Origin of the sequence: Burkholderia gladioli (assembly GCF_000959725.1) — a bacterium.
Classification (GTDB): domain Bacteria; phylum Pseudomonadota; class Gammaproteobacteria; order Burkholderiales; family Burkholderiaceae; genus Burkholderia; species Burkholderia gladioli.
The window spans coordinates 3,324,787-3,382,457 of record NZ_CP009322.1; the positions used below are offsets into that span (position 1 = coordinate 3,324,787).

General features: G+C 67.4%; 44 protein-coding genes (1 of these 44 running past the window's edge). 24 read left to right on the forward strand and 20 right to left on the reverse strand.

From position 1 onward, the window contains the following. From BM43_RS14350 to BM43_RS14410, 13 genes are all read left to right on the forward strand, one after another. A protein-coding gene (locus tag BM43_RS14350; RefSeq protein WP_036055123.1) for a TadA family conjugal transfer-associated ATPase crosses the window boundary here: on the forward strand, positions 1-64 show its 3' end. The gene continues 1,730 nt to the left of window position 1, outside the view; the window shows 64 of its 1,794 coding nt (coding positions 1,731-1,794); its start codon lies beyond the left edge, outside the window; the stop codon is at positions 62-64. Next, the gene (locus BM43_RS14355) at positions 61-909 is read left to right on the forward strand and encodes a type II secretion system F family protein (RefSeq protein WP_036055121.1); all 849 of its coding nucleotides are present in this window, start codon (positions 61-63) and stop codon (positions 907-909) included. The genes BM43_RS14350 and BM43_RS14355 overlap by 4 nt, the downstream gene beginning before the upstream one ends. A 31-nt stretch (positions 910-940) precedes the next feature. Then, positions 941-1,822 (forward strand): type II secretion system F family protein, encoded by an 882-nt coding sequence (locus BM43_RS14360; protein WP_036055119.1) that lies wholly within the window; start codon positions 941-943, stop codon positions 1,820-1,822. Further along, on the forward strand, positions 1,819-2,169 hold the full coding sequence (locus BM43_RS14365) for a DUF192 domain-containing protein (RefSeq protein ID WP_013688862.1): 351 nt from the start codon (positions 1,819-1,821) through the stop codon (positions 2,167-2,169). The genes BM43_RS14360 and BM43_RS14365 overlap by 4 nt, the downstream gene beginning before the upstream one ends. Then, entirely contained in the window at positions 2,166-2,939 is a 774-nt protein-coding gene (locus tag BM43_RS14370) for a TadE family protein (RefSeq protein ID WP_036055116.1), read from the forward strand. The genes BM43_RS14365 and BM43_RS14370 overlap by 4 nt, the downstream gene beginning before the upstream one ends. A gap of 122 nt (positions 2,940-3,061) precedes the next feature. Further along, positions 3,062-3,631 carry a lytic transglycosylase domain-containing protein gene (locus BM43_RS14375; RefSeq protein WP_052409106.1) on the forward strand — a complete coding sequence of 190 codons (570 nt, stop codon included), beginning with the start codon at positions 3,062-3,064 and terminating at the stop codon, positions 3,629-3,631. A gap of 219 nt (positions 3,632-3,850) precedes the next feature. Next, complete coding sequence (locus BM43_RS14380; protein ID WP_230676383.1) at positions 3,851-5,038, forward strand: tetratricopeptide repeat protein; 1,188 nt, start codon at positions 3,851-3,853, stop codon at positions 5,036-5,038. Positions 5,039-5,381: 343 nt separating this feature from the next. Further along, complete coding sequence (locus BM43_RS14385; RefSeq protein ID WP_036055112.1) at positions 5,382-15,065, forward strand: Ig-like domain-containing protein; 9,684 nt, start codon at positions 5,382-5,384, stop codon at positions 15,063-15,065. Positions 15,066-15,169: 104 nt separating this feature from the next. Next, positions 15,170-21,727: an Ig-like domain-containing protein gene (locus BM43_RS14390; protein ID WP_036055110.1), complete on the forward strand. Its 6,558-nt coding sequence runs from the start codon at positions 15,170-15,172 to the stop codon at positions 21,725-21,727. A 228-nt stretch (positions 21,728-21,955) separates the two neighbouring features. Then, positions 21,956-24,301: a type I secretion system permease/ATPase gene (locus tag BM43_RS14395; protein ID WP_036055109.1), complete on the forward strand. Its 2,346-nt coding sequence runs from the start codon at positions 21,956-21,958 to the stop codon at positions 24,299-24,301. 65 nt (positions 24,302-24,366) lie between these two features. Next, entirely contained in the window at positions 24,367-25,542 is a 1,176-nt protein-coding gene (locus tag BM43_RS14400) for an HlyD family type I secretion periplasmic adaptor subunit (RefSeq protein ID WP_226285315.1), read from the forward strand. Positions 25,543-26,169: 627 nt separating this feature from the next. Further along, positions 26,170-27,675 (forward strand): TolC family protein, encoded by a 1,506-nt coding sequence (locus BM43_RS14405; RefSeq protein ID WP_226285314.1) that lies wholly within the window; start codon positions 26,170-26,172, stop codon positions 27,673-27,675. After that, positions 27,672-28,391 (forward strand): response regulator transcription factor, encoded by a 720-nt coding sequence (locus BM43_RS14410; protein ID WP_036055108.1) that lies wholly within the window; start codon positions 27,672-27,674, stop codon positions 28,389-28,391. Before BM43_RS14405 ends, BM43_RS14410 begins: the two co-directional genes overlap by 4 nt. Before the next feature lie 45 nt (positions 28,392-28,436). Here BM43_RS14410 and BM43_RS14415 read toward each other — a convergent pair whose 3' ends face one another. Next, on the reverse strand, positions 28,437-29,201 hold the full coding sequence (locus BM43_RS14415) for a winged helix-turn-helix transcriptional regulator (RefSeq protein ID WP_080741987.1): 765 nt from the start codon (positions 29,199-29,201) through the stop codon (positions 28,437-28,439). 252 nt (positions 29,202-29,453) lie between these two features. Next, positions 29,454-30,065, reverse strand: coding sequence for a glutathione transferase GstA (gene gstA, locus BM43_RS14420; RefSeq protein ID WP_036055106.1), 612 nt, complete (start codon positions 30,063-30,065; stop codon positions 29,454-29,456). A gap of 216 nt (positions 30,066-30,281) precedes the next feature. Between gstA and BM43_RS14425 the strand changes: the two genes are divergently transcribed. Together BM43_RS14425 and BM43_RS14430 are read left to right on the forward strand one after the other, a co-directional pair. Further along, the gene (locus BM43_RS14425; protein ID WP_036055105.1) at positions 30,282-31,175 is read left to right on the forward strand and encodes a transcriptional regulator GcvA; all 894 of its coding nucleotides are present in this window, start codon (positions 30,282-30,284) and stop codon (positions 31,173-31,175) included. A gap of 248 nt (positions 31,176-31,423) precedes the next feature. After that, complete coding sequence (locus BM43_RS14430) at positions 31,424-34,699, forward strand: autotransporter outer membrane beta-barrel domain-containing protein (protein WP_036055104.1); 3,276 nt, start codon at positions 31,424-31,426, stop codon at positions 34,697-34,699. 12 nt (positions 34,700-34,711) lie between these two features. On the opposite strand, the gene BM43_RS14435 is transcribed toward BM43_RS14430, so the two are convergent. Continuing rightward, a complete protein-coding gene (locus tag BM43_RS14435) occupies positions 34,712-35,113 on the reverse strand; it encodes a nuclear transport factor 2 family protein (protein ID WP_036055102.1) in 402 nt (133 codons plus the stop codon). A gap of 83 nt (positions 35,114-35,196) precedes the next feature. Next, the gene (locus tag BM43_RS14440; RefSeq protein ID WP_036055101.1) at positions 35,197-35,952 is read right to left on the reverse strand and encodes an SDR family NAD(P)-dependent oxidoreductase; all 756 of its coding nucleotides are present in this window, start codon (positions 35,950-35,952) and stop codon (positions 35,197-35,199) included. A 139-nt stretch (positions 35,953-36,091) separates the two neighbouring features. Here BM43_RS14440 and BM43_RS14445 point away from each other — a divergent pair, with 139 nt between their 5' ends. Then, positions 36,092-37,015 (forward strand): LysR family transcriptional regulator, encoded by a 924-nt coding sequence (locus BM43_RS14445; protein WP_036055099.1) that lies wholly within the window; start codon positions 36,092-36,094, stop codon positions 37,013-37,015. Positions 37,016-37,046: 31 nt separating this feature from the next. On the opposite strand, the gene BM43_RS14450 is transcribed toward BM43_RS14445, so the two are convergent. From BM43_RS14450 to BM43_RS14475, 5 genes are all read right to left on the reverse strand, one after another. Then, a complete protein-coding gene (locus BM43_RS14450; RefSeq protein ID WP_226285312.1) occupies positions 37,047-37,376 on the reverse strand; it encodes a hypothetical protein in 330 nt (109 codons plus the stop codon). Positions 37,377-37,413: 37 nt separating this feature from the next. After that, a complete protein-coding gene (locus BM43_RS40435; RefSeq protein WP_124083598.1) occupies positions 37,414-37,884 on the reverse strand; it encodes a hypothetical protein in 471 nt (156 codons plus the stop codon). Between the two features lie 69 nt (positions 37,885-37,953). Then, complete coding sequence (locus BM43_RS14465; RefSeq protein ID WP_036055096.1) at positions 37,954-38,160, reverse strand: hypothetical protein; 207 nt, start codon at positions 38,158-38,160, stop codon at positions 37,954-37,956. A gap of 10 nt (positions 38,161-38,170) precedes the next feature. After that, on the reverse strand, positions 38,171-38,383 hold the full coding sequence (rpsU, locus tag BM43_RS14470) for a 30S ribosomal protein S21 (RefSeq protein ID WP_025099554.1): 213 nt from the start codon (positions 38,381-38,383) through the stop codon (positions 38,171-38,173). A 68-nt stretch (positions 38,384-38,451) separates the two neighbouring features. Next, entirely contained in the window at positions 38,452-38,721 is a 270-nt protein-coding gene (locus BM43_RS14475) for a hypothetical protein (protein WP_025099553.1), read from the reverse strand. A gap of 581 nt (positions 38,722-39,302) precedes the next feature. Between BM43_RS14475 and BM43_RS14480 the strand changes: the two genes are divergently transcribed. From BM43_RS14480 to BM43_RS14490, 3 genes are all read left to right on the forward strand, one after another. Next, complete coding sequence (locus BM43_RS14480) at positions 39,303-39,506, forward strand: cold-shock protein (RefSeq protein WP_036055095.1); 204 nt, start codon at positions 39,303-39,305, stop codon at positions 39,504-39,506. Between the two features lie 419 nt (positions 39,507-39,925). Beyond that, the gene (infA, locus tag BM43_RS14485) at positions 39,926-40,195 is read left to right on the forward strand and encodes a translation initiation factor IF-1 (RefSeq protein ID WP_025099551.1); all 270 of its coding nucleotides are present in this window, start codon (positions 39,926-39,928) and stop codon (positions 40,193-40,195) included. Positions 40,196-40,462: 267 nt separating this feature from the next. Then, positions 40,463-40,687: a hypothetical protein gene (locus BM43_RS14490; protein ID WP_025099550.1), complete on the forward strand. Its 225-nt coding sequence runs from the start codon at positions 40,463-40,465 to the stop codon at positions 40,685-40,687. 18 nt (positions 40,688-40,705) lie between these two features. On the opposite strand, the gene BM43_RS14495 is transcribed toward BM43_RS14490, so the two are convergent. The 4 genes from BM43_RS14495 to BM43_RS40440 all read right to left on the reverse strand — a co-directional run bounded on the left by BM43_RS14495 (position 40,706) and on the right by BM43_RS40440 (position 44,013). After that, on the reverse strand, positions 40,706-40,921 hold the full coding sequence (locus tag BM43_RS14495; protein WP_025099549.1) for a hypothetical protein: 216 nt from the start codon (positions 40,919-40,921) through the stop codon (positions 40,706-40,708). Between the two features lie 25 nt (positions 40,922-40,946). After that, positions 40,947-41,195, reverse strand: coding sequence for a hypothetical protein (locus BM43_RS14500; RefSeq protein WP_036055093.1), 249 nt, complete (start codon positions 41,193-41,195; stop codon positions 40,947-40,949). A gap of 388 nt (positions 41,196-41,583) precedes the next feature. Next, the gene (locus BM43_RS14505) at positions 41,584-42,957 is read right to left on the reverse strand and encodes a nucleobase:cation symporter-2 family protein (protein ID WP_036055091.1); all 1,374 of its coding nucleotides are present in this window, start codon (positions 42,955-42,957) and stop codon (positions 41,584-41,586) included. Positions 42,958-43,104: 147 nt separating this feature from the next. After that, positions 43,105-44,013, reverse strand: a complete 909-nt coding sequence (locus BM43_RS40440; protein ID WP_042284202.1) for a hypothetical protein — start codon at positions 44,011-44,013, stop codon at positions 43,105-43,107. 502 nt (positions 44,014-44,515) lie between these two features. Here BM43_RS40440 and BM43_RS40445 point away from each other — a divergent pair. Further along, on the forward strand, positions 44,516-44,926 hold the full coding sequence (locus BM43_RS40445) for a hypothetical protein (RefSeq protein ID WP_144417667.1): 411 nt from the start codon (positions 44,516-44,518) through the stop codon (positions 44,924-44,926). A 239-nt stretch (positions 44,927-45,165) separates the two neighbouring features. On the opposite strand, the gene BM43_RS14515 is transcribed toward BM43_RS40445, so the two are convergent. From BM43_RS14515 to BM43_RS14525, 3 genes are all read right to left on the reverse strand, one after another. Continuing rightward, positions 45,166-46,374, reverse strand: coding sequence for a cytochrome P450 (locus BM43_RS14515; protein ID WP_036057036.1), 1,209 nt, complete (start codon positions 46,372-46,374; stop codon positions 45,166-45,168). Positions 46,375-46,558: 184 nt separating this feature from the next. Continuing rightward, positions 46,559-46,951 (reverse strand): DUF3175 domain-containing protein, encoded by a 393-nt coding sequence (locus BM43_RS14520; RefSeq protein WP_036055090.1) that lies wholly within the window; start codon positions 46,949-46,951, stop codon positions 46,559-46,561. A 35-nt stretch (positions 46,952-46,986) separates the two neighbouring features. Continuing rightward, the gene (locus tag BM43_RS14525) at positions 46,987-48,804 is read right to left on the reverse strand and encodes a thiamine pyrophosphate-requiring protein (protein ID WP_036055087.1); all 1,818 of its coding nucleotides are present in this window, start codon (positions 48,802-48,804) and stop codon (positions 46,987-46,989) included. Positions 48,805-49,123: 319 nt separating this feature from the next. Between BM43_RS14525 and BM43_RS14530 the strand changes: the two genes are divergently transcribed. Genes BM43_RS14530 through BM43_RS14540 form a run of 3 tightly spaced genes read left to right on the forward strand, consistent with a single transcriptional unit; the run spans position 49,124 to position 53,828 of the window. After that, a complete protein-coding gene (locus BM43_RS14530) occupies positions 49,124-50,488 on the forward strand; it encodes an HlyD family secretion protein (protein WP_036055080.1) in 1,365 nt (454 codons plus the stop codon). Further along, positions 50,485-52,143, forward strand: coding sequence for a DHA2 family efflux MFS transporter permease subunit (locus BM43_RS14535; RefSeq protein WP_036055077.1), 1,659 nt, complete (start codon positions 50,485-50,487; stop codon positions 52,141-52,143). The genes BM43_RS14530 and BM43_RS14535 overlap by 4 nt, the downstream gene beginning before the upstream one ends. A 2-nt stretch (positions 52,144-52,145) precedes the next feature. After that, entirely contained in the window at positions 52,146-53,828 is a 1,683-nt protein-coding gene (locus BM43_RS14540) for an efflux transporter outer membrane subunit (protein WP_036055074.1), read from the forward strand. Between the two features lie 21 nt (positions 53,829-53,849). Here BM43_RS14540 and BM43_RS14545 read toward each other — a convergent pair whose 3' ends face one another. Together BM43_RS14545 and BM43_RS14550 are read right to left on the reverse strand one after the other, a co-directional pair. After that, positions 53,850-54,770 (reverse strand): cation diffusion facilitator family transporter, encoded by a 921-nt coding sequence (locus BM43_RS14545; RefSeq protein WP_036057034.1) that lies wholly within the window; start codon positions 54,768-54,770, stop codon positions 53,850-53,852. A gap of 5 nt (positions 54,771-54,775) precedes the next feature. Next, positions 54,776-55,501: an MgtC/SapB family protein gene (locus tag BM43_RS14550; protein ID WP_036055072.1), complete on the reverse strand. Its 726-nt coding sequence runs from the start codon at positions 55,499-55,501 to the stop codon at positions 54,776-54,778. 120 nt (positions 55,502-55,621) lie between these two features. Here BM43_RS14550 and BM43_RS14555 point away from each other — a divergent pair, with 120 nt between their 5' ends. Then, entirely contained in the window at positions 55,622-56,116 is a 495-nt protein-coding gene (locus BM43_RS14555; RefSeq protein ID WP_036055068.1) for a BON domain-containing protein, read from the forward strand. A 126-nt stretch (positions 56,117-56,242) separates the two neighbouring features. Here the strand turns inward: BM43_RS14555 and BM43_RS14560 are convergent, their stop codons facing one another. Both BM43_RS14560 and BM43_RS14565 read right to left on the reverse strand, forming a co-directional pair. Then, complete coding sequence (locus BM43_RS14560; protein WP_036055065.1) at positions 56,243-56,710, reverse strand: PRC-barrel domain-containing protein; 468 nt, start codon at positions 56,708-56,710, stop codon at positions 56,243-56,245. 44 nt (positions 56,711-56,754) lie between these two features. Continuing rightward, positions 56,755-57,180, reverse strand: a complete 426-nt coding sequence (locus tag BM43_RS14565; protein WP_036055062.1) for a CBS domain-containing protein — start codon at positions 57,178-57,180, stop codon at positions 56,755-56,757. Between the last annotated feature and the right edge of the window lie 491 nt (positions 57,181-57,671).

The following is a 57,671-nucleotide window of genomic DNA, read 5'->3' on the forward strand; positions in this document are numbered from 1 at the left end:
ACGCAGGCGTATTCCGGTCGACACCTCGATCTTCACCGGCGGCGCCGAGGCGGGGCATCCATGAACCTCCTCACGCTGCTCGCGCTGATGTTCGCCGGGACGATCGTCCTCCTGGTCGTGGTGTTCAAGCTGGGGCGCGTTGCCATGACGGCTCGGTCGCGCCGCGTCGCGGGCGAGATCGAGGCCTCGCTCGCCGAGATGTACGTATTCGTGAATCGCCAGCAGAGCGCGCTGTTGTCCCTGCTGGCCATCGTCCTGCTCCCCTTGTTCGCCTATTTCCTGTTCGACAGCGTGCTGCTCGCCGTCGTCGCGTTGGTCGGAGCCTTGATGGCGCCGCGCCGCGTGCTCGCGATGATGCGCAAGCGCCGCATCGCGTTGCTCGAACGCCAGTTGCCGGACGTGCTGCTGATGACGGCCGGCGCGCTGCGTGCCGGCGCGAGTTTCGCGGTGGCCATGGAAAGTGTCGTATCGGAAGCGCCCGCGCCGATCTCGGGGGAGCTCGAGCTGCTCATGCGCGAACTGCGTCTCGGCATCGACCTCGATATCGCGATGCAGAACATCGAGCGGCGCATTCCCGTTCCCGACTTCCTGATGGTGACGGCTGCCGTCACCATCTCGCGGGAAGTCGGCGGCAATCTCGCGGAAGCGCTCGAATCGGTGGCGCGCACGCTCGGCGCCAAGCTGCAGATGGAGGGCAAGATCCGGGCCCTGACTTCGCAGGGCCGCATGCAGGGCATCGTGATGACCTTGCTGCCGCTGGGCCTGATGGTCGTGCTCAATTTCATGGAGCCCGAAGCGATGGCGCCGCTGTTCCATGAGCGGATCGGCTGGCTGACGCTGGCCGTGATCGCGGTGATGGAATTCCTGGGCTACAAGGCGATTTCGAAGATCACCAATATCGACGTCTGAGTCGCGGGCAAGGGAATTCGGGAGGGTATCGATGATTTTCATGGTCTCCACGCTGGTCGGCTTCGGCACCGTGTTGGTGCTGAGCCTGCTGCTGCGCTCGGTCGTGCAGTTGCGGCGGGCGGTACCGAAGGAGGATCGCGCCTATTCCGATCCCCTGCCGCGCTGGCTGCGGTTGGTGTGGCCGTTGGTCAACCTCGTCGAGCACGGGATCGGCGAACACCTCTCCGCCGCCTATGTCGCCCGGATCGAGCTTCAATTGCGGCTCACGCACCTGATCTTTCTGATGACGGCACGACAGTTCATTGCCCTGAGCTTCCTGTCCGCCGCGATCGCGAGCTTGATCGCGGTGTTCGCTATGCTCGCGCTCGACAGCTTTTCGCTGCTGGTGCTGCCGATTGCCGCCCTGCTCGGCTACAGCTACCCCCGTATCTGGGTACGCGACGTACGACGCGCCCGGGTGGTGGCGATCCGCAAGCAGTTGCCGGTCTATCTCGACTTCCTGACGCTGGCCGTCGAGGCCGGGCTCAACATCAACGGCGCGATCCAGAAGGCGGTCGAGAAAGGGCCGGACGGCGCGCTGCGCAGCGAGTTCGAACATGTGCTGCGCGACCTGAAATCCGGCCTGAACCGCGCCGACGCGCTGCGCCGTTTCGACGAACGGCAGGACATCAAGGAAATCACCAACTTCGTCGGTGCCGTGATCCAGGCCGAGCGCATGGGTTCCGGGCTTGCCGGCACGCTGCGTTTCCAGTCCGAACAACGGCGCGCAGAGCGTTTCCAGCGTGCCGAGAAGCTCGCGATGGAGGCGCCGGTGAAGCTGGTGTTTCCCCTGATGATGTTCATCTTTCCCGTGACCTTCGTGGTGCTCGGTTTTCCGATCGCGATGCGTTTCGTGCAGGGAGGTTTTCTGTGAGGCATGGCCGGCTGTTCGTGAGCGGGCGGGCGACCGGCGTGCGCGTGGCCCTGGCGGAATCGGCGCGCGAGCGGCTGCGAGGCCTGCTCGGGCGCGACGCGCTAGCCGAGGACGAGGCGCTGTTGCTCGAGCGCTGCGCCAGCGTGCACACCTTCGGGATGCGTTTCCCGATCGACGTGCTGTTCGTGAATCGCGCGGGCCGCGTCCTGGCCGTGCATCGCGAGGTGCGCGCATGGCGCGTGCTGATGCACTGGCGTGGCGCCAGGACGCTGGAGATGGCGGCCGGTGCCGCCGCGCGTCATCGAATCGGCCCGGGGGCGACGATCGTGCTGGGGGACCTGACATGAAGCCCCGTCGCGCAGGCGCGCGCATTCGCCAGGGCGGCCAGTCGCTCGTCGAGTTCGTGATCGTGGCGCCGGTGCTGCTGTTCTTCTGCTTCGGGCTGCTGCAATACGCCTTGCTGTTCCAGGCCCGGGCGACGCTCGATTCGGCCACGCTGGAGGCGGCTCGCGAAGGGGCCGTCAATCACGCCGAACTCGACGCGATGCAGCGTGGCCTGGCTCGCGGCCTGTCTCCCCTCTATGCGTACGAGGCGAACGCAGCCGGTGCGAGCGCCGCGTTGGCGCGGGCCGACCAGGCGGTACGCGACCGTGCCCGCATCGCCATCATCAACCCGACGCGCGCGCAGCTCGACGATTTCGGGCAGACGCGCTACGACGCGCAGTCGCGCAGCACCGTGAGGGAGATTCCGAACGAGTTGCTGCGCTATCGCAAGACCAATATCGGTCGCGAGTCGGGCGCCAACATCCAGGATGCCAACCTGCTGAAGATCCGCGTGCACTACTGCCATGAGATGGTCGTGCCGTTCGTGAATCGTGTCGTGTACTACGCGATCAACGGCATCGGCGCGGTCGGGCTCGACGGCCTGACCGCCACCGAGCCGGCCGACGCGAACCACGATCCCTATGGCGCGCCCGTCAAACCCGACTTCCTGTGCCGACGCAAGCTCGAGGACGGGCGCGTGACGGGGCGCTGGCCAATCGCGCTGGAATCCGAGGTCGTCGTGCGGATGCAGTCCGCCTATCGCGGCGCGAGCGGGCAGGACATGGAGCGATGAGTCGGCGGTGGGCCGGCCTTCGGTCGGCGGCGGTCGGGAAGGGTTGCCGGCGGCGGCTTGTCCGGCTCGTGATGATCGCCTCGCTTGCATGCGGAGCCGGGGAAGCGGGGGCCGGCGGCGTGATGATGATCGTCGGCGGCATGCGCGACGCCGCGCGCTCGGCAAGCGCGCCGACGCGCGGCGTGATGCTGACGTTCGATACCGGAAACCCGCTGCCGGATGCCGCTCGGGATCTTCACACCTCTTTGCGCGTGATGGCGCTCGCGCCGCTGGTCGGCGATATCGCGCGCGCCTGCGGGCTCGACGCGGCGCTGCTGCTGGCCGTCATTCATGCCGAATCGGCGGGCGACCCTCGGGTGATTTCCCCGAAGGGGGCGGTCGGCCTGATGCAGTTGATGCCCGCAACGGGGGCGCAATACGGCCTGAGCGACCCGTTCGATGCCAGGCAGAACATCCTGGCCGGCGCCCGTTTCCTCGGTGGCCTGCTGCAACGCTATCGCGCGCGCGAACTCGCGCTGGCCGCGTACAACGCCGGCGAGGGCGCCATCGCTCGCCATGGCGGACGGATTCCACCTTACGACGAGACACGGGCTTATGTCGCGAAGGTGCTCCGCCTTCACGCGCGCTATGCGCGAGACGGCGAGGCCGCGTGGCGGGCGGGTTCCGCGTCCACCGGCCGTTGCGGCTCCTGATAGTCCATTGATGTCCGATCGCCGTCGCGGCGGTGGCTGCCGCGGCGTTCGCCTTTCCTGCCTGCCAGGCGCCGTATCGGCGCACCGGCGCTTCTTCGGAGCCTTGAGATGAATTCACGATTTCCCGTTTACGGCAACCCGCGTCGCGCTTCGCTGCCGCGCGCCGGCGGCGCGGTCGGCAAGCGCCTGCGCGAGCTGGCCGGCGAATTTCGCGCCGCGATGGCCGCCGGCCGCTATCGCGCCGCGCGACAGTTGGCCGAGCGCGCGTTGGCGCTGGCACCCGGCAACCCGACCGTGCTGGGCGACTATGCACTGTGCCTGATGCGCGAAGGCCGTCATGAAGACGCCTATCGTGTCTATCGCGACATCGAGGCGCTGGCACCGGCGCGCCAGCAGCAACTCGCGCCGACCTGGATCGACGGCCTCGCCGAAGCATGCGGGTGGCTCGGCAAGCACGACGAACTGCGCCGCTACGGATATCGCTCGCTGGCGGCCGCCGACGCGCGCTTCTCCGTCCGTCGTCAGTGGGCGGTACCGCCGGGTCGGCCAACGCCTTTCGACGCCCGGCAGCCCGAGCGGAACGTGATCGCCTACAGCCTGTACGGCGCGAAGCCGCGCTATTGCGAAACGCTGGTCATGAACGCCCGGATCGTCGGTGAGCTGTTTCCGGCATGGACCTGCCGCGTTTATCACGACGACACCGTACCGGATCATGTCCGCAGCCGACTGAAGGCGGCGGGCACGACGCTGATCCGGGTGGACGACGCGCTACGCCTGGCCATGCCGGGCACGATGTGGCGCTTTCTCGTGCTCGACGATCCGGCGGTAGCGCGCTTCATGATCCGCGACGCGGACGCGCTCTTGTCCGAACGCGAGCCCGCCGCGATCGAGGCCTGGCTCGACAGCGGACGCTGGTTCCACCACATGAGGGATTACTTCACGCATACCGAGCTGTTGCTGGCCGGCATGTGGGCCGGCTGCCGCGGCGTGTTTCCGCCGATCGCGCCGCTGATGGCCGACTTCGTGCGCAGTTGCCCGGACGAGCGCAGGTTCACCGACCAGTACTTCCTGCGCGCCGTGTTGTGGCCGACGATCCGCGACAGCGTGCTCAATCATGACGAGCTGTTCGGATTCCACGATGCGCGCCCCTTTCCTGCGCATCCGCCGGTGCGCTGGCGCGACGTCGAATTCCATGTGGGCAGCAATGCGAGCTATCGCGCTGTCGGCGGCCCCAGTGCGCTTGCCGACGGCGCCATGCAGACGGTGACCCTCGATGACGGCACGAATGGATCGTTTCGTTACGACGCGATCGTGCGCGATGGCCAATGGTCTCTCGAGTTGCCGTTCTTCCTGATCGAGGCTTTCGAGAGAGGCGACTTGTCAGTCTCCGTGCCAATCATTGCCTGATATCGGCAAGGGTAATTTTTCATAAATCTCATAATAAAAACATGCCAATAACCATTCATAAGAAATGGATTGAATCTTGAGAATGGCGGATTAAGCCGTTTCCTTACGATTTTGTTGGCTATCAATCATCGATTCGGCATTGCTGCGGAAAGCGCGAAGAGGGGTTGTCGATATTTTTCCTGCTCTGACGAGTCAGCTTGTTGAGACACGGCGTTTCTATCGAGAATTTGTTGTCGTTTTTACGGGAAGGCCGCTGAATTCATAAATAAAAAATCCAATATCCAGTGGAATTGTGTTTGTGAGTTATTCAGTCGATGTTCGACAATCAATCAAGGAATTGACCGTGAGTAATCATGTCATCAAGCTCGCCGCAATCAGCGGCAAGACCATTACCCAAACGATCGAATTGCAGCCGGGCGTGGCGGGTGCGCCGGCAAGCCTGGATGCGGTGGCGAACGGCAAGTTCGTGCTGATCGACGAATCGACCGGCCTGGCTCCGCGCCAGGTGGCCGTGAAGCGCGTCGGCCAGGATCTGCATATCGGCCTGGAAGGCGCGAGCGCGGATCAGCCCCAAGTCGTCATCGAGAATTACTACGGCTCGGGCTCCCAGCTGGTCGGCGAGGCGGAAGGGGGGCAGTACTACGAATATGCGGTGTCGTCGAACGCGAATTCGGGCGCGGCCCTGTCGTCGCTTGCCGAGGATGCGGGCGCGTCGGTCGAGCTGAGTCAATCGAGCCTGCTGCCCGGCTTCGCCGACACCATGGCGGTCGCGCCGGGGGCGGGTGCCCTCGGTCTCGGCACGCTCGGCGCCATCGGCGCGGCCTTCGCGGTGCCGGTGGCGGTGCTCGCCGGCGGCCTGGTCGACAGCGCGCGCGGCAAGGACAGTGCCGTCGACGATCGGCCCACCGAACATCCTCAGACGAAGGCCGGCCCGGCCGCGCCGCTGCTCACCGGCGTCTACGACGACGAAGGCCCGCGACTCAAGGCGATTCCGGACGGCGGCTATACCGAGGACATCACGCCGGTCTTCAAGGGGCAAGGGCACACGCCCGGCGACTCGATCGAAATCCGGAACGGCAGCGAGCTGCTCGGCCGTACCACCGTCGACGCCGAGGGCAACTGGTCCTTGTCCCTCGACGACGCGCTGGTCGGCGGCACCTATACGTTCTCGATCATCGAGGTCGACCCGCTCGGCCACGCGAGCGATCCCACCCAGTTCACGATGACGGTCGACACCTCGCCGCCGAGCCGGCCACTGATCGATCGCGTGGTCGACGACGTCGATCCGCACGTCGGCATCGTCAACCGCAACGAGGCAACCAACGATACGCGTCCGACCATCGAGGGGCGAGGCAAGATCGGTTCGATCGTCTACGTTTACGACAACGCGGGTTCCGAGGCGATCGGCAGCGTGAAGATCGGCGAGAGCGGTACCTGGTCGTTCCGCGTGCCGGACGAACTGAGTGAGGGCAGCCACGGTTTCACCGCGCAGGCGCAGGACCATCTGGGCCGCAAGAGCAGCATGTCGAAGCCCTACACGGTCGATGTCGACACCACGCCGCCGGGCCAGCCGACGATACTCCAGGTGGTCGACCATGTCGGCTCCATCCAGGGCGCGCTCGAGAATCATGCGGTGAGCGATGATCCGAAGCCGGTGTTGTCGGGGCGGGCCGAGGCCGGCTCGATCGTGGCGATATACGATGGAGACACCCGAATCGGATCGGTCGTCGCCGATTCCAGCGGCGCCTGGAGCTTCACGCCGCGCGCGCCGCTGCCAGAGGGCGAGCATGTGCTGACGGTGAGCGCGGAGGACGAGGCGGGCAACGTCAGCGTGCCCAGCGAGCCCTTCGTCCTCGAGGTCGATGTGACGCCGCCGGCCCCGCCGGTGATCGTCGAGGTGATCGACAAGGTCGGGACCGAGACGGGCCCCCTGAATCCGCACGACATCACGGACGACGCGCAGCCGGAGTTGAAGGGCACGGCCGAGGCCGGCAGTCTCGTGCTGATCTACGACACGGTATTCGGCAAGCAGGTACTGCTCGGCAGCGTGGTGGCCGATGCCGACGGCAACTGGGCGTTTCAGCCCTCGTCGCCGTTGCCGGAGGGCGACCATCGGCTGACCATGATCGCGCGCGATGCGGCCGGCAATGAAAGCGAGGTCAGCGACGGGTTCGACTTCACCGTGCAGGTTGGCGGCGTGCCGGTCGTGGCGTCGATCACCGGCGTGTTCGATGCGGTCGAGCCTCACGTCGGCAACGTCGAGAAATTCGGCGTGACGAACGATTCGCAGCCGACCGTGATCGGTACCGCGGCGGCGGGCAGTATCGTCCAGATCTTCATGGACGGCAGGAACGTGGCCAGCACGACCGCGAACGAACTGGGCCGCTGGACGTACCGTCCCGAGGCTCCGCTCGCGGACGGCTCGCACATGTTCGCGGTATCCGCGCCGGCGCCCAACGGCGGCGGGACCTCGCAGACCGGTGAATACCCGATCGTGGTCGACACCACGCCGCCCGCCGCCTCGATGAACGAGGTCCTGATGGATGGCGTGGGTGACGTGACGGGGCCGATCACCAACGGCGCGACGACGGACGACGCCTCGCTGATCTATACCGGCCGTGCCGAAGCGGGAGCGACCGTGACGATCCACGACGGCGGCAAGGTGATCGGTTCGACCGTGGCGGGCGAGGACGGCAACTGGACCTTCCGTTTCCCGCAGGCGCTGGCGGACGGCCCGCATCGCCTGTCGACGACGGTGACGGACCGGGCCGGCAACAGCAGCGCGCATGGCGAAGCGCATGAATTCACGGTGGACACCAGCCAGTTGGCGATCACGATCACCCAGGTGGTCGACCATGTGGGTGTGTCGCAGGGCGCCTTGCAGTCCGGCCAGCCGACCGACGACCGGCAGCCGGAGGTGATGGGCAAGGCGCGCGCGAATTCGCTGGTGAAGGTGTATGTGGATGGAGAGGCGGCCGGCTCGGCGCAGGCGGACGCCAACGGCAACTGGTCGCTGAAGCTGCCAGACGCGCTGTCCGAAGGCAAGCATGCGATCACGGCGAGTTCGACCACGGAAGGCACGGAAAGCGAACAGACCAAGCCGTTCACGCTGAATGTGGACATCACGCCGCCGGCGCAGCCGGCGATCGAATCGGTGCAGGACGACGTCGGGGCCGTGCAGACCCCGGTCGAGAACCACGGCGTGACGGACGACACGACGCCGACGCTGAAAGGCACGGCCGAGGCGAACGCGCTGGTGACAATCCATGATGGCGGCACGGCGATCGGCTCGACCTTTGCCGACAACAACGGCCACTGGTCCTTCACGCCCCCGGTGAGCCTGTCCGACGGCGAGCACGGTTTCACGGCCACGGCGCGCGACGCGGCCGGCAACGAGAGCGTGGCGAGCGACATCTATGCGGTGAACATCGATACCTCGGGCCCCGGGCGCGTCGTGATCACCGGCGCGCTGGACGATCAGGCGCCGCAGACGGGCTCCGTGCCCGACGGCGGTGATACCAACGACACCAGTCCGACGTTGCAGGGGACGGCCAAGCCGGCCTCGACCGTGACGATTCTCGACAACGGCGCCGTGCTGGGCTCGACCACGACCGATGCGTCAGGCAATTGGAGCTTCACGCCGGATCGGCAGCACCTGCTGTCCGAAGGGCGGCATGTCCTGACGGCTCAATCGAAGGACTTGTCCGGAGCGAAAAGCGAACTGTCCAGGCCTTACGAACTGAACGTCGATACCACCGCGCCAGGCAAACCGTCGATCACGGAAGTGCACGACCAGGTGGGCGAGGAAACGGGCTTGCTCAAGCCGAACGACGTCACGGACGACGCGCAACCGGTACTGAAGGGCCAGGCCGAGTCGAACAGCCTTGTGATGGTCTACGACACGGTATTCGGCAGGCAGGTGCTGCTCGGCAGCGCGCGCGTCGATGCCGACGGCAACTGGACGTTCCGGCCGGCCTCGCCGTTGCCCGAGGGTGAGCATGCCTTGCAGGTGCTCGCGCGCGATGCGGCTGGCAATGAAAGCGAGCCGAGCGACGGGTTCGGCTTCGTCCTGCAGGTGGGGAGCGTGCCGAGCGTGCCGGCTATCACGGGCGTGTTCGATGGCGTCGAGCCCCAGGTCGGCAATATCGCGCCGGGAGGCGTGACGAACGATCCGCGGCCCACCGTGAGCGGCACGGCGAAGGCCGGCGAGATCGTGCATCTGTACCTGGATGGCCAGGCGCTCGGCACGGCGATCGTGGGTGAGAACGGCCGCTGGTCGTATCGGCCGGAATCGCCGCTGAGCGAGGGCGAACACGCTTTTCATGCGATCGCCGAAGACGCGAGCGGTGGCAAGAGCCCGGAGACGGGAAGCTACGTGATCGAGGTGGATGTGACCGCGCCGGCGGCCTCCACGAGCGAGACCCTCATGGACGGCGTGGGTGACGTGACGGGGCCGATCGCCAACGGCGCGACGACGGACGACGCCTCGCCGATCTATACCGGCCGTGCCGAAGCGGGAGCGACCGTGACGATCCACGACGGCGGCAAGGTGATCGGTTCGACCGTGGCGGGCGAGGACGGCAACTGGACCTTCCGTTTCCCGCAGGCGCTGGCGGACGGCCCGCATCGTCTGTCGACGACGGTGACGGACCGGGCCGGCAACAGCAGCGCGCATGGCGAAGCGCATGAATTCACGGTGGACACCAGCCAGCTGGCGATCACGATCACCCAGGTGGTCGACCATGTGGGTGTGTCGCAGGGCGCCTTGCAGTCCGGCCAGCCGACCGACGACCGGCAACCGGAAGTGATGGGCAAGGCGCGCGCGAATTCGCTGGTGAAGGTGTATGTGGATGGAGAGGCGGCCGGCTCGACGCAGGCGGATGCCAATGGCAACTGGTCGCTGAAGCTGCCGGATGCGCTGTCCGAAGGCGAACACGCGATCACGGCGAGTTCGACCACGGACGGTACGGAAAGCGGGCAGACCAAGCCGTTCATGCTGAATGTGGACATCACGCCGCCCGGTCAGCCTGTGATCGAGTCGGCATACGATGACGTGGGCTCGTCGAAGGGACCGATCGAAAACCATGGTGCGACCGACGATACGACGCCGACGCTGAAGGGCACGGCCGAGGCAAACGCGCTCGTGATGATCCATGACGGCGGCGTGGCGATCGGTTCGACCTTCGCCGACAGCCACGGCCAGTGGTCGTTCACGCCGGCGGTTGCGCTGAGGGATGGCGACCACAGCTTCACGGTGACGGCGCGCGACATGGCCGGCAACGAGAGCCAGGCGAGCGCGCCGTTCGAACTGAAGATCGATACCTCGCTGGTGGAATTGACCGTGATCACCGACGTGATCGACACGAAGGAGCCGCAAACGGGTTCCGTGTCGAATGGCGGCGATACCAACGACACGCGCCCCACCTTGCACGGTACCGCCGTGCCAGGTTCGACCGTGACGATCTTCGACAACGGCGAACGGCTGGGCACGACCGTGGCCGATTCCTTCGGAAACTGGCGTTTCACGCCGGACCAGGATCACCCCCTGTCCGAGGGTGAGCACACGCTGACCGCGCAGTCGAAAGATGCGCAAGGCGCCGAGGGCGCAGTTTCCGAGCCGTATCTCGTCAAGGTCGATACGACTGCCCCCGAGGCGCCGTCGATCCTCGACGTGATCGACGATGTCGGCACGGTGACCGGATCGATCGCCCGGAATGAAACGACCGACGATACGCGGCCGACGCTGAAGGGCACCGCGGAGCCGGGCAGCATCGTGTTTGTCGAGGATCGGATCAACGGCGCGACCGCCTTCGTGGGCTCGGCCTTGGTCGACGCGGACGGCAATTGGACCTTGCGGCCCGACACGCCGCTCAAGAACGGCGATCACCAGTTCGAGGCGATGGCGCAGGATGCGGCCGGCAACGAAAGCGCGGCGAGCGAGGTCTATGGCATCACGGTGATGCAGGGCGTGCCGAGCGCGCCGGCGATCACGGGCGTGACCGACGCGGTCGAGCCGAAGATCGGCCATGTCGAGCCGAACGGCGCGACCAACGACGCTCAGCCCACCGTCAACGGCACCGCCATGCCCGGGCAGATCGTGCATGTGTCGATCGACGGCAAGGAGGTCGGCACGGCGATCGCCACGTCCACCGGCCAATGGTCCTATCGTCCGACCGCGCCGCTGCGGGACGGCGAGCACACGTTCAGCGCCAGGGCGGAGGGTGCCGACGGCCAGCTCAGCGAGTCGACCGGCCCGTACCCTGTCCTGATCGATACCATCGCGCCGTCCGTGTCCCTCAACGAAGTGCTGTATGACGATGTCGGCGTGCTGCACGGGCCGATCGGTAACGGCACCATCACCGACGATGCGACGCCGACCTACAGCGGCCGCGCGGAAATCGGCGCGATCGTGTCGATCTACGACGGCGCCAAGCTCATCGGCTCGACCATCGTGAAGAGCGACGGGAGTTGGCGGTTTCGTGTCAGCGAGCCGTTGGCGGATGGCGCCCACAGCCTCTCGACGACGGTGACCGATCGCGCGGGCAATGTCAGCGGTCATGGCAAGACGATCAACTTCAGCGTGGATACCAGCAAGGTGCCGATCGCGATCGACCAGGTGGTCGACCATGTCGGCGAGGTGCAGGGCGCCCTGCAACCGGGGCAGACGACCGACGATCGGCAGCCGGAAATTCGCGGCAAGGCAGGCGCCAACGCGATCGTGAAGGTGCTGGTCGACCAGCAGGTCGTCGGGTCGGTACAGGCCGACGAGAAGGGCCATTGGTCCCTGACCTTGCCGAACCCGCTCGCCGAGGGGGACCACCGGATCACGGCGACGGCAACCACGAACGGCGTCGTGAGCCCGCCGACCGCTCCGTTCGATCTGACGGTCGATATCACCGCGCCGGATCGTCCGAGCATCGATGCCGTGCGCGACGACGTGGGCGCCGTGCAGGGCTTGATCGCGAACGGCGGCGCCACCGACGACGCCACGCCGTCCCTGAGCGGGCGCACGGAAGCGGGTGCCCTGGTGGTGATCAGCGACGGCGGGCAGCCGATCGGCTCGACCCTGGCGGACACGAACGGCAACTGGTCGTTCACGCCGGGCCGGCCGCTGGCTGACGGCGAGCATCGCTTCACGGTGACCGCGCGTGATCCCGCCGGCAACCTGAGCGAGCCGAGCGAGGCCTTCGTCATGCTGCTGGACACCTCGGCACCGCGGCAGCCGAGCATCGCGGAGGTGATCGACGCCGTCGGCGATGTGACTGGCCCCTTGCAGCAGGGCGAGACGACGGACGACGCCCAGCCGCTCGTGAAAGGCCTGGCCGAGCGCGACAGCGTGGTGTTGATCTACGACACCGTGATGGGGGCGAAGCTGCTGATCGGCAGCGCACGGGCCGATGCAGACGGCAACTGGTCGTTCCGTCCGCAAGCGCCGTATGCGCCGCTGGTCGATGGCGATCATCACCTGAGCGCGGTGGCGACCGACAAGGCCGGGAACCGGAGCGAGCCGAGCGACGGCTTCGATTTCACCGTGCTGGTAGGCGGCGTGCCGACTGCCCCGGCGATCTCGGGCGTCTTCGATGCCGTGGCACCGCATGTCGGCCATGTCGAGCAATCGGGCGTGACCAACGACACACGGCCGACCGTGATGGGTACGGCGCCCGCCGGGCAGTTGGTCCATGTGCGTCTGGACGGCAAGGAGATCGGAACGGTCCAGGCCGACGCGAATGGCCGCTGGTCGTTCCGTCCCGAGACGCCGTTGAGCGACGGCGAGCACCGCTACACGGCCGTTGCGGAGGTGTCGAACGGCAAGCTGAGCGACGAGACGGGGGCATACACGATCGTCGTCGATACCACACCGCCGGCTGTCGCGACCGACCTGTCGCTGATCGACAGCGTGGGCACGGCGACCGGGCCGATCGTCGCCGGCGGCGTTACCGACGACGCCACGCCGACCTATCGCGGCAAGGCCGAGCCGGGTGCGATCGTGACGATCTACGACGGTGACCAGGCGATCGGTTCGACTCTCGTGCAGTCCGATGGCACCTGGAATTTCCGTCTGACGGAGCCGCTCGCGGAAGGCGCGCACAGCCTGTCGACGACGGTGACGGACCCGGCCGGCAATACCAGCGAACGCAGTGAATCGATCGCTTTCACGGTGGAAAGCGGCAAGGTCGACATTTCGATCGATCAGGTGATCGATCATGCCGGCGCCATCACGGGTGTCCTGCAGCCGGGGCAAGCCACGGACGACACGCAGCCGGAAATCAAGGGCAAGGCGACGCCGGCCTCGCTGGTCAAGGTCTACGTGGATGGCGAACTCGCGGGCTCGGCGACGGCGGATGCGGATGGCCGGTGGTCCTGGCGTCCCGAGGCCGCGCTCGCCGAGGGCCATCATTCCATCACCGCGACATCGACGGGCGCGTCCGGGGAAAGCGAGGCTACCAAGCCGTTCGACATCGTCGTCGATATCACGCCGCCGTCGCCTCCGACGATCGAATCGGTGGCTGACGACGTTGGCCCGAATCAGGCGCCGGTGCCCGACGGCGGGTACACCGACGACACCACGCCAAGCCTGGCAGGCCACGCGGAAGCGGGTGCGATCGTGACGATTCGCGATGGCGACACCGTGCTGGGCTCGACCGTTTCGGACGCGAACGGCCAGTGGAGCTTTACCCCAGCCGCCCGTCTTGGTGATGGCGAGCATGTCTTCACGGCAACCGCGCAGGATGCCGCCGGCAACGTCAGCGAGGCCGGTTCCGCCTATCGGGTTCATGTGAGCACGGCCGCGCCGGGCGAGGCTCACATCACCCAGGTGATGGACAGCGTCGGCCCGATCGTCGGTGACATTCACGAGATCGGCGTGACCGACGACACGATCCCGATGTTCACCGGCACGGCCGATGCGGGTAGCGTGGTGATGCTTTACGCCGAGTTCGAGGGCACCAGCATGTTGCTGGGTTCGACCCGTGTTTCGGAAAATGGCGACTGGTCGCTCGTGCCGGCCGACGACCTGGATGACGGTGTCTATCGCATCACGATGGTACTGACGGACCGGGCCGGCAATGTCGGCGCGCCGTCGGCGCCATACCTGCTCGAGATCGATACCGTGGCGCCTGCCATGCCGACCATCACGGACGTGATCGAGAACGTCGGCGGCGAAAGCGGATCGATTGGCCAGCAAGGCGGGATCACCACCGACCATCGCCCGCAGATCGTCGGCTCGGCCGAGAGCGGCGCCCTGGTCACGATCACCTCGGAGCACCTGGGCGTGCTGGGGAGCACCTACGCGGATGCGAGCGGGCAGTGGCGCTTCACCCCGGACAAGGCACTCGACGACGGGCTCCATGTGTTCTCGGTGATGGCAACCGATGCCGCCGGCAATCCCAGCGCCCGCTCGGGCAAGGTGACGATCACTATCGAGCCCGAATCGAGCGCTTCGTCGGATGCCGTCGATTTGCCCGCCACGGCCGATTCGCTGTTCGGCGGCGAGCACGATCTTGCCTCGCATGTCGGGGGAAGCGATTCGCAGCAGAGCGCGAACGCGACGCCGCATGCCGACGAGGCACCGCGCGAGATGCCGCACGAAGATGGGGTGGCAGCAGTCCAGGCACGCGTTTCCGGGCAGGCCGAAAACGCGGCCCCGTCCGCCGAGCCGCATGGCGAACCCGAAGCCGGCGATGCCTGGGCGATCGATCTGTCGAAGCTGTCGGCAGACGGAGCCCAGGCCGTTGGTGGCGCGATCGGCCTGGACGCATCGGCGGGCAGCCCGCTGAAGCTGTCGCTCGACGACGTGCTGCAACACGGCGGCAAGGACCTGTTCATGGACGACGGCCGCACGCAACTGATGGTGAAGGGCGGCGCCCACGACACGGTCGATTTGTCCGGCACCTCCGGCGGCGATGGCGATGCCTGGGTCGAGCATGGCGCGACCACCGTCGACGGCGTGGCCTACACGGTCTACGAAAACAGCGCGCAGAACGCTGAATTGCTGGTCCAGCATGGTGTGACCACGCATCTGATGTAAGCGGAGGCACGACGCCCCGAGTGTTCGAATCGCAAGCCGGTTCGGATGCTCGGGGCGTCTTTTTGCATGGCCTTCTCCTCTGTTTCGAATCCCAGGGTATTCACATGAGCGTGATCAAGATTTTGCTTGCCGACGACCAGGGCGTGACGCGTGTCGTCGATCCCCGTCGGCTGGCTCCAGGCGCAATCGCCAGGATCGAGGCGATGCCGAACGCGCGCTACATCCTCGTCGATGCGGAAACCGGCAAGGCGCCGCTCGAAGCGGTGGTGCGGCGGCACGGCGACGATCTGTGGATCGGTGCCGATGGCGATGCGTCGCCGCCGATCCAGATAGCGGATTACTACGGATCGGGCGGCAGCCTGATCGCCGAAGGCGCGGACGGGCAGTACTACTCGTACGACGGGGCATCGATCGGGGTTTCGACGCTGGCCGACGATGCCGTCGCGACGCTTGCCCTGCCCGGCGCGACGGCGCCCGAAGCCGCCGCCGGCAATGCCGCCGGAGGGCCTGACTGGACCCCGCTCGGAATTGGCGCGCTCGGCCTGGCTGCCGTGGCGGCCGGTGTGGCGGTGGCATCGTCGGGATCCTCGAACTCGGTGCGATCTATCCCACATGACGCGGCGGCGCGTGACGACATGGCCGGCGCTCCCGTGATCCGTTACCTGCTTGCCGATGCGGAAGGCGGCGGCCATATCGAGAGCGCGGGCATGACAAACGATCCGCGCCCGTCTCTGGTCGGCACGGGAAACACGCCGGGGGATGCGATTCTCGTTTATGTCGACGGTAGTCTGGCCGGCGCGACGACGGTGGCGCCCGACGGTAGCTGGTCATTCCCGATCCCCGCCGAGCAGCCGTTGACGGCTGGCGAACACAGCCTGAGCGCGATCGAGGTCGCCGAGAACGGCAAAGGCGGTCCGGCCTCCGATCCTTTCGCCGTGGTGATCGGGCCGGCGGTGCCGAGCCGCCCGCTGTTCGACTGGGTGATCGACGATGTCGAGCCGAGCATCGGTATCGTGAATCGGGGCGAGTCGACCAATGACGCGACACCGACGCTGAAAGGACGCGGGGAAATCGGCACCGTCGTGCTGGCCTACGACAACGGGGCCGCCGAGCCGATCGGCAGTACCAGGATCGACGCGAGCGGAACCTGGACGATCGCGATCGCCTCACCGCTCGCGGACGGCGATCACCATTTCAGCGTGGTATCGGTCAATCGCCTCGGCAACAGCAGCGCGCCGTCGCGCGACTACCTCGTGACCATCGACACCACCCCGCCGCCCCGGCCGGTGATCGAGGCCGTGCACGACGACGTGGGTCCGCTGACGGGCCTGGTCCCGGATCACGGCATGACCGACGATGCGTCGCCGACCTTGTCCGGCAAGGCCGAAGCCGGCGCCATCGTGGTGGTGCGCGACGGCCTCGACGTCATCGGGTCGAGCGTGGCGGATGGGGAAGGAAATTGGAGTTTCACCCCCGGATCGGCCCTCGCCGAAGCCGAGCACGTGTTCACGGTGATTGCCCGGGACGCGGCGGGCAACAGCAGCATCCCGAGCGAGCCTCACACGATACGCATCGACGTATCCGGGCCCGGCACGGTCATGATCGTTCGCGTGATCGACGACGTGGAGCCGCACACCGGTGATGTGCCGAGCGGCGGCTTCACGAACGATCCGTTTCCGACCCTGGAGGGTATCGCCAAGCCGCATGCGCGGGTGACGATCCGGGATGGGAGCACCGTATTGGGCTCCACGGACGCTGACGAACAGGGCAACTGGCGCTTCGTGCCGGATGCCGGCCATCGGCTGGCCGAAGGCGCGCATACCTTGCTGGCGCAGTCGACGGATCCGCTCGGCCAGCAAAGCGAGCCGTCGGCGCCGTATTACCTCGTGGTCGATACCGTGTCGCCCGGGCAGCCGACCATCGACCTGGTCTTCGACGACGTGGGCAAGGAGCAGGGCGCACTTGCCAGTCACGACTTCACGGACGATGCGACGCCGACCCTGCATGGCCGGGCCGAGGTGGGCGCCAAGGTGGAGATCTACGACGGCGGCCTGCTGATCGGTATGACCATGGCGAACCGCGGCGGTCGCTGGAGCTTCACGCCGTCCCGGCCGCTGGACGAGGGCGCGCACGAGTTGACGGTGAAAGCGCGAGACGATGCCGGCAATCTCAGCATCGCGAGCGATGGCTTCGTGGTGAATGTCGATACCACCGGCTGGCACAAGCCGCCGCCGCCCGCCATCCTGGAGGTGATCGACGACGTTGGCCAGGAAACCGGGCCGCTGAAACCCTACGATCGCACCGACGATGCGCAGCCGGTCATCAAGGGTAGCGCGTCGCCGCACGGCGTCGTGTTCGTGTTCGACAATGTGCTCGGCGTGACGCTGCAGCTCGGCAGCACGCGGGCCGACGCCGACGGCAATTGGCAATTCGAGCCGGCGCCGCCCGTGGCACCGTTGGTCGATGGCGAGCACCGGCTCCAGGTGATCGTGCGCGATTCGTCCGGGAGCATCAGCGCGGCCAGCGAGGCGTTTCCCTTCACGGTGCTGGTGGGCGGCGTCGCGAGTGCCGCGGCGATCACGGGCGTGCTCGATGCCAAGCTGCCCGGCAGCGGAAATGTCCCGCATCAGGGCGTGACGGCCGATGAGAATCCAACCTTGATGGGGACGGCGCGGCCCGGCAGTGTCGTACACGTCTATCTCGACGGCAACGAGTTTGCCCGTGTGACGGCGGACGAGACGGGGCGCTGGTGGTTCCGTTCCGACAGCGCGCTGGCACATGGCGAGCATCGCTTCACGGCGGCCGCGGAGAATGGCGACGGCACGCTCGGCGCGAGGACCGGCGAATTTCTCGTCGACATCGACGTGGTCGCACCGTTGCCGTCCACCGGCATGTCCTTGCGCGACAACGTGGGCTCGGCACGAGGCGCCATCGCCGACGGCGGCAGGACCGACGACGCGACGCCTGTCTACAGCGGCCATGCCGAGCCGGGCGCGCTCGTGAAGGTCCTGGACGGCGACGAGGTACTGGGCCAGACGCGGGTCCAGCCCGACGGCACGTGGACGTTCCGGCCGCTCGCGCCGCTGGCCGACGGCGCCCACAGCCTGTCGACCGTGGTGGTGGACGAAGCCGGTAACTCGAGCCCGCGCAGCGAGGCGATCGACTTCAGGGTGGACACCTCGGCGGCGCACAGCTTGCCTGGCATGATCGCGCTCCATCAGGTGCTCGGGCATGGTGACCTGCTGCAATCCGGTCAGTCGACCAGCGACGTCACGCCGGAAATCCGCGGCAGGGCGACACCGGATTCGCTGGTCACGGTCTATGCGGACGGGGTGCCGTGTGGTTCGGTGCTGGCCGGATCCGACGGCGGTTGGTCCCTCTCGCTTTCCAATCCGCTGGCCGACGGCACGCACCGGATCACGGCAAGCTCGGGAACCAGCCGGCATAGCTGGGCTTTCGATCTGGTGGTCGATACCGAGCCGCCGGAAACGGCGACGAACCTGAAGGTGTTCGGCCATCAGTCGAACGGACTCGAACCCGGCATGATCACCACCAACACGATGGAACGGTTCACCGGCAATGCCGAGGCTGGGGCGACGATCACGGTCTACGACTACGATCGTGTCATCGGCTCGACGACCGTGAGTGAATACGGGATGTGGTCTTTCACGCCGACGCAGCCCTTTTCCCTGGGCCGCCACAGTTTGACGGCGGTCGTGACGGACCAGGCCGGCAACAGCAGCGCGCACAGCGAACCCGGGGAATTCCAGGTCCGGGCGCTCAGGGAGGGAGAAAACGCCGCGTGGATCGATGGCGCCGAATGGCAAGGTGGCGAGTTGCACTACTGGGATTGGGCATACGGCCGCGTGACACTGAAGGGGCAGTCGACGAGCGACACGGTCACGCTGTATACCGAGGGGCAGTTTGACGGCCGAGGCTGGATTGAGCAAGGCACATATCATGTGGACCGTGACGCCGATGGCCGGTTTTCTTTCGATGTCGGCTTTAACCGGCTGTTCAGTCGGCTACGTCAGCCACAAAGCTTCCGTCTGGCGGTAGCGGGGGATCCGCCGTCATTGCAGACCTTCAAGCTGATCTCGGCCGTGTTTCCGCCCTCGATGTTGGGCGGCGAGACCTTCTTGACCGACAATGTCGGCACTTCGCGAGGACACATCCGTCCCGATGGCGTGACTGACGATGCAATGCCGATTTATCAAGGCAGGGGCGAAAACCTCACCCCCTTTGCCAAGGAGGCCGCGCTGGTCACGATCTACGACGGCGATCAGGTGATCGGTCATACGCGCGTCAAGCTCGACAGGACCTGGACATTTCGTCCGGACGCGCCTCTGGCGGACGGCCCCCACAGTTTCTCGGCCACCCTGTCCGATCCGGCGGGAAATACCACCGAGCGCAGCCCGGCACTCGACTTCACAGTCGATACCCGCTCTTTTGGCGGCAGTGGTGGTGGCGACCCTGGCGGCGTTCTCGCGATCCAGTCCGTGATCGACCATGAGGGCGTGATCGTGGGTGCGCTGCAGCCGGGCCAGGCGACCGACGACCGGAGTCCGGAGATCGCCGGCGTGGCGCTCGCCAATTCGCTGGTGAAGGTGCGCGTGGACGGCAAGCAGGTCGGCAGCGTGCTGGCGGATGCCGATGGCCACTGGTCACTGATCCTGCCGCTTGCCTTGTCGGAGGGCCGGCACAACGTGACGGCGTCTTCGGTGGGGCTAGACGGCAAGACCGTCACGACGGCGCCATTTTCCCTGGTGATCGATCTCACGCCGCCGGGCCGGCCGACCATCGATTCGGCCATGGACGACGTCGGTCCGATCCAGCGGCCGACCTCATCGGGCAGCCGCATCGACGACAAGACACCCGGCTTCACCGGCCGCGCCGAGCCCGGCTCGCTCGTGATCGTGCGCGATGGCGACACCGTGCTCGGCTCGACGCTGGCCGACGCGACCGGCAAATGGACCTTCACCTCGATCGTGCGCCTGTTCGACGGTGAGCATGTGTTCACCGTCGTCGCGCAGGACGCGGCCGGCCATTTCAGCGAGCCGAGCGACGGCTTCAGGCTGGTCATTGACACCGAGGCGCCGCAGCCGCCCGCCATCACCATGGTGATGGACGATGTCGGCTCGCTGGTCGGCAACATCATGGAATCGGGCGTCACCGACGATACGAAGCCGATGTTCGGCGGCGTGTCGGAGCCTTTCTCGATCGTCACGCTCGAGGCATTGATCGATGGCGAGCGGATCGTGCTCGGTTCGGCGCAGGCGGATGCGCAGGGTGCCTGGTCCGTGGTGCCCGTCGAGGACATGGACAGCGGCGTCTACGAGGTGAGGGCCACCGCCGCCGACATCGCGGGTAACGTCAGTGAGCCTTCCGAGCCTTATACGCTGCGCATCGATACCAGCCTGCCGCGCGAGCCCCTGATCATCGACGTGATCGACGACGTCGGTGCCGAGACTGGACCGCTCAATCGCGACGGCAGCAGCGTGACCGACGACGCGCGGCCGCTGATCAAGGGCATCGCCGATGCCGACGCGCTCGTCTACCTGTATGACAGGGTGGGCACGATGGTGGCCCGGGTCGGCAGCACCAGGGCCGATGCGCATGGTGATTGGTCGTTCGAGCCGGCCGGGGACCTGCTCGACGGCCGACATGAAATCACGGCTCGCGTAGTCGGCGTGACGGGCGTTCTCAGCAACCCCAGCGAACCGTTCCGTTTCAAGGTCGACACGACCGTGCCGCCGCCGCCGCCCGAGCCGGCCATTACCGCCATCCATGACGATGCCCACCATATCGTCGCGCCCAATGGTTCGACGGATGCCTTGCGACCGCATATCGTCGGCACGGCGGCGGCCGGCTATCTGGTCTATCTCTACGAGAACGCGCAGGACCTGATCGGCTCGGTGCGCGCCGATGGGCACGGCCGCTGGTCCTACGTTCCGGATCACGATCTGGACGAGGGCGTCCACGCGTTCTCGGTGATCGCGGAAGGGCCGAACGGAGAAATGCTGGGGCCGAGCAATATGTACGTGATCGAGATCGAGGATGCCTGGTATCGACTGGATACGCTGTTCGCCTCGCCGCCGATCGATGACGCCGCGACCGACGCCGCGATGCATGCCACCGCTCGCGAGGTTCCGCCGGAGCGACATGTCGCGGATGCGGCAAGCGCCGCGCATGGGGCGCCGGCGGTCGCGGGAGCGCCGGCCACGTCGGCGCGATTGCACGGCGAGGATGCGCCCGATGTCGGTCGACCGGGCAGCCAGGCAATCGGTGAGGCAGTTCAGCCGGAAGCACAGGTGTCGCCGCATGTCCGTGACGCCGCTGACGGCGTCGAGCCGGCATGGCTCGGCGAGGCGGCTCATGCGGCTCATGCGGATCAGTCGGATCAGTCGGATCAGTCGGATGCGCTGAAGCTGTCGCTGTCCGATCTGCTGCAGGACGGCTCGCCGGACCTGTTCCCCGCGAACGGCAGCCCGGAGAAGCCGGCAACGGGCGCGGCCGATTTACCGGGACTGACGAGCGACCTATCCGACACGGGCATGTCCAACGACGCTGCAGGCGCCGCCATGCCCCATCTCTCCCACGACCACGGCATGCCGCAGTTGGACTGGTCTGTCTTGCACGGCATCGACATCCATCCCACCTGAGGTTTCTCCGGCCGACAGATCAACGCGCAACTGCAAGCAGTTGCGCGTTTTCTGACCGGTCAGCTTTCCGTGATCGGCCGCGCTCCTCAGAATCCTCTGACGAATTTCACGTAATCAGGTTATTTCGCGTTGTGAGGGTACACGGTCGGCAGGCTTTCGCTGCTTCGCGCGCGTCGTGGGCGGCCGAGGTCGGTTTCGTTGCTTTCCGCCGCGTCGGGAGAAAGCAGCATGACCGCGAACACCTTCACCTTGCCCGGCGGGGCCGACCAGCAGGATGCGGCACCGAAAGGCGAAGCGACCTACCAGGACAGCCTGCTGGACTGCGTGAGCTGGCTTTGCGAGCACTACGGCTTCGGCAAGAGCCGCGATGCCATGACGGCCGGCTTGCCCAAGTTCGGCTTCCTGGCCCCGACGATGGTGATCGACGCATTCGCCAACGCCGGCATGCAGGCCGGGATGGTCGAGCGCGAGCTGCGGATGTTGCCGGGCCATCTGATGCCGATGCTGCTGATCCGCAAGGACAAGGGCGGCTGTGTCCTGCTCGGCGTGCGGCGCGACACGGATTCCGAGCGCCGCGGCGCGCTGCTCTGCCAGGTCTGGATGCCGGAGATCGCGGGCGGGCCCGTCGAGTACAGCGACGAGCAGCTCGCCGAATGCTATGGCGGTTTCGCGGTGCTCGTGAAGCCGGCCGCCAAGGTCGACATGCGCGCCGGCGAGCTCACCCCCGAGCCGCTCGGCCACTGGCTGACCCGCACCATCTGGCGCTATCGCCGCTTCTACTACAGCGCGGGCATCGGCGCCGTGCTGATCAACGTGCTGGGCCTGGCGTCGATCTTCTTCACCATGAACGTCTACGACCGCGTGGTGCCGAACCAGGCCTTCATCACGCTCTGGTCGCTGGCGATCGGCGTGGTGGTCGCGATGGTGTTCGAGGGTATCTCGCGTCATACGCGCGCCCACTTGATCGACGCCGCCGGGAAGAAGGCCGACCTGGTGATGGGCAGCATGTTGTTCCGCAAGGCCTTGTCGATCCGCATGGAGCATCGGCCGCAGTCCTCCGGTTCGTTCGCGAACCAGCTGCGCGAGTTCGAATCCGTGCGTGATTTCGCCACCTCGGCCACCTTGTCGGCCGTCACCGACCTGCCCTTCGTGCTGATGTTCGCCGGCGTGATCTTCGCAGTGGGCGGGCCGCTCGGCTGGATCCCGACCATGATGATCCCGATCATCGTCGGCATCAGCGTGGCCGTGCAGTGGCCGCTCGCGCGCGCGATGAAGGAAAACCTGCGCGAGGCCTCGCTCAAGCAGGGTGTGCTGATCGAGTCGATCGAAGGGCTCGAGACGCTGAAGGCCGTCGGCGGCGAGGGCTACATGCAGAGGCGCTGGGAAACCTTCAGCGCGATGCAGGCGGCCACCTCGCAGCGCACCAAGACGCTGTCCTCGCGCGCTATGACGATCGTGCAGTTCCTGCAGCAGGTGCAGACGGTCGTGTTGATCGTCACGGGTGTCTACCTGATCACCGAAGGACGCCTCACCCAGGGTTCCCTGATCGCCTCGGTGATGCTGGCCAGCCGTGCCACCGCGCCGCTCAATGCGGTGATGGGACTGGCGCTGCGCTTCCAGCAGGCCAAGGCGGCCTTCGAATCGTTGAATCGCTTGATGGACATGCCGGCCGAGCGCGACCCGAGCCGCGAATACCTGGCCGATCCCCCTCTCGAAGGGCGCATCGAACTCAAGGACGTGCGCTTTGCCTATCCGGCACCGCCGATGCAACCCAATCCCGAGATCCTGAAAGGCATTCACCTCGCCATCGATCCAGGTGAGCGCGTCGCCGTGCTCGGGCGGATCGGCAGCGGCAAATCCACCTTGCTGCGCATGATGGGGCGCATGTACATGCCGACCCAGGGCGCGATGTTCCTCGGCGGGCTCGCGGTCGAGCAGATCGATCCGGCCGACTGGCGGCGCGCGGTCGGTTATGTCGGTCAGGACGTGCGCTTGTTCTATGGCTCGCTGCGCCAGAACGTGATGATCGCGCGGCCCGAGGCGACCACCGAGGAACTGCTGCGCGTGCTGAAGCTGACCGGGCTCGACGAGGTGGCCGCACGGCATCCGATGGGCGTGAACCTGCCGATCGGCGAGGGCGGCGCGGGCTTGTCGGGCGGCCAGCGGCAACTGGTTGCGTTGGCGCGCACGCTGCTCACGCATCCACAGCTGTTGCTGTTCGACGAGCCGACCAGCGCGATGGACACGCAGACCGAGGCGACCTTCATCGCGCATCTGGCGCGCGCGACGGCCGGCCAGACGCTGGTGGTGGTCACGCACCGGCCTTCGGTGCTGGCGCTGGTCGAACGCATCGTGGTGGTCGAGGATGGCCGGATCGTGGCGGACGGGCCGAAGGATACGATCCTTGCCCGGCTCGCCGGGCAGCACGAAGGCCCGCCCGGCTTTAGCGCGCGTGATGGGGCAGCGGCGCCTGCCCGGCCCGCCCGCACGGTCCGAATGCGGCCCTTGCGCGAGGCGGATGCGACGCGCCCGGCGGCCGAGGCGCCGAACGAGCCGATGGAGGGCAGCGCGTGATTTCGAGGCTCAAGTGGTGGCGCCGCGGCGACCAGCCGAAAATGCGCAAGGCGGAGATCGAATACATGAGCGACATGCGCGCGGCCTTGCTCACGCAATCGTCGCCGGGCTCGAAGCTGATGCTCTACGTGGTGGCCGCGCTGCTCGTCGCGTTCCTGATCTGGGCCCGCTTTGCGCGCGTGGAGGAGATCACGCAAGGCGAGGCCACCGTCATTTCGCGTAGCCGTGAACAGGTGATCCAGAGCCTCGAAGGCGGCATCCTGGAGGAGATGAACGTGCGCGAGGGCGATATCGTCAAGAAAGGCCAGATGCTGCTGAAGATCGATCCGACCCGAGCGCAGACCAGCTACCGCGAAGCTTATTCGAAGGCGGTCGGTTTGAAGGCCACGCTGGCGCGGCTGCGCGCGGAAGCGTTCTCGCAGCCGCTGGTGTTTCCGCCGGCGGTGCGCGGCGAGACCGAGGTGGTGCAGATGGAAACCAAGGCCTACAACTCGCGGCGGCACGCGCTCGACGAGTCCATCGCCGCGCTGGAGCGCAGCTACGTATTGCAGCAGAAGGAAATCGCGCTGGCCGAGCCGCTGGCTGCCAAGGGGCTGATGTCCGACGTCGAATTGCTGAGGATGAAGCGCACCGCGAACGAATTGCAGTCGCAGATGGTCGAGCGTCGCAATCGCTACCAGGCCGACGCGAATTCCGAACTGACCAAGCTGGAGCTGGAACTCGCGCAGACCAACGAGTCGCTGGTTGGCCGTCGCGACGTGCTGTCGCGTACCACCGTGGTGGCGCCCGTCTACGGCACCGTGAAGAACGTGCGCGTGAATACGATCGGCGGGGTGATCCAGCCCGGCGAACACATCCTCGAGATCGTGCCGCTGGAAGATCAGCTTCTGGTCGAGGGCAAGATCAAGCCGTCGGACGTGGCTTTCCTGCGGCCGGGGCAGCCGGCGATGGTGAAGATCACGGCCTATGACTTCGGCATCTACGGCGGATTGAAGGGCAAGGTGAGCTACATCAGCCCCGACACGCTGAAGGATGACGCGAAGGCCGCCGCCGGCAAGGATGCGACCTTCTACCGTGTGCAGGTGCTGACCGACCGCGCTTATCTCGAGGCCGGCGGGAAGCAGCTGCCGATCATGCCGGGCATGATCGCCCGCGTCGAAATCCGCACCGGCGAAAAAACCATACTCGATTTTCTGCTGAAGCCGATCTTCAAGGCGCAGGAAGCGTTCCGGGAGCGATAAGCCATGCCAGCCATCCACCCGTGCCGCGATCCGTTCGCGTGCGAAGGCTTCTCGACCGAGCTGCCGTTGCGGCGCACCACCTTGTCCCTCTTGTTGGCCACCGGCGTGTTCGCCGGTGCGCACGCCGCGCCGGCGAGCGCGGCAAGCCATCCGCCGAGCGCCGCCGGCGCGCGCTTCGATGCGACGATGTCGGGGCCGATCCCGACCGGCGAGGTCGTGACGATCTCCTTGTCCGATGACGAGACGAGCGGCCTGAGCGAAGTCGAGCTGGAGGCGCGTCGACAGCGGCGCGAGGCACGCACCGCGCGTGCCTTGAGGATCGCGGCCACGTGGCGCAAGCCGCGTGAGGCGACGACGCACGGGCCGCTTGCGCCGCCGGCAAGCGAGCCGCCTCGTCGCCGTCCTTCCGGCGCCTTGCCGAGCATCGATGCACCCGCGATGCCCACCGAGCCTGTCGTCGGTCCGTCGCCCAGGCTCTCGAATGCTTCGGCATCGAACGAGGGCATCATGCCGGCTGCGCAACCCGTGCAAACCGTGATGCTTCCAGGCGCCTCGCCCCAGGCTGCGGAGCCCGCGTCGCCGGCCGGCCCGGATTGGGCGACCGCAACCCGCCAAGCCGAAGCGCGCATGCGAACGCGAGCCCGCACGCACACGGCGGCGACAAACGAATCGACATCCCCGCCCGCCGAGGTATCGAAGGGCGGCGCCTCGCTGGCGTCGGCCGAAACCGGGCGGGTCACATTGGCGGCGATGCTCGGCAAGGAGCGCGTCGCGCGCAACTTCCCCGGGCGCCGCGACCGCTTGCATCTTGCCGATCCCGGCCGGGTCTCGCCACCGCGACAGTCATCTCCGCTTTCCACGCTGGCCGAATACTGGGCGGCCGATCCCGCCGCGGCCGGCGGCGTCGTCTCCCTTTCCCCGCAAGCCGATTTGCGGCCGATCTTCCTTGCCGCGGTGGAAGCCGCTTTCGATCGCAGTCCACAGGTGCAGTTCGCCTATGCCTCCTACCAGGCGCAGCTTGCCGATGTCGACGAAGTCAAGGGCAGGCGCTGGCCGCAACTGCAATTCGCATCGCGTTCGAAGGCGGTCGAGTTCGCCGGCCCCGCGAGCAACGCGCCGGGCCGTGGCACGGCGATCACCGTGAATCTCACCACCTCGCTGTTCGACTGGGGCTACCTGTCGAAGACCATCGAGAGCCGCAAGGAGACCGCCGACGCGGGCAAGGAGTTCTACGACGCGCAGCGCGAGAATTCCGCATACACGGTGGCCACCACCATCGTCGAACTGGCCAAGCAGCGGCAGTTGATCCGCATCAGCCAGCAGTTCGTGGATCGCATGCAGCAACTCGTGACGATGCTGAGCCAGATCGTCGAGATCGATCGCGGGCGGGCCAGCGAGCTGACCCAGGCGCGGGCGCGGCTGCTGCAGGCGCAGGCTTCGCGGGATACGGTGGCGGCCAAGGCGCGCGATACCGAGCTGACGCTGCGCAAGTTGGTGGGCGACCTGCCATTGCAGCTGCCTTCGGCGTCCGCGTGGAATATCGAGCCGGCCGGCCTCGAGCGTCTGCTGTCGAGCATGAACCGGCATCCGCAGATCCTTCAGGCCCGGGCCGAGGCGCAGGCGGCGCGGCTGCTGGCGGACGCGGTGCGGGCCTCGGCGCGGCCGGCGGTGAACTGGGTGGTCAGCAAGACCACCGGCCGCGACAGCGCCGATCGTCGGCAGCCGTTCCAGACCATGCTGACCTTGAACTGGAACGCCTTCCAGGGCGGCTCGGCCAGGGCCGCGCAGCAGGCCGCGCTGGCACGGGCGCAGGCCAGCGAGCGCAAGGTCGAGCAGGCGCGGCTCGATCTGGAATACGCGATCCGCGCGGCCGACGAGGATGCGCGCACCTTGCTCGAGCGTTCGACGCTCTATGGCGATCTGGTCGACGAGACCGATCGTGTGCGCAAGGCATTCTTCGATCAGTGGTATCACCTCGGCAAGCGCACCCTGCTCGACGTGCTGCAGGCCGAGAACGACCATTACGGCAATCGTGTCAGCGAGATCACCACGCGTTTCGACGGTTATGAGGCGGTGTTCCGCGAGTTGAGCAGCGCGGGCGAGTTGATGAGCTGGCTGAAGGGGATGGTATGAACTCGATCGCTCACGATGTGCCGTCACTGTCCATTGCCCTGCTCGATTCGCACGAATTGGTGCGCTTCGCGCTGTGCACGCGCATCGAACAGGAACCGGGCTGGACGGTGGTCGGGGCATTCGGGGCGGCCGGCGAACTGCTGGACGCGCTGGCGGCCGGCGCGGATATCGGTTTGATCGTGATGAACCACGTGCTCGACGCCAGCGACGGGCTCGATGTGGTGTGGGCCTTGCGCGCCAGCTATCCGGCGGTCCGGATCCTGATCTGCTCGGAATTCGAACGAGCGGATACCATCGCGCGGCTGTTCCAGCTCGGCGTGCATGGCTTCATCGGTCGCACGCAATCGCTCGACGATCACATCGAGGCGGTGCGCAAGGTGGCGAGCGGAAATACCTACTTCAGCGCGCGTGTGATCGGCACGCGGTCGACTTCCAATGGATTCGCGCGGCCTTCTCCTGCTGCGCCGGGCATGCCGGCGCTCAAGGATGCATCCACGCTGCTCACGCACCCCGATCTCACCGCGCGAGAACGCGCCGTGCTGGCATATTGCCTGGAGGGGCTGTCGATCTCCCAGATCGCCGATCGCGTCGGGCGCGGCTACAAGACCATCAGTTCGCAGAAGCAGGCTGCGTATCGCAAGCTGGGCGTGCGCAACGATGCCGAGCTGATCGCGATGCTGTCGCATCACGAGCGCGGCCCGCGTGGGCTTGAATGAGCGTGACGCGCCGTTCGCGATCGCGCGTGGTGAACGGCTAGGCCTTCAGGCGGCGGTATCCAATTCATCCACGTCCGACATCGTCAGTCGATACCCGGATCCATAGACCGTGATCAGCCGTATGCCGTGACGCCCGTCCAGTTCGAGGCGATTGCGCAGCCACGAGATGTGGGTATCCAGCCGTCGATTCGACGCGGCCACCATCGAACCCCAGACCAGCAGGCTCAGGTGGACGCGATCGAGGTTGCGTCCCGGATTCATGAAGAAGGCCGAGAGCACCTGGAAGTGTTTTTCCGTCAGCTTCTGCCGTTGGCCTGCGACGCGCACGGAGCGCGTCGATGCGTCGAATTCGTAGGCGCCGACGCGCCATCGCCGGTTGCGCGTGGCCTGGTGATGCGACCATTTCAGCCAGGTCGCGGTACGCGAGACGATTTCACCGTCGCGCGAGGCGCTCGACAAGTGTTCGTTGGCACCGGCTTCGAGGCTGTCGAGCCGCGAGGTCGAGGATTCGATCCGGCTGAACGTCATGATCGGCACGATGTCCCCGAAGCGGATGCGCAGTTGGCGGATGGCGTCGATCGTGTGCTCGCAGGTCGATTCGCACTGCACGATGAACAGGTCGGCCGGCTGGGCATGGCAGGCGGTGAGCAGTTGCGATGCCGACTCGAAGCGCGCGGGCTGGTAGCCCGCGTCGCGCAGCAGGCGTTCGATGTAGCGGTGACCGGGCTCGCCATCCAATGCGGCGGCGCCGCGCAGGCCCATGCGACCGATCGCGAGGATCGCGATCCTCGGAGATCCGGTTTCCGTCATGTGGACGCTACGCAAGATGTGCCGGCGCGTGCGACAGGAGACGGTCGGGGCGCGCGAGGAGTGGATGGGTCATGGGCAGGCTGCGACAGGTGCGGGACATGAAGCGTGATGCCTTGAAAAAATCCCGCCGCGAAGGCGGGACAAGCATTACCAACAGGGCGTTGACCCGGCTGTCGGGAAACAGTGAGCCGACGTCCCTGATTGTGGACGCTTCGTATCGCGCGAGGTATCGGCCCTGTCTGAAAAGCCGCGTCAAATGCGGAGCATCGCATCCTCGGCGGCCTGGGCCACTTTCACCGAGGCGCGCGCTCCCACCCGTGCCACGAAGCGCGCGAGCGCGGGCCAGCGGGCGATGTCGATCGAGAACGACGGCAACCAGCCCAGCACCGTGTACAGATAGGCATCGGCAATGCCGAATCGATCGTGCAGATAGTCCCGCTCGCACAACGCGGCTTCCATCGTGTCGAGACGCCGGTACAACTTCTCGCGAAAGATCGCCTTGACCTCCCCCGATATCGCCGCATTGAACAGCGGGCTGCAACCGGCATGGATCTCCGCGGTGATGAAGTTGAGCGTTTCCTGCAGTCGCACGCGCGCCCAACTGCCGTTCGGCGCGGCGAGCCCGGCTTCCGGCTGCAGGTCCGCGAGATACTGCAGGATGGCGGGGCCTTCGGTGAGCACCTCGCCGTTGTCGAGCGCCAGGGCCGCGACATAGCCCTTGGGATTGACGTCGAGGAAATTGCCGCTCTCCGAGGTGCGCTTGGTCTTGTTGTCGACGCGAACCAGCTCGAACGGCAAGCCGAGTTCATGGAGCACGATATGCGGCGCCAGCGAACAGGCATTGGGGGCGAAATAGAGTTTCATGATGATCGGCCGAATGAAATAGCGGATGGAAAAGCGATAAAAAAATGAAGCCGTAATTCGATGAAGAGCATCGCAGTACCGCCATATTTCCGGCAAATGACATCTCGGCGGCCAGGTCATGAGAAATTCTCATGCGCTAGAATCGATTCGTTTTTTCGGCCCGGCCTGCGGGTTCGATCCTCGACGCTTCATGAAACCTCACTTTTCTTCGATGCCATGGCGGCAAGACTTCCTTCCCTGAATGGCCTGAAGGTATTCGAATGCGTCGCGCGCCACATGAGCTTCACGCGTGCGGCCGCCGAGCTGAACGTCACGCAGACGGCCGTCAGCCACCAGGTCCGCCGGCTCGAGGACGAACTGGGCATTCGTCTGTTCCTGCGCCTGAAGGAACGCCTCGAACTGACACCGGCGGGACACGCGTATCTGCAAGGGGTGGGCCTCGCCTTCGAGCAATTGCGCTTCTCGACCGCCCAATTGCGCGAAGGCCGCCGCGACAACACGCTGGGCATCAGCACGGTGGCTTCGTTCGCCGCGAAATGGCTGCTGCCGCGCCTGGGATCGTTTCGCCTCGCGCATCCCGAGGTCGAGCTCCGCATCGGCGCGTCGACCGATTTCGTGGATTTCCTGGCCGGCGGCCACGACGCGGCGGTTCGTCTTGGCCATGGTGACTGGCCCGGCTTGTGCTGCGACCGGCTGATGGCGGACGAGATCCTGCCCGTCTGCAGCCCACGATACTTGTCGGCGGGCCCGAGGCTGGCCGAACCGGCCGACCTGGCGCATCACACGCTGCTGCAGGTCGGCGGCGTGACGGGCGATGACTGGTCCTGCTGGCTCGCTGCCGCCGGGTTGTCCCCCGACCTGCCTGGCAGCGGGCGCATGCATTTCGATCTCGCCTTGCTGGCGGTGCAGGCGGCCATCGACGGCCATGGCGTCTGCATCGGCCGGCGTGCCTATGTCGAGGACGATCTGCGCGCGGGCCGGCTGATCGCGCCATTCGACCTGAGCGTGAGCACCGGCCGGAGCTTCTACCTGGTTTCACCCCCCGAGCGCGCCGATTCGGCCAGGGTGAGGGCCTTCCGCGGCTGGCTTCTCGAGGCGGCACGCGGCTGAAAACGGCACGACCGTACTAAATCGTTCCGATGCAACGACGGCGATTTTTCCCGGAAATTTCCCATCGCGTCGATCTTGCCGATTTTCGTTCTTTTATTTCGCGGAGCTTGCCGATAGGATCCGATCTTTCTTGCCTACCCTTGAATGTCGGTTTATAAAACAATCCGCGCGCAGCATTTGACTCAGTGATACTGAACAATTGCGGGTGGAAAATGAAAAGAAACGCGTTGAACCTTGGCCTGGGTAGTGTGGCGATCCTGACCGGCGCGATGCCGGTTGGTGCTTACGCGGTGTGCTCGGCGGTGGGGCCGGGCAGCAATACCACCGTCACTTGCGGCGGCGCGGCGATTCCTTCCGTGGTGGCCGTGCCCGGCAGTACCAATGTCGCGATCGATATCGACGGCACCGCCACCGGAAGCTACATGCTGGCCACCACGCCCACGCCGTTCTCGGTCGACACCTCGAGTTCGATCACCAACAACGGCAACCTGTCGATGTCGGGCAACGGCAGCGGCGTCGCCAATCGTGGTGCGATGCTGATCGGCGTGAACAACGGCAACACCGTCACCAACGGCAGCACCGGCGTGATCACCACCACCGGCGCCTACAACGACGGCATCGCCGCGAACGGCAACAACAACACGCTGGTCAACAACGGCACCATCACCACCTCCGGCAACAACGCCTACGGCATGACGGCAGCCTGGGGACAAAGCAACCCCGGTGCGTCGGGCAACACGCTGATCAATACCGGTACCGTCACCACCTCGGGAAACAATGCGCGCGCGGCTTCGCTGCTGGGCGGCAACGGCACCATCAACAACAGCGGCACGTTGCAAACCAATGGACGCGATGCGCCGGCCGCCTACATGCAGGGCAACAACGACACGCTGATCAACAGCGGCACGATCCTGACCACCGGCACCGCCACCAGCGGCGGCAGCGTCGATGCGGTGGTCTCGAACACGCTCGGCAGCTCGTTTACCGCCACCATCACCAACCAGGCCGGCGGCAGCATCATCAGCACCAACGGGATCGGCATCCGCTCGACCAACGGCGCGACCACCATCACCAACGCGGGCCTGATCCAGGGCGGCGGCACGGCGATCCAGGGCGGCAACGGCAATGTCACGCTGATCCTGCAGACCGGTTCGCAGATCGTCGGGACTGCAAACGGTGGCAATGGCACCAATAGCGTGACCCTGCAAGGCTCGGGCACCGCCTCGAATGCCTTCACCAATTTCCAGAGCCTGACCATGAGCGGCGCCGACTGGACCTGGGCCGGCACCGGCACGTTCTCGACGGCGTTGGTGCAGAGCGGCACGCTGAACCTGACCGGCACGCTGGGCACCACCACGGCCTCGGTGGTCGCCACCGTGAATGCCGGCGCGACCCTGCAGGCTAACGCCTCGAACCTGCCGCTATCGGTAACCGACGATGGCCTGGTGCGCTTCCAGCAGGACGGCGCCGGCACCTATGCGGGGACCATCTCGGGCAGCGGCGCGCTCGAGAAGACGGGCGCGGGCAGCCTGGCCGCGACCGGCGCCAATACCTACTCGGGCGGCACCACGCTCACGCAGGGCAGCCTGCAGGCTGCCGCCGACAACGCGCTGGGTGCCGCCTCCGGCGCGCTGGCCTTCAACGGCGGCACGCTCCAGCTCGGCAGCAGCTTCGACCTGGCGGCGAGCCGGGCGATCTCGATCACGGCCAACGGCGGCACGATCGATACGCAAGGTTTCAATTCCACCATTGCCCAGAACATCACCGGCGCGGGCTCGCTGACCAAGCTTGGCGGCGGCACGCTCACGCTCGATGGCGCGAACAGCTACGCGGGTGGGACGAACCTCGATGCGGGCACGCTGGTGGTGGGCGATGCCACGAACCCTGCGGCCTCGCTGTCGGGCGGTGGCCCCGTGGCGATCGCCTCGGGCGCGACCCTGGGCGGCTACGGCAGCGTGACCGGCAACGTCAGCAACAACGGCACGATCTCGGTGGCCAATGCGCTGGCGAGCCTCGCGAGCGGGCCCACCGGCAACTTCACGATCAACGGCAACCTGACCAACGCCGGCCTCGTGCAGCTCGGCGGCGGTGGTGTGGGCAACACCTTGACCGTGGCCGGCAACTATGCCGGCCAGCACGCGACCATCGCGCTAAACACCTTCCTGGCGGGCGACGGCGCCGCCTCCGACAAGCTGGTGATCAACGGCGGCACGGCCAGCGGCACCAGCACGTTGAAGGTCAGCAACGTGGGCGGCCCCGGCGCGCAGACCACCGGCAACGGCATCGAGGTGGTGCAGGCCACCAACGGCGCGACCAGCAGCAGCGGCGCGTTCTCGCTGGCGGGCGGCTCGGTCAGCGCGGGCGCCTACACCTACTTTCTCGCCAAGGGCGGCACCGCGAGCGGCACCGATGAGGACTGGTATCTGCGCAACACGATTCCGCCGGCGCCGACGCCGCCTACGTCACCGACCTCGCCGCCGTCGCCGCCTCCCGTGGTGGTGGCGGTGGGCACCCCGTCGACGATCGCCGAGGCGGTGGCCGACGCGGCGCCCGGCGCCGCGCCCGAGCCGATCTATCGCCAGGAGGTGCCGCTCTACAGCGAGGCGCCGGCCGTGGCGCGCCAGCTCGGCCTGATGCAGATCGACACCTTCCACGATCGCCAGGGCGAGCAGGGGCTGCTCAGCGAAAGCGGTTCGGTGCCGGCGGCCTGGGCGCGCGTCTGGGGCGGCTACGCGAACCTGCACCAGAAGGGCGACGCTTCGCCGTCCTTCGACGGTTCCGTCTACGGCATGCAGGTCGGGCAGGATCTCTATGCCGACAACCGCCCGAGCGGCCATCGCAACCATTACGGTTTCCTGCTCGGCTTCTCGCGCGCAGTGGGCGACGTGAACGGATTCGCGCTGGGCCAGCCCGATCTCGGCGTCGGCTCGCTGCAGGTGAACAGCTACAACCTGGGCGGCTACTGGACCCACATCGGCCCCGGCGGCTGGTACACCGACGCGGTTCTGATGGGCAGCGCGCTGACGGTGCGCAGCAATTCGAACGGCGGCGTATCGGGCTCGACCAACGGCAACGCCTTCACCGGCTCGGTCGAGGCGGGGCTGCCGATCGCGCTCGGCTACGGGCTCACGCTCGAGCCGCAGGCGCAACTGGTCTGGCAATGGCTGTCGCTCGATCGGCTCGACGACGGCATCTCCTCGGTGCGCTGGAACAACGGCAACACCTTCCTCGGCCGGATCGGCGCGCGCCTGCAGTGGGCCGTCGCCGCACATGGCATCGAATGGAAGCCGTATCTGCGCGTGAGCGCGCTGCGCTCATTCGGCAAGGACGACGAAACGAACTTCGGCGGCAGCACCACGATCGGCACGCAGGTCGGGCAGACCATGGGGCAGGTCGGCGCGGGCGTGGTCGCCCAGTTGACCAAGCGCGGCAGCGTGTTCGCCACGCTCAGCTACCTGAGCAACCTCGGCGGCGAGCACCAGCGCACCATCACCGGCAATGCCGGCGTGCGCTGGGCGTGGTAGCGGCTGGCGGCATCAAGCCGCCGGCGAGAACGCCTGCTGCGCCGCCACCGTGTCGAGCGACTCGCGCAGCAGCTTGATCCTGCCGTTCTCCGCGACCAGCCGGCCCGCGTACATCTGCCGATAGACCTTGCCCGTCGAGGGCACCAGCGCCTCGACCGAGTATTCGCCGAAAACCTGCTCGGGCGTATCGATCAGGATGCGCACGTCCTTGAACGCGAAGTCCGGCACCTTCGCCAGCAGCGAGGCGATGAACCGCTCGATCGCCGCCGGTCCCTTGGCGCCCGTGCTCGGCGCGCCGAGGCTCGTCAGGTACGGCAGTTCGAGCACGCCGTCCTCGGCGAACAGCGCCGCGGCCGCCTTCGGGTCGCGTACCTTCTCGATGTAGTGGCGCAGCAGCGCCGATGCCTGTTCCATGATGTTTTCTCCGTTGAGCGGCCGCCGCGCGATGCATGCCTCACGCCCGTCGCGGGCGGCCGGGTATCGATCGACAGGGCGTTTCAGACTTGGGCCTGGCCGCCGTCGGCGGTGATCTCGGCGCCGTTGATGAAGCTCGAATCGTCCGAGGCCAGGAAGCTGACCACCTTGGCGATCTCCGACGGATCGGCCAGCCGGCCGATCGGCACCAGCGAGCTCAGGTAGGCGAGCAGGCCGTCCTGGCCTTCCCGGGTATCGCCGCCGAGTTCGGCCAGGCCGGTCGTGCGCGTCGAGCCGGGGCTCACCACGTTCACGCGGATGCCGCGCTCCTTCAGGTCCAGCACCCAGCTGCGTGCGAGCGCGCGCACGGCGGCCTTCGAGGCGCTGTAGATGCTGAAGGCCTGGGTGCCCGTCGAGCCCGCGATCGAGCCGTTCAGGATGATCGAGGCGCCTTGCGGCATCAGCGGCAGGGCCTTCTGCACGGTGAACACCACGGCCTTCACGTTGCGCGCGAAAGTGTCGTCGAAGTGCTGCTCGGTGATTTCGCCGAGCGGGGACATCGAGCCGCCGCCGGCATTGGTGAACAGCACGTCGAGTCGGCCTTCGGCGGCGCGGATCGTCTCGAACAGCGCGTCGAGATCGGCCGAGCGCGTCACGTCGCTGCGCACGCCGCGCGCGCCCTGGCCGATCGCCGCGACGGCCTGGTCCAGTTCCGCCTGGCGGCGGCCGGTGATGATCACGCGCGCGCCTTGCGCCGCCAGGTCCTTCGCCGCCGCCAGGCCGATCCCGCTCGTGCCGCCGGTTACCAGTGCCACCTTGCCTTCCAGTCGATTGCTCATGATCTTCTCCGGTTGATGAGTGTCGATGGCGTAACGATAGATATTTCCAGGAGAGAGAGAAATATCCATTTTTCAAATTGATTTTCCACATGTATGGATAATAGATAGACTGGCGGCTCATCTTGGAAAGGACGGGCACATGGATCAGTTGCTGGCTTTACGCGTCTTCGTGCGCATCGCCGAATCGGGCGGCTTCGGCAAGGCCGCCGATACGCTCGACGTGCCGCGCGCCACGGTATCCAAGCTGATCCAGGAGCTGGAGACGCACCTGCGCGTGAAGCTGTTCCAGCGCTCGACGCGCAAGGTGGTGGTGACGGAGGAGGGGCAGGCCTATTACCGCAATGCCGTGAAGCTGCTGGCCGATCTCGACGAGATGGACGGGCGCTTCGCCGACGTGCACGGCAAGCCGCGAGGGCGGGTACGTGTCGATATCGGCTCGTCATTCGCCAACCTGATCCTGCTGCCGCGCCTGCCCGAGTTCCGGCGCCGCTTTCCCGACATCCAGCTCGACATCGGCGTGAGTGACCGGCCGGCGGACCTGATCGGCGAAGGTGTCGATTGCGTGATCCGAGGCGGTGCGCTGGCGGATACCTCGCTGGTGGCCCGGCGCATCGCGAGCCTCGAATGGGGCACCTATGCCAGCGCGGCCTATGTCGCCGAGCGCGGCATGCCGGAGCATCCGGACGAATTGCGCGAGCGACACGATCTGGCGGGCTATTTCTCGTCGCAGACGGGGCGGCCGTTCCCCTTGCTGTTCGAGCGTGGCGACGAGCGCATCGCCGTCGAACCGCGCGGCGCCCGCGCCTGTTGCGTGAACGAGAGCACGGCGCACCTGAGCGCGCTGGTGAGCGGCTTGGGCGTGGGCCAGACCTTTGCGTTCAAGGCGCACCCCCGGGTGGAGCGTGGCGAGTTGGTGCGCTTGCTGCCGCGATGGACGCGGCCCGCGAATCCGATCCACGTGGTGTTCGCACAGGCCAGGTACAACAGCGCGCGGCTGCGGGTGTTCGTCGACTGGGTGGCCGAGCTGTTCGCGCCTTACGACAGCGAGCCGGGAAGAAGGTAGATGGGCATGGACGCGCGCGGTCGCGCGTGGCCTAGAGCTTCCTGGTCAGGTAACGGAAGCAGGTGGTCCGAAGCAGGATTCGCTTGTCATGCGCATCGCCGGAGATCTGCTCCGGTTCGCTCGCCGTGGACAGGAACGACATCACGAAGGCCGGACCGTAGGCGGCATGCACGGATTGCGCCACATCGAGCGAGGCCTTGCCGAGCCAGATCCGGTCGCGCCAATCGCATTTCATCTCCTGCTGCGCCACCCAGGCGTGAAGCAGCTCGACCAGTTGGGCGGCGGGCAGCCAGATGTCTCGCTGCCGTTTCGCGGCGAGTTGGGCGACCACCAGGAAATACAGCAAGCCGACGTACTTCATGAGGGCTTGCCTACCCGTCGGGAGCGGGTCCATGTCGTCACCGCGATCGTTCCGGCTGGTTCGGCCGGGAAGCCGTGCCCAGCCATGCGATGGTCGACGACTTCTGTGACAGGATGCCTTCGCATACCCACTTGGTTTCAAAGAAACCGGTGGCTTCCGCGGTTTCGATCAGGTCGGCGTAGAAGTCCACTTCCCGCAGGAGGGCATCGCGCAGGTTGATCAGCGAGGGCGATTGCCGATCGTCGCCGGCCGCGGGCCCGGCGGGCATGGCCGGAATCTCGGATACGGCATCCCCGGCTGGCGTGCCGATATCCTCGATTCGCATGACTGATTGACCGAGCAGGCGTTGCTGCTCGATGGTTTGCGTCAGCAGGGTTTCCATCTCCGGGCGCTGCTCGTCCGATGCCAGCGCCCGGCTGAGGACGTGCCTGAGACGCTGCTCGGTTTCCCGGCCCAGGGAGCGGGCTTCGCGCAGTTGATCCAGGAGATCGTTTCGGTTCGGCGGCATGGCGGTCGGTTCCACTGGGTGGGCCTTGCATAGGATGGCCGATCGCGTCGGCCATGCATCGGCCGGGGTTCAGCCTTCGGCGCTCAGGGCTTTCTCGATCGCGGCGATCAGTTTGAAGGCGTCGTCCCGATCGAGTATGAAGCCGCGGTTGGCGTATTCGCAGCCGAACGCGTAGTAGGTCGGCAGCAGGGTGAGCTTGTTCAGGTCCTGGTTGAAGTCGACCTCGCAGCGCGTCAACGCGAAGTACGTCCGGCCAGCGAGTTGCCTGACTTCCATTTCGTCTTCCTCAGTACTGCTTCGGAGGCGGCATGGCGCGCCTGAGCCGGGCGCGTTGCCGGGACACAGCGCTGGCGAGCTTGCGCTTGCGCTCCGCGGTCGGCTTCTCGTAGGCGCCGCGTGCGCGCAGTTCCTGGATCAGGCCGGCCTTCTGGATTTCCCGGCGGAAGCGGCGCAGCGCGACCTCGACGGGTTCGTTGACTTTCAGTATGACTTTGGTCATATCCACCTTGAGGAAAAACTCGGATTTCCGGCGGTGCGCCATCGATGCACGCGGCATGCCGGATGGGATCAGGACGGTATCCAGTTCTCGCCGCCATGCTTGTCGATGACGTCTTGCGCGAACTTGAGCGAGGCGCGACGCGCGGCGCCGGCGCTCATGAACGGCGGCGTCTCGTTCAGCTTGAACGTGTCGCTGTAGGTCAGGGTCTCGCCGCGCAGGCAGATCTTGACCGCCGCGTCGAAGCCGTCGTCGTAGTTGCGGCCCGAACCGGCCGTGGATTCCGTGTGCGGATAGATCAGCGGATAGATCTCGAAGCCGCGATAGAAGTGCATGCCCATAATCGCCTCCTGGCGAGCAGCGGTGATTGAAGCGGTGAATCCTGAGGCGCTGTCGGAACATGACATGTCCGGCAGCTTGCGATGAGAAGGAGGTCGAATGATCGACGGATGAGGCGAGCAGACGAGGAGGGTCGAGGCGAAAGGGGTTAGGCGAAGAATGCGTGGCCTCGAAGCGTGGTTCATCATACTCCGCTTGCCTTGGAAGAAACGGCGGCGGCATGCATATTTATTTCGAACGCGGTGCGCACGGTTATTTCGAACGCGGTGCGCACGGCGCGCGCGTCGTTTGCCGGCGCCGCGGCAAACCGCTTTCGATGAATCGTGCGCAGCCAGGCTGCACGGGGTCGGCGACCGGCCCTCAATCTTTCGCGAGGTGCCGCGGCGCGCCTGCGCAAGCGAAATAACTTGACCGATGCCGCCTTAGCGCGTAAGGTCTGTCGCTGAAGTCTCCAAGAAGCGCGATTGCTGCTCATCACTGACCGCTAAGCTGCGGTATTCGTTGTCCTCTCCCTCCTTGATTCTTTTGCGTGCCCGAACACGGCGCGCGGCTCTGTACGTCTTATCAATATCAAAGGATTTTCATGGACACCGGTATCGTCAAGTGGTTCAACGACAGCAAGGGTTTCGGCTTCATCGCGCCGGACAACAGCAAGGACGACCTCTTTGCGCATTTTTCCGAAATTCGCGGTGACGGCTTCCGCACCCTCGTCGAGGGGCAGCGCGTGAGCTTCGAAACGAAGATGGGCCCGAAGGGCCTGCAGGCAAGCAACATCAAGACCCTCTGAGGCGCCTGTCCGGCCGGCGTGCCTGGCGCGAGCCGGTTGCCGGAGCGGGTTGACGGCCCCATCCCGTTGTCGATGGTCGCTGCCGATTCTTTCGATGCGACAAGACAGATGCGAGGCCGATATGACAGGAAACGTTTCACGCGCCGGCAAGCGGCCCCCGCCTCGAAAGAAAATCGGGCCGCCGTCGTCGCCGCAAGGCATTGCCCTCAACTGGATCCCGCCGCATCTGGCGAAGCCCGTGGCTGCGCCGCGCGGTGGACGTCCGGCCAAGAAAACCTAGTTGTCCGTCGCGTGTCTTGCTCGCGGGCGCATGCGGAACTTCTCGCCATCCATACCGATGCCAGGTGCATGCGCGTGTTGCCGACTGCGAGGCGGGCAATGCACGATTCATCATCAGACTGGTCATTGGAGAAAACAATTTGGCAAAGGAAGATCTGCTTGAACTGGACGGCGTCGTCGACGAAGTGCTGCCCGATAGCCGCTATCGCGTGACGCTGGAAAACGGCGCGGTGGTGGCCGCTTATGCCTCGGGGCGCTTGCGGAAGAACCATATCCGTATCCTGGCCGGCGATCGCGTCAGGCTCGAGATGTCGCTCTACGACCTGACGAAGGGCCGTATCAACTACCGCCACAAGGACGAGCGTGCCGCGACCGGCGCGCCGCGTGCGCGTCCCAGCTACCGTCGCTGAGTCGTTCTCCGGCCGGCTTGCCGCGATGGCTTGCCGGTCGCCATTGCCCGAGAAAGTCTGGCCGTCAAGTCGTTCCCTGGCGCGAATCACGATACGCCGTCATGCAGCTCGCTCCCACGAGCCCGGTCCTGTCCGGCCGGAAATTCAACCGCTCGCCGCATTTTTGCCGGCCTGCGTACACCCTGAACAGCAGGATTCCTGACCATTCATCGGCCGATGCCGAACACGTGTCATTACAGTCCATGCTCATCGAACAACTGATTCATCATGCAAGCAACCATCATCAAGCACTATCGCGGCTATGCCGTCGCGCCCTCGGTCCACCGTCTTCCTGACGGCAGCTTCTCGTCCAACCTGACGCTCCGGCGCATGGACCGTCGCGACGAGGCGGCGCTCTACGAGTTCTACTCCCTCGATTATTTCGGCACCGAAGAGGCTGCCCTGCATCATTCCGATCGCTGGGCGCGCGATTGGATCGACACCCGCGGCTGATCCGCCGCCGCGTCGCGTTCAACCATAGGCCGCCTGCAGCCAGGCCCGGGCCCAGTTCCGGGCATAGGCGATCGCGTCCTCGCGCAGCTCGAACGCTGCCAGATCCCCACTCAGGTACACATCGTATTCGGCGCCGTCCAGGCGATTCGAGCTGATGCGCGCATGCGCGATATATTCGCCGTCCGCGCGACGGGGTGTCGGATCGACACGAAACGCCTCTGCCGTGGTTGACATGGAAACTCTCCTTTCGCCGGGCCGGTCACTCGTCGCCGACGCACAGCAGCGCCATGATCTCGCTGGCTTCGCGATCGCTCTGGTTGCCGCCCGTGCCGCCCCGGCCCAGGCTTTCGCGGATCGACGAGTACATCAGGAAGGTGGTGACATCCACCTCGCAGCGCTGCTCGCCGATCAGGCGCTGCAACTCGGCTTCCGCGTCGGCGGGCAGGTGCCGGTCGACGAAGCCTGAGCTGTCGCTTCGAATCGATCGAAGCAGATCGGATTTTTTCATGGCGTGACTCCTGCATCCCCGGCGCGCGGCTGGAGCAAGGCTGATCGGGCGTATCGGCACGAGGATGTGCCGCTTGGCGGGCGTGATCCGGAGGCGGGCAGGACGGTGAGGTGGCCCCCTGAAACAAGGGGCGGAGCCGCAAGGGCTGCGGCGGGCCGATCGTCAACCGGGATCGCGGTGCTGGATCGGCCATGGCCCGGCGAAATCGCGCATTGCCGCGCAAGCCGGGCGCGATGCCGTCGATAGGAGGACGGCATCGCTGCGAACGATGGTACGCGTCTCGCCATGTTTGTACAGCTTAATTTTGTAAGGGCGGAACGCGGCTTCAGCCGAACACCGGCAAGGCCAGGAACAGCGTGATGACGAGGGAAGGATGCCGCGGCGCGGCCTACTTGCTCTCCGGCAGGAACCAGTTCATCAACAGCGCGCACAGCCCGCCGGTGGCCACGCCCGAAGCCAGCACGTTCTTCAGCGCATGCGGCAGATTGGTGAGGATTTCCGGGACCTGGGACACGCCCAGCCCGAGCGCCAGCGATACCGCGATGATCAGCAGCGCGCGCCGGTCGAGCTTCACGCCGGCCAGGATGTTGATGCCCGAAGCGGCCACCGCGCCGAACATCACCATTGCCGCGCCGCCCAGCACCGGCTCCGGCACCGCCTGCAGCACGCTGGCCACCGCCGGGAACAGCCCCAGCACCACCAGCATGCCGGCGATCCACACGCCCACGTGGCGGCTGGCGATGCCGGTCAGCTGGATCACCCCGTTGTTCTGCGCGAACACCGAACTCGGGAAGGTATTGAACACGCCGGCCAGCAGCGAGTTCGCGCCGTTCACCAGCACACCACCCTTGATTCGTTGCATCCACAACGGTCCTTCCACCGGCTCGCGCGACACCTTGCTGGTGGCCGTCACGTCGCCGATCGCCTCCAGCGAGGTGACCACGTAGATGATCAGCATCGGCACGAACAGCGACCACGAGAAGCCGATGCCGAAGTGCAGCGGCGTGGGCACCTGAAACAGGGCCGCCTCGCGCGCGCCGGTGAAGTCGAGCCGGCCCATCGCGGCGGCGGCGAGGTAGCCGACGGCCAGCGCGATCACCAGCGCCGTGCTGCGCACCCAGACGATCGGCACGCGGTTCAGCACGACGATGGTGCCCAGCACCAGGCAGGACAGCGTGAGGTTCTGCGCGCTCGCGAACGTGCCCTTGGCCATCGCGCCGTAGCCGCCGCCCATGCTGACCAGGCCGACCTTGATCAGCGTGAGGCCGATCAGCAGCACCACGATGCCGGTCACCAGCGGCGTGATCAGCCGCTTGATGAAGGGCAGGATGCGCGAGACCGCCATCTCCACGAAGGAGCCCGCGATCACCACGCCGAAGATGGCGGCCATGACCGTTTCCACCGGCGTGCCCTGCTTCACCATCAGGCTGCCGCCGGCTATCAGCGGGCCGACGAAGTTGAAGCTGGTGCCCTGCACGATCAGCAGGCCCGCGCCGAGCGGGCCGAAGCGGCGGCATTGCAGGAAGGTGGCGATGCCCGAGATCACCAGCGACATCGACACGATCAGCGTGGTGTCGCGGGTCGGCACGTTCAGCGCCTGGCAGATCAGCAGGCCTGGCGTGACGATCGGCACCAGGATCGCCAGCAGGTGCTGGAGCGCGGCGACGAAGGCCACCGCCGGCGAGGGGCGGTCGTTGGGGCCGTAGACGAGATCGTGGACGGGGGCGTCGTCTGCGCCGTGGTGTGCGGGAGCGGAAGGCATCGCTGGGTGGGCCGGTTGAGGTGAATGCGTGGAAAGTGCGGAATTCTAACGGGTCGGGCGACCGTGACCGATCGCCGGCCGCGCTTCGCGACACACTTCCCGGTTCGCTTCCCGGCGCGCGTCGGCCGGCGGCGAGTCCGCCCGGCCTTAGTCCTCGTCCGACTGCGCGTGCGGCTTGAGGTGATCCGGCACCACCAGCAGCATGTTCTGCAGGTCGTTCGGATGCAGCACACCCATCCCGTGCAGCGCGCCGCCCGGCTGCATGTGGCCGACCAGGGCCGCCATGGTGGTCTTGATGGCGCCGATCTCGGCTTCCGGCAGCTTGCCGGCTTCCTTCATCAGCGTATTCATCACCGGCTGCCAGTGGCTCGCGGACGTTTCCGACATCAGGTTCGGCATCCAGCCCATCATCACGTCGAGCGTCGTGGCCGTGTCCTTGGCCGAGCGCGCTTCCGGCGGGATCTGCGAGAGATGGCCGAGCACGGTCTGGATGTTGGCGGCGCCGTCGCGCATCGCCTCCGGGCCACCCGGGTGGCCCGGGTGGAAAGCGTGCATGGCCAGGCCGGCCAGCACCTGCATGCGTTCCTGGGGCGGCAGCGTATGCACCTGGTCGCTGAGCGCCTTGAACGCGCTCTGGTGCGCTTCGCGCGAGTCGACCTTCATCAGCTGCTTGGCCAGCTCGCCCATCATGGCCGCGCGCAGCTCCACCGGCTCGACGTGCCGGGTGGCCGCGATCGCGTCGTGCATGTCCTTGCCCGCGAGCGAGCCGTCCGGCATCTTCGAGATCGCGCTGCTGAGCTGGGCGGCGCCCTGCAAGGCCACCATTGGCCGGTCGGCGGGGGGCAGCTCGGCCAGGCTCACGCGGCCCGCGTTGGCCGCGCTGATCGGGCGGGCGCCCATCAACTGCAGCAGGTTGTCGATATGGCCGGGGCCGGCCGTGCCGAACTGGCCCAGCATGCCGAGCTGGAGCGCCCACTGGCCGGCGTTGTGGCTCGGCTCCGGCGGGAACTGCGAGTAGGCCGGCAGCGGCTCGTCGGGCGGCAGCGCGTCGGCCATCAGCGATGGTGTCTGCGGGCGTACGGGGGCCGAGGGCGGTGCCTGCGGACGCGGAGGAACTGGCGGCGCCGATTGCGGACGAGGCGGGACCGGCGGCGCTGACTGGGGGCGCGGCGGTACCGGTGGCGGCGTCTGCGGTCGCGGCGGCACCGGCGGCGGGGTTTGCGGTCGCGGCGGCGCAGCCTGCGGGCGGGGAGGCAGCGGCGGCGGTGTCTGCGGCCGGCCTTGCGCCGCCGGCGGGCGAGGGGGCAGCGGAGGCGGCGATGGCGGGCGCGACGGCGTGCCCTGAGCCGCCTGCGGAGGACGCGGGGGCAGAGGCGGCGGCGAGGTCGATTGTGCCGGGGCCTGGCTGCTCGATTGCGCCGACGGCTGCGCCGCGACGGAGGCCGGCGCCGGGTCGGTATAGGGGCCCGGGCCGAACAGCGATTCGTAGGATGGCGGCGGTGCTTCCTCGTGCTGCTGCGTCGCCGGGCTGTCGCCGGCGGGCGGCCGTGGCGGGGCCGTGTCAGTGCCGTCCGAGCCGGCCAGCAGCGCCGCCATTTGCGGCGACATCGGCAGTTGCGAGCCTTCGGCCGAACCGGCCGAATCGTGCGACGCCGAACTGGCCATCGATTCCAGGCTGGCCCGGCGCTGCCTCAGGTTCGCGCTCGGCGTGGTGACGCGTTGCTGCCGCCGCAGCGTGTTCAGCGCCTGCAGCGAGCCCGATCCGGCGCCCTGCTGGCTCGCCGCGCCGCTGGCCCGTGGCGAGGGGCCGTTGGTCTGTCGACTCTCCCCGCCGGTCGTGGTGGACGGCTGGTTGATCCGGGTCGAGTTGGTGACTGACGGAGGCGGCATGGACAGCGGTTCCCGTGTATGGGCCAGAGGGCGTGGTGACGGATCGTCGATCGGCGCGAAGGGCGGCGGTCCGGCGTGACGCCCCGGGACAATACCGGCCAGATAGCAGGTTTAACGCGGCGAGGCGGCGAAGCGGGCGGCGAAGACGAACCACGATCGCGAAACGCGAAGTTTCGGCGCGTGGGCATCGCGCGCGTCGGGAAATCGTAAGGAGGGGTGAGGCAGGAAGCAGCGAAGCGCGATGCGGGGCGCCGCGCTTCGCGCCCGCGTCGGCGAGGCTCGATGGCCCGGGCCTGGGCGGCCCGGGCGCGATGGCGTTCAGTTCACGCCGGTCCGCATCGGCAGCGCCTTCACGCCGCGCAGGTTGTTGCGGTGATGCCATTCGAGCCGGTCGAGATCGACCGGACTCAGCTTCGGGAAGCGCGCCAGCATCGCGCCGATCGCGGTTTCCAGCTCCATCTGCGCGAGCCGCGCGCCGAGGCAGTAGTGGATCCCGCCGCCGAAGCTCAGCGAGGCCTTGGCATTGGCGCGGCGGATGTCGAGCCGGTCCGGGTCGGCGAACACCGCCGGATCGCGATTCGAGGCGCCCACCAGCAGGAACAGCAGGGTGCCGCGCGGCAGCGCATGGCCTTCCAGCTCGAGATCCTCGAACACGGTGCGCACCACCACCTGCACCGAGCTGTCGTAGCGCACCAGCTCGGCCACGCCGCCCGGCACCAGCGCCGGATCGGCCGCCATCGCCGCGAGGCTTTCCGGGTTGCGGAACAGCGCGATCATGGCGTTGCCCATGGTGTTCGAGGTGGTCTCGTGGCCGGCGATGAACAGCAGCATCACGTTGGCGATCACCTCCTTCTCGTCGAAGGTCTCGCCCTCGTCCTCCACGCTGATCAACGCCGAGACCAGGTCCGTGCCGGGCTGGCGGCGACGTTGCTCGATCACGCCCTCGAAATAGGCCTCCAGCGCCAGCGCGCCTTCGTTGGCTTCGGCCAGCATGTCCTCGCCGAGCGGCGCCAGGTCCAGCGCCGAGGCCACGCAGCTGGCCGCGCGGCCCAGGCGCGCGCCGTCCTCGAAGGGAATGTCGAGCAGGCGGCAGATCACGTTGAGCGGCTGCGGCAGCGCGTAGTCGGCCACGAAGTCGAACTCGGGCTTGGCGGCGATCGCGTCGAGCAGTTCATGCGTGGAGGCCTCGACGATCTCGCGCAGGTTCTCGATCTGCCGCGCGTTGAAGGCCTTCATCAGCAGCTTGCGCAGCCGCGTGTGCACCGGCGGGTTCATCATCAGGAACATCCGGCTCAGCACCTGGAACACCGGCATGCCGACCCGCTCCTCGCCGTAGCGCACGCGCACGCTTTCCAGGTAGGTCTTGCCGGCGCGGCGCTCGCGCAGCAGCGCGTCGATCAGCGCGTAGTCGCCCGTCACGCGCACGTTCGGCGCGAGTTCGAGCAAGGCGCCCTTGGCGCGCAACTGCGCATAAAGCGGGTAGGGATCGGCGAAGAAGGCCGGCGAGGAGAAGGTGGCGAAGTTCATGGGGACGGTCGCGGGGCGGATGAGGAAGGTATTGTCCATAACGCCCGGCCGCGGCGGTCCATTCCACGGGATGGAAAATTTTCTCGATACGCCCGGCAGGACGGCGCTTCGCCCCTGTGCTTGACGCGGGAGCGTCAGCGAAGCGAAAGCGCCGGGGTGCCGCCGCGGTTGCTTTCCGCCGCCGTCACGGCTTGCGGCCGAAGGCCTCGCGCAGCGCCCGCTTGGAGCGCTCCAGCGTCGCGCGCCGCGATTTCGGCAGGTTGCGGCCGGCCCGGTTCACGTAGAAGTTCAGCATCGACATGGCCGACTGGAACGGCGAGGCCTTGCGGCGCCGGCTGTGCTCGGCCGAGCGCTTGAGCGAGGCCGCGATCGCCTTAGGATCGTCGGACTTGAAGATGTCGGATTCGATGTCGAGCGCGTCGCTGCGGGCGTTGACGGCGGCCGACCAGCGCTTGGGCGAGCGCGAGCCGGCGGTGCGCCCGCGTCCGGGGCGCCGCGTCGAGTGCTTGCCGGCGGGGCGCTTGCCTTGCGAACTCCGGTGCGCCGCCGGCTTGTGCGAGGAGGAGGTTTCGCTCATGGTTTCGGCTCCTTCGAAAGAAATTGCGGGGGAGGTCATTCGCCCGACTTGCCGCTGCCGCCGCCGCCGGAAGGCAGCACGGCCGACAGCACCTGCCTGGCGGTCTCGACGATCACGCCGCGTTCGCGCGGGTCGCCCTTCACCAGCGTCTCGGCGAAGTGCTTCGCCTGCTGCAAGGTGACGTGCGGCGGCAGCGGCGGCACCTCGGGGTCGCTCTTCACTTCGAGCACCACCGGGCGCTGCGAGGCCAGCGCCTCGTCCCAGGCTTCGCCCAGGCGCGCGGGGTCGTCCACGTAGATGCCCTTCAGCCCGATCATCTCGGCGAAGCGGTGATACGGCACGTTCGGTACCTGCTGCGAGGCCTCGAACTTCGGGTCGCCCTCCATCACGCGCTGCTCCCAGGTGACCTGGTTCAGGTCCTCGTTGTTGAGCACCATGCAGATCCAGCGCGGATCGGCCCATTGCCGCCAGTATTTGGCGACCGTGATCAGCTCGGCCATGTTGTTCATCTGCATCGCGCCGTCGCCCACCATGGCGATCACCGGCCTGACCGGAAACGCGAACTTGGCGGCGATCGCGTAAGGCACGGCCGCGCCCATCGACGCCAGCCCGCCCGACAAGGAACCCATCATGCCGCGCCGCATCTGCAGGTCGCGCGCGTACCAGTTCGCGCAGGAGCCCGAATCGCTGGTGAGGATCACGTCGTCGGGCAGGCGCGGCGACAGCTCGGTGAAGGCGCGCTGCGGATTGACGCCGCGGCCCGGGCTCGCGTCGGCGGCGGCGCGCTTGGCCAGCGTGCCCTGCCATTCGTCGGTCCAGCGGCCGATGCGCTCGCGCCAGCGATGGTCGGCGCGCGGCTCGAGCAGCGGCAGCAGCAGGTCGAGCGTCTCGGCCGCGTCGCCCACCAGGTTGACCTCCATCGGGTAGCGCAGGCTCAGCATGTCGGCCTTCAGGTCGATCTGCACGCCGCGCGCCTGGCCTTCCTTGGGCAGGAATTCCGCGTAGGGGAAGCCGGAGCCGATCATCAGCAGCGTGTCGCACTCGTTCATCAGGTCGTAGCTGGGCTTGGTGCCGAGCAGGCCGATCGAGCCCGTCACCCAGGGCAGCGCGTCGGGCAGCGCGGCCTTGCCGAGCAGCGCCTTGGCCGCGCCGGCGCCGAGCCGGTCCGCCACCGCGATCACCTGCTCGGTGGCGCCGAGCGCGCCCGCGCCCACCAGCATCGCCACCTTCGAGCCGGCATTGAGCACCTCGGCGGCGCGCTTCAGGTCCTCGGGATAGGGCACCACCTTCGGGCGCGTGTAGCCGACGCCGGAATGCACGGTGCCGTGCGCGCGCTTGGGCGGCGCGTAGTCGAGCTCCTGCAGGTCGTTCGGCAGGATCAGCGCGGTGACGGTGCGCGCGCCGATCGCCGTGCGCACCGCGCGATCGACCAGGTGGCGCACCTGGCCCGGCACGCTGGCCTGCTGCACGAAGGCGCCGGCCACGTCCTTGAACATCGCCGCCAGGTCGAGTTCCTGCTGGTAATGGCCGCCGATCGCCGCGCGTGCCTGCTGGCCGACGATCGCCAGCACCGGCATGTGATCGAGCCGCGCGTCGTAGAGGCCGGTGATCAGGTGCGAGGCGCCGGGCCCCGAGGTGGCGATGCATACGCCGAGCTTGCCTGTAAATTTTGCATGCGCGGAAGCCATGAAGGCCGCCATCTCCTCGTGGCGCGCCTGGATGAATTCGATCTTGCCGCCGGCGCGGTTCAGCGCGCCGAACAGGCCGTTGATGCCGTCGCCCGGGTAGCCGTAGATGCGGTCGACGCCCCATTCGGCGAGGCGTTCGACGATGAAGTCGGAAACGGTGGTCATGCGCGTTCTCCCTCGGTTCGATGTGCTGGTGCCGATGGGTGCGCAAGCACCGTGCCGTGGAAATGGCGCTGGCGCGGCCGTATCCCGGCGGCATCTCGCATCGCGAAACTGCATCGGCCACGCCTGCCGACACTAACGCTTGTAAAAACCGCCAACCGCGATGCCGCACCGCGTCATCCGGCGCGCTGGGATCGCAGCGGCGCCCCGTCGGGCAAGGCCGCGCGGCCGGTTTCCCAGCGGGCCCGCGGCTTGCTTGGCAGCCCCGATGCTGTCTCGCGCGGGTTCGTGCGAGGCGATTCCGATTGGGGAGAGCTGTGCGATGTCCGAAGTGACCATATTTCCATTGCCCTTGATGCCGCGTGTCAGCGCCGCGTTCCTGAGCCGGGACGGCGAAGGTGAAACCCATGGCAACGGCGGCGCGCGCGCCGCGGACGGCCGCGATGCCGACGACCGCGACGCCGACACGCCGAGCAGCGATGGTGGCGGAGGCAACGATCGCCCGCGCGACGGCGACGACCGCCGCAACACGGGCGGCGACGGCAACCACGACGAGGGCGGTGGAGGCAAGGGCGGCAGCGGCGGCAAGGACGGCAATGGCGACGGCAAGGAGGACGACGACCCGGACCAGGACGGCAACGGCAAGCGCAAGCGCCCCGGCAAGAAGCCGATCATCATCCTGGCCATCGTGGTGGTGGTCCTGCTGATCGTCGCGCTGGTGTGGTGGCTGATGACGCGCAACCAGGTCAGCACCGACGACGCCTACACCGACGGCAACGCCGTCACCATCGCGCCGCACGTCTCGGGCTACGTCACGCGCCTGAACGTCGACGACAACACCTACGTCCATCGCGGCGACCTGCTGGTGCAGATCGACCCGCGCGACTATCGCGCCCAGCTCGACTCGGCCGACGCGCAGCTCGGCCTGGCGCGCGCGCAGCTGAGCTCGGCGCAGGTACAGCTCGACATCGCGCGCGTGCAGTACCCCGCGCAATACGCGCAGGCGCGCGCCCAGATCGAATCGGCCGAGGCCACCTACAAGCAGGCGCTGGCCGCGCAGCAACGCCAGCACGCGGTGGACATGCGCGCCACCTCGAAGCAGCAGGTGGACGCGGCCGACGCGCAAAGCGCCAGCGCCGACGCCAACGTGGCGATGGCGCGCGCCCAGGCGCGCACGGCCGCGCTGGTGCCGCAGCAGTTGCGCCAGGTCGAGAGCACCATCGAGGAGCGCCGCCAGCAGGTCCTGCAGGCCCAGGCGCAGCGCGAGCAGGCCGAGCTGAACCTGTCCTACTGCGAGATCCGCGCGCCCTCGGACGGCTGGGTCACGCGCCGTAACGTGCAGCTTGGCAGCTTCCTGCAGACCGGCAGCTCGATCTTCTCGCTCGTCACGCCGCGCATCTGGATCACGGCCAACTTCAAGGAATCGCAGCTCGAGCGCATGCGCATCGGCGACAAGGTGGACGTGTCGGTCGACGCCTATCCCGATCTCGACCTGCACGGCCACGTCGACAGCATCCAGCTCGGCAGCGGCTCGCGCTTCTCGGCCTTCCCGGCCGAGAACGCCACCGGCAACTTCGTGAAGATCGTGCAGCGCGTGCCGGTCAAGATCGTGTTGGACGGGCCGATGCCGACCAATCCGCCGCTCGGCCTGGGCCTGTCGGTGGAGCCGACGGTGCATCTGCCATGAGCGGCGCGAACGTGACCGCCGACGAAGGCGGCAAGGGCAACGGCAAGGGCGGCGGCAACGCGAAGGGCAAGGACAACGGCAACGGAGGCGGCGATGGCCAGGCCTGGCGCCCCGCCTCGAACCCCTGGCTGATCGCCATCGTGGTCACGCTGGCGGCCTTCATGGAGGTGCTCGACACCACCATCGTCAACGTCGCGCTGCCGCATATCGCCGGCACCATGTCGGCCAGCTACGACGAGGCCACCTGGACGCTCACCTCCTACCTGGTGGCCAACGGCATCGTGCTGCCGATCTCGGGCTTCCTGGGCCGGCTGCTGGGCCGCAAGCGCTACTTCGTGATCTGCATCGCGGCCTTCACGGTGTGCTCGTTCCTGTGCGGGATCGCCACCAACCTCGGCCAGCTGATCGTGTTCCGCATCCTGCAGGGGCTGTTCGGCGGCGGCCTGCAGCCGAACCAGCAGTCGATCATCCTCGACACCTTCCCCCCCGAGCAGCGCAACCGCGCCTTCTCGATCTCGGCGATAGCGATCGTGGTGGCGCCGGTGCTGGGGCCGACCCTGGGCGGCTGGATCACCGATACCTTCTCGTGGCGCTGGGTGTTCCTGCTCAACGTGCCGGTGGGGATCCTAACGGTGCTGGCGGTGATGCAGCTGGTGGAGGACCCGCCCTGGCGGCGCGACGGCCAGCGCGGCATCCGCATCGACTACATCGGCATCGGCCTGATCGCGATCGGGCTGGGCTGCCTGCAGGTGATGCTCGACCGCGGCGAGGACGAGGACTGGTTCGGCTCGAACTTCATCCGCATCTTCGCGGTGCTGGCGGTGGCGGGATTGACCGGCGCCGGGCTCTGGCTGCGCTACGCGAAGAAGCCGGTGGTGGACCTGGCCTGCCTGCGCGACCGCAACTTCCTGCTCGGCTGCATCACCATCGCGATGTTCGCGGCGGTGCTGTACGGCAGCGCCGTGATCGTGCCGCAGCTCGCCCAGCAGCAGCTCGGCTACACGGCGACGCTCGCCGGGCTGGTGCTCTCGCCGGGCGCGATCCTGATCACCCTGGAGATCCCGATCGTCAGCCGGCTGATGCCGCACGTGCAGACGCGCTACCTGGTGGGCACCGGCTTCGTGCTGCTGGCCGCCTCGCTGGTCTATTCGCGCACGCTGGTGCCCGACATCGACTACCGCCACCTGATGTACATCCGCTGCGCGCAGTCGATGGCGATTGGCTTCCTGTTCGTGCCGATCACCACGCTGGCCTACCTGACCATCCCGCAGCGCCTCAACGACGACGCCTCGGCGCTGTTCACGATGTTCCGCAACGTGGCCGGCTCGATCGGCATCTCGGTGTCGACCGCGCTGATCCGCGAGCGCGCGCAGGCGCGCATGGCGCATCTGTCCGAGCACATGTCGCCGCTCTCGCAGAACTTCCAGGACGCGCTGCAGCGCAATGCGCAATCGATCAGCGCGCTATCGGGCGTACCGCCCTCGGCGGCGCTGCAAACCGCCAACGGCAGGCTCTACGAGACCTTCGTCTCGCAGGCCACCATCCTTGCCTATATCGACGTATTCGCGATCCTGGCGGTGTTCTGCGCCGCCTGCATCCCGCTGACCTTCCTGTTCACGCCGGCGAAGGCGGCGGGCGGTGGAGGAGGACATTGACGATGACACGACGTTTTATCCGGCCAGCGTTCCCATCGATGCCGGCTACCGTGGCTGCCACGGTTGCCGCAGTTGCCTGTCTCGCGCTGGCGGCCTGTACGGTCGGCCCGGACTTCAAGCCGCCGCAGGCGAACGCGCCGGCGCAATGGCACGACCTGCAGGCGGCGAGTGCGGCCGCGGCCACCTCCGCCTCGGCGCCCGGCGTCACCTCCAGCCCGGTGGTGGATGCCGATCCCGATCCGCGCTGGTGGCGCGCCTTCCATGATCCGCTGCTCGACCAGTTGGTGGATCGCGCCGCGCGCGACAATCTCGACGTGCAGACCGCCGTGATGCGCATCGCCGAGGCACGCGAGCAACTGCACCAGGCCGCCGCGCAAGGATTGCCGAACGTGCGTGCCACCGCCAGCTACCAGCGCGAGCAGCTCGGCATCAAGGGCATCCTGCAGGACGAGGGCGTGAACGACCAGATCGACCGCCTGAGCGCGCCGGGTTCGGCGCTGGCGGGCGCGGTGCCCGGTGGCGGCGCGGCGATCCGCCAGGGCGCGGACAAGGCGATCGATTCGCTGTCCTCGCCGACCAATCTCTGGCAGGCCGGCTTCGACGCGTCCTGGGAGCTCGACCTGTTCGGGCGCGTGCGGCGCTCGGTGGAGGCGGCCGGCGCGGAGACCGGCGCGGCGGTGGCCGGCCGCGACGACGCGCTGCTCTCGCTGGAGGCCGAGGTCGCGCAGACCTACCTGCAGTATCGCGGCGCGCAGGCATTGCGCGCGCTGACGCTGGAACTGGCGCAATCGCAGCAGGACTTTCTCGACCTCACGCGCGATCGCGCCGCGCACGGGCTGACCAGCCAGCTCGACGTGCGCAGCGCCGACGCGCGCCTGGCGCAGATCCGCGCGCAGCTTCCGCAATACGACCAGCAGCTCGCGATGCTGCGCAACGGCTTGGCGTACTTGGTGGGCGGCGCGCCCGGCACGCTCGACGAGTTGCTCGAGGCGCCGGCCGCGCTGCCGGGGCTGCCGCCGACGGTGCCGGTCGGGCTGCCTTCCACATTGGCGCGCCGGCGTCCCGACGTGCGGCGCGCGGAGCTGGAGCTGCACGCGGCCACGGCCCAGGTCGGCGTGGCGGTCGCGCAGTTCTATCCCGACATCTCGCTGACCGGGCAGATCGGCCTGCGCTCCACGCACGTGCGCGAGCTCGCGCAGTGGTCGCATCTGTTCTATTCGGCCGGGCCGGCGATCTCGCTGCCGATCTTCCAGGGCGGCGCGCTGGTCTCGAACCTGCGGCTGTCGAAGGCGCAGCAGCAGGAAACGGCGCTGGCCTACCGGCGCGCGGTGCTGGTGGCGCTGCGCGATGTCGACAACGCGTTGGCGGTCTATCGCACCGATCAGTCGCGCCACGCCGCGCTCGACGATGCCGCCAGGGCCGAGGGCGGCGCGCTCGACCTGGCGCGCGACAGCTATCGCAAGGGCATCGTGCCCTACCTGGACGTGCTCGATGCCGAGCGGCAATGGTCCGAGGCGCGGCAGCAGGCCTTGCAGGGCGCGGTGCAGACCACCACCGACCTGGTCTCGCTCTACAAGGCGCTGGGCGGCGGCTGGCAGACCGATGATGGCGCCGCGGCGGCCGCCCCGGGCGAGCCCGGCGATCCGCGGTCGGCCAGCGCGGCCTCGGTGGCGAACGCGCATTGAGCCGTCGGCGGGCGCGGCTGCTCAGATCGGATGATGCCCGTGCTCGTGCAGTTCGGGCTCGAAGTAGATCCAGCGCGCGCGCGGAAACGACTCGCGCAGCGCCAGCTCGATCTCGTTGATGGTGCGCACCAGCGCGTCGGCGCTCGGATGCGGGCGCAGCACCGCCTGCACGGCCACCACGTGCTCGTCCGACCAGCGCAGCACCACCAGCGAGATCACGCGCACCACCTCGGGCCGGTGCTCGAGCCAGGCCTGCATCTCGTGCCGGGTGCTCTCGTGCGCCGATTCGCCGACGATCAGCGACTTGATCTTGCCCATCGCGAAGGCCGCGCTGGCCATCAGGATCAGGCCCACGGCGATGCCGCCGAACGCGTCGTAGGCCGGCTCGCCGGTGGCGAGCGCGAGCGACACCGCCAGCAGCGAGGCGAGTATCCCGCCCAGCGCCGCGGCGTCCTCGATCACCGCCAGCAGCAGCGCGGGCTGCCCGGTCTCGCGCATCCAGCGCAGCAGGGTGCCGGGCCGGCCGCGCCGCTCGATGGTGCCGATCGAGGCCTTCAGCGCGATGGTCTCGATCACGCCCGAGATCAGCAGCACCGCGATCACCACGCCGCCGTGCTCGACGGGCGAGCGATGCACCAGCCTCAGCGCGCCCACCGCCGCCGAGGCCAGGCCGCCCACGATGAAAATTTGGGTGGCCACCAGCATCGCGTAGAAGTAGTTCACGCGGCCGAAGCCGAGCGGGTGCTCCGCGTCGGGGCGCGTGGCGGCCGCGCGGGCGCCCGCCAGCAGCAGGATCTGGTTCAGGCAGTCGGCGCTGGAATGGATCGCCTCGGCGTAGGCCGAGCCGGAGTTGGTGTAGCCGGCCGCCGCGTACTTGCAGGCGGCCACGGCCAGGTTCGAGACCAGCGCGTAGTAGACGGCGCGCGGCACGGCGGCGGCCATGCCCGTCACTCCCGGATCGACCAGCTCGCCCCGCCGCCGCTGTCGCGCACGAACTCGTCGATCGCCTGCTCGACCGGATCGTCGCGGGCGGGCGCGATCCAGCTCAGGTCGAAGCGGCGGCGCAGCGCGCCGGATTCGGCCTGGGCCTGGGTGCCGGCGCGCCGGATCCGGCAGTCCAGGCCGTCGAGCCGTTCGAGCATGGCGGCGGTGCGCGCGCTGGCTTCGGCTTGGGCGGCGGGCGCCGCTTCGTCGACCGACAGCCAGGCGTGCCGCTTGTGCGGCAGGCGCTGCTCGAGCGCCTTCATGCCGGTCAGGATGCCGAAACCGAGCACGGTGCCGAGTGCGGCCAGGGCCAATTGGCCCCCGCCCGCGCACAGGCCGATCACGGTCACGAACCACAGCGTGGCGGCCGTGGTCAGGCCGGTGACCAGGCCGTCCTTGCGCAGGATCGCGCCCGCGCCGATGAAGCCGACCCCCGACAGGATCCCGAGCGGCAGCCGCATCAGGTCGAGCACGGCGAAGGATTGGCTGCCCTTGCCGTCCTGGGGCAGCAGCAGGTTGACCTGCAGCATCGCCAGGCAGGCGGCCAGGCTGACCAGCATGATGGTGCGCAGCCCGGCCGCCTTGCCCGACTCGCCGCGATTCAGGCCGATGATCGCGCCGGCGATCAGGCAGACGGCGATCCGGGCGGCGATGTCGAAGGGTTGCAGCACGAGCGGCATCGTTTGCATACGGAGCGGTCGGAGGACGTCGATGCGAGGGGCGCCGCAACGCTCGTGCCCGTCCGCGCATGGCATGCAGGTTGCGTGCACGAGGGCAGGGACCAACCCGACACGATACGGAGGTACGCCATGACAACATCCGATTCCAGCCGCCGGCGCCGTGCCGGCGAGTCATCCGATCCGGCCGCGGCCGGTGAGCCCCGGCGCGCCGCCGACCCGTTCGATCCGGTCGCCTGTCCCGACTGGTGGGCCCGGCCCGGCGCCTTGCCGACCGGCGCTTCCGAGATCCGCCACGTGCCGGGCGCCTACCGGCAGGCCGGCATGATGCGCGCCGCCGCCGAGGTGCGCGGCGGCATCGCGAAGCCGACCGGCGCCGCGTTGCCGCCAGTCTCGCGCGAACATCGCCTCGACGCCGATGCCTCGATTCGCGACGAACTGGATCGCCAGTTGAGCACCGGCATGGTGCGCGGCGCCGACGATATCGCGATCGACGTGCGGCAGGCTTGCGTCACGCTCGACGGCACGGTGCCGTCCCAGTCGATGAGCGAGGCGATCGAGCTGGCGGTGGCGCGTTGCGGGGCGGTACGCGAGATCCGCAACCGGCTGCGGGTGGTGCCACGCTAGGCGCCTGGCGCGCCTGATGCGCCTCGTGAGCGTGATTCGCCGGGCGCGGGCAACGGAAAAAAACGGGCGAGGTCATCGACTTCGCCCGTTCAAACGGCGTCGAGCGACGCCCTGAGAGAGACGGGATCAGTATCGGCCGCGTGCCTGTGGCACCGGGGAGCGCAGGCCCAGTTCCTCGGCGAAGCTATGCGCGCGAGGCGTGCCGACGCCCTGGTAATAGGCCGCCATGCGGTCTTCCCAGACCGTGTCGGTCGAGCCGAGCCAGCCGTCCAGATCGAGCGTGGGCGCGCCGCGCACGATGGCCGCCGAGGTGGCGATCTGCAGGCCGCCGGCATCGGCGTCGAGCGTGACGTATTCCCACGGCACCATCGCGAGCCGGCGTGCATGCACGCTTTCCTCGATCGGCACCAGGGCGACCAGCACATAGACGATGCGGCCGCCGCGCAGGTCGAGAATCGCGTTGCTGACATGGCCGATGGTTTCGCCGTCCGCGCTGCGCGCGAGCGTGCCGTCGAGCAGGTGGGCGAGCGCCGTGGTGCGGCGCGGGTAGCGCGCATCGGCATCGCGCAGGGGATCGGGGGTGGCGGGCGTCATCGAAGTCTTCCTGTCGGTGAATGGGAACGGCGGGCGCGGTGCGCTCAGCGTGGTTGCGACACGTAATCGAGTGTTTCGCCGATCGCGCCGCGTTCGGATACGTCGCCGCGCGTGGCGACATCGCCGATCGACACCATACCGACCAGCTCCAGCTCGCGCGAGATCACGGGCAGCCGGCGCATCTGCGCCGAAGCCATCCGCTGCAGCACCGTGTCGACCGATTCGTGCTCGCGGCAGGTCTCGATCGGCACCGAGGTCACTTCACGCACGATGGCCTGGCCGCCCTTGCCCAACGCCAGCGCGCGCGTGACGAGATCGCGGTCGGTCACCATGCCGACCACGCGCGTGCCGTCGCACACGGGCAGGGCGCCCACGTCGTGGCGCGCCATCAGCTGCGCCGCATGCTCGATCGTGTCGGTCGGCGCGAGATGGACGATCTCGCGGGACATGATCTGGTTGATGCGTTGCATCGCTTGCCTCCGTCGGTTTCCTGGCGAACGTACTACTAGTGCAAATCGCGTGCCGCCTCGCGCGCCGTCAGCAGCGGCGCGGCCGGCCGACGGCGCGATCCGTCGCGCGAACGATTTACAACGCTTGGTAATGATTGCCGTGGGATTGCCGTGGCGTGCCCGCACGCGGAACCGATGCCATGTCGGTGCAGCGGAATTCGGTCGGGAAATTGCGGGTCGGACGAGGCTTGCCCCGCTGATACGAAATGTTTCGAGTTTGCAGATCGTCGAGCGGACCGATGACGTTTGCGATCGCAGCGCTGCGAATGGCGAAACGACCCCGCGTAATGGCACGCTGCGCGCGGGTTGATCATTTCGTTCCCCGAAACCATCGAAAAAGATGCCTTTCGGGGATTGATTCTCGCAATGCTCCAGGTCAAGGCAGATAGGAATATCCGATAGCATGGCGGCGTTCGATCTGCTTTGCTGTAGGCATAGGTCATTCGCTGAGA

Bases quoted from the DNA above. Each gene is read 5' to 3' on its own strand.
- BM43_RS14355 (WP_036055121.1), top strand. From the start codon at position 61: ATGAACCTCCTCACGCTGCTCGCGCTGATGTTCGCCGGGACGATCGTC.
- BM43_RS14360 (WP_036055119.1), top strand. From the start codon at position 941: ATGATTTTCATGGTCTCCACGCTGGTCGGCTTCGGCACCGTGTTGGTG.
- BM43_RS14370 (WP_036055116.1), top strand. From the start codon at position 2,166: ATGAAGCCCCGTCGCGCAGGCGCGCGCATTCGCCAGGGCGGCCAGTCG.
- BM43_RS14375 (WP_052409106.1), top strand. From the start codon at position 3,062: ATGATGATCGTCGGCGGCATGCGCGACGCCGCGCGCTCGGCAAGCGCG.
- BM43_RS14380 (WP_230676383.1), top strand. From the start codon at position 3,851: ATGGCCGCCGGCCGCTATCGCGCCGCGCGACAGTTGGCCGAGCGCGCG.
- BM43_RS14390 (WP_036055110.1), top strand. From the start codon at position 15,170: ATGAGCGTGATCAAGATTTTGCTTGCCGACGACCAGGGCGTGACGCGT.
- BM43_RS14395 (WP_036055109.1), top strand. From the start codon at position 21,956: ATGACCGCGAACACCTTCACCTTGCCCGGCGGGGCCGACCAGCAGGAT.
- BM43_RS14400 (WP_226285315.1), top strand. From the start codon at position 24,367: ATGAGCGACATGCGCGCGGCCTTGCTCACGCAATCGTCGCCGGGCTCG.
- BM43_RS14405 (WP_226285314.1), top strand. From the start codon at position 26,170: ATGCGAACGCGAGCCCGCACGCACACGGCGGCGACAAACGAATCGACA.
- BM43_RS14410 (WP_036055108.1), top strand. From the start codon at position 27,672: ATGAACTCGATCGCTCACGATGTGCCGTCACTGTCCATTGCCCTGCTC.
- BM43_RS14415 (WP_080741987.1), bottom strand. From the start codon at position 29,201: ATGACGGAAACCGGATCTCCGAGGATCGCGATCCTCGCGATCGGTCGC.
- gstA (WP_036055106.1), bottom strand. From the start codon at position 30,065: ATGAAACTCTATTTCGCCCCCAATGCCTGTTCGCTGGCGCCGCATATC.
- BM43_RS14425 (WP_036055105.1), top strand. From the start codon at position 30,282: ATGGCGGCAAGACTTCCTTCCCTGAATGGCCTGAAGGTATTCGAATGC.
- BM43_RS14435 (WP_036055102.1), bottom strand. From the start codon at position 35,113: ATGGAACAGGCATCGGCGCTGCTGCGCCACTACATCGAGAAGGTACGC.
- BM43_RS14440 (WP_036055101.1), bottom strand. From the start codon at position 35,952: ATGAGCAATCGACTGGAAGGCAAGGTGGCACTGGTAACCGGCGGCACG.
- BM43_RS14445 (WP_036055099.1), top strand. From the start codon at position 36,092: ATGGATCAGTTGCTGGCTTTACGCGTCTTCGTGCGCATCGCCGAATCG.
- BM43_RS14450 (WP_226285312.1), bottom strand. From the start codon at position 37,376: ATGAAGTACGTCGGCTTGCTGTATTTCCTGGTGGTCGCCCAACTCGCC.
- BM43_RS40435 (WP_124083598.1), bottom strand. From the start codon at position 37,884: ATGCCGCCGAACCGAAACGATCTCCTGGATCAACTGCGCGAAGCCCGC.
- BM43_RS14465 (WP_036055096.1), bottom strand. From the start codon at position 38,160: ATGGAAGTCAGGCAACTCGCTGGCCGGACGTACTTCGCGTTGACGCGC.
- rpsU (WP_025099554.1), bottom strand. From the start codon at position 38,383: ATGACCAAAGTCATACTGAAAGTCAACGAACCCGTCGAGGTCGCGCTG.
- BM43_RS14475 (WP_025099553.1), bottom strand. From the start codon at position 38,721: ATGGGCATGCACTTCTATCGCGGCTTCGAGATCTATCCGCTGATCTAT.
- BM43_RS14480 (WP_036055095.1), top strand. From the start codon at position 39,303: ATGGACACCGGTATCGTCAAGTGGTTCAACGACAGCAAGGGTTTCGGC.
- BM43_RS14490 (WP_025099550.1), top strand. From the start codon at position 40,463: ATGCAAGCAACCATCATCAAGCACTATCGCGGCTATGCCGTCGCGCCC.
- BM43_RS14495 (WP_025099549.1), bottom strand. From the start codon at position 40,921: ATGTCAACCACGGCAGAGGCGTTTCGTGTCGATCCGACACCCCGTCGC.
- BM43_RS14500 (WP_036055093.1), bottom strand. From the start codon at position 41,195: ATGAAAAAATCCGATCTGCTTCGATCGATTCGAAGCGACAGCTCAGGC.
- BM43_RS14505 (WP_036055091.1), bottom strand. From the start codon at position 42,957: ATGCCTTCCGCTCCCGCACACCACGGCGCAGACGACGCCCCCGTCCAC.
- BM43_RS40440 (WP_042284202.1), bottom strand. From the start codon at position 44,013: ATGGCCGACGCGCTGCCGCCCGACGAGCCGCTGCCGGCCTACTCGCAG.
- BM43_RS14515 (WP_036057036.1), bottom strand. From the start codon at position 46,374: ATGAACTTCGCCACCTTCTCCTCGCCGGCCTTCTTCGCCGATCCCTAC.
- BM43_RS14520 (WP_036055090.1), bottom strand. From the start codon at position 46,951: ATGAGCGAAACCTCCTCCTCGCACAAGCCGGCGGCGCACCGGAGTTCG.
- BM43_RS14525 (WP_036055087.1), bottom strand. From the start codon at position 48,804: ATGACCACCGTTTCCGACTTCATCGTCGAACGCCTCGCCGAATGGGGC.
- BM43_RS14530 (WP_036055080.1), top strand. From the start codon at position 49,124: ATGTCCGAAGTGACCATATTTCCATTGCCCTTGATGCCGCGTGTCAGC.
- BM43_RS14535 (WP_036055077.1), top strand. From the start codon at position 50,485: ATGAGCGGCGCGAACGTGACCGCCGACGAAGGCGGCAAGGGCAACGGC.
- BM43_RS14540 (WP_036055074.1), top strand. From the start codon at position 52,146: ATGACACGACGTTTTATCCGGCCAGCGTTCCCATCGATGCCGGCTACC.
- BM43_RS14545 (WP_036057034.1), bottom strand. From the start codon at position 54,770: ATGGCCGCCGCCGTGCCGCGCGCCGTCTACTACGCGCTGGTCTCGAAC.
- BM43_RS14550 (WP_036055072.1), bottom strand. From the start codon at position 55,501: ATGCAAACGATGCCGCTCGTGCTGCAACCCTTCGACATCGCCGCCCGG.
- BM43_RS14555 (WP_036055068.1), top strand. From the start codon at position 55,622: ATGACAACATCCGATTCCAGCCGCCGGCGCCGTGCCGGCGAGTCATCC.
- BM43_RS14560 (WP_036055065.1), bottom strand. From the start codon at position 56,710: ATGACGCCCGCCACCCCCGATCCCCTGCGCGATGCCGATGCGCGCTAC.
- BM43_RS14565 (WP_036055062.1), bottom strand. From the start codon at position 57,180: ATGCAACGCATCAACCAGATCATGTCCCGCGAGATCGTCCATCTCGCG.